Here is a 54192-nt window from a genome sequence, read left to right as displayed (position 1 = left end):
GGCAGCCTTTTTTGTGTTCAGCGCTGCAGGGCAGGGCTTACTTGCGGTCGGACAGCTTGACGATGTCGCGTGCTTCGTAGCCGGTGTACAGCTGGCGCGGACGGCCAATCTTGTACGGGCTGGAGAGCATTTCTTTCCAGTGCGAGATCCAGCCGACGGTGCGTGCCAGGGCGAAGATCACGGTGAACATGCTGGTCGGAATGCCGATCGCCTTGAGGATGATCCCCGAGTAGAAGTCGACGTTCGGGTACAGCGAGCGCTCGATGAAGTAAGGATCGGTCAGGGCGATCTCTTCCAGGCGCATGGCCAGTTCCAGCTGCGGATCGTTGGTGATGCCCAGCTCGCGCAGGACTTCATCGCAGGTCTTTTTCATCACGGTGGCGCGCGGGTCGCGGTTTTTGTAAACGCGGTGACCGAAGCCCATCAGTTTGAACGGATCGTTCTTGTCCTTGGCCTTGGCGATGAACTTGTCGATGTTCGAGACATCGCCAATTTCATCGAGCATGGTCAGTACGGCCTCGTTGGCGCCGCCGTGGGCAGGGCCCCACAGTGCAGCGATACCGGCGGCAATACAGGCGAACGGGTTGGCGCCCGAGGAGCCTGCCAGGCGCACGGTGGAGGTCGAAGCGTTCTGCTCGTGGTCGGCATGGAGGATGAAGATCCGGTCCATTGCCTTGGCCAGTACCGGGCTGATCGGTTTGATCTCGCACGGGGTGTTGAACATCATGTGCAGGAAGTTTTCCGCATACGACAGGTCGTTGCGGGGGTACATCATGGGTTGACCCATGGAGTACTTGTAAACCATCGCCGCCAGGGTCGGCATTTTCGCGACCAGGCGTACCGCGGAGATTTCGCGGTGCTGCGGGTTATTGATGTCCAGCGAGTCATGATAGAACGCCGACAGGGCGCCAACCACGCCGCACATGACCGCCATAGGGTGCGCGTCGCGACGGAAGCCGTTGAAGAACGACTTCAGTTGCTCGTGAACCATGGTGTGGTTTTTCACGGTGCTGACAAACTGAGCCTTCTGCTCGGCGTTCGGCAGTTCGCCGTTCAGCAGCAGGTAGCAGGTTTCCAGGTAGTCGGATTGCTCGGCGAGCTGTTCGATAGGGTAGCCGCGATGCAGCAGGATGCCCTTGTCGCCATCAATATAAGTGATCTTCGACTCGCAGGATGCGGTCGCCATGAAACCGGGGTCGAAAGTGAAGTGACCCGTGGCCCCCAACCCTCTAACGTCGATAACATCGGGACCAACGGTGCCGGTTAAAATGGGCAGCTCGACGGGGGCTGCGCCCTCGATGACCAACTGCGCTTTTTTGTCAGCCATGTGGCCTCCTATTAATGCTTGAAATCATCAGACAGACCCCCCACGCAGGGCCCGCACCACTATAGTGAGATAAATTCGAATGTCAATTTGCCTAAAGCACGGTTGTAAAGGGCTCTGGGCGCTGTTTTTCCTCGAAATTGCTGCCCGTTTACGCCTTTTGTCGGGTAAAGGCAATGAGCTATTTGGGCTAGGCCTTTTCGTTGTCATTAGTAGCCTAACTGTCTATACTCGGCACCCGACCGCCAGGGGCTTTGAAGCCTGTGTTGCTGGGGTCGTCACTCCCTGGGTGGTGGGTACCTGACCAGTACACTTACCAACAACTTTGCCCTGCTTGCTAGGGGCTCTTCAGTGTGAAAAAAGCCGTGAAAAGCCAACGACCTGTAAACCTCGACCTAAGGACCATCAAACTCCCTGTCACTGCTTACACGTCCATTCTTCACCGCATCTCCGGTGTCATCCTTTTCCTGGGCCTGGCCATCATGCTTTATGCATTGGGCAAATCCCTGGGTTCCGAGGAAGGCTTCGGTGAGGTGAAAGCGTGTTTGACCAGCCCGCTGGCCAAGCTTGTGATTTGGGGTCTTCTGTCCGCCTTGCTGTATCACTTGGTTGCCGGTGTGCGCCACTTGATCATGGATATGGGCATCGGTGAAACGCTGGAAGGCGGCAAACTGGGCTCGAAAATTGTCATCGCCGTCTCCGTGGTGGTGATTGTTCTGGCAGGAGTGTGGATATGGTAACCAACGTCACGAACCTCTCGCGTTCGGGCCTCTATGACTGGATGGCGCAGCGCGTTTCTGCGGTCGTTCTCGCGGCTTACTTCATTTTTCTGATTGGCTACCTGGTCGCGCACCCGGGAATGGACTACGCCCAGTGGCACGGTCTGTTCTCCAACAATGCGATGCGTATTTTCAGTCTGCTGGCACTGGTGGCTCTGGGCGCTCACGCCTGGGTCGGCATGTGGACCATCGCGACGGACTACCTGACGCCAATGGCGTTCGGCAAGTCGGCGACTGCAATACGTTTCCTGTTCCAGGCTGTATGCGGTGTTGCGATGTTCGCGTACTTCGTCTGGGGTGTGCAGATTCTCTGGGGTATCTGATTCATGGCTAACATTCCTACGATTTCTTTCGACGCCATCATCATTGGTGGTGGCGGTGCCGGCATGCGCGCTGCGCTGCAGCTGGCTCAAGGTGGTCACAAGACTGCTGTAATCACCAAGGTCTTCCCGACCCGCTCGCACACTGTATCGGCCCAGGGTGGTATCACCTGTGCAATCGCTTCGGCTGACCCGAACGACGATTGGCGCTGGCACATGTACGATACCGTCAAGGGTTCCGACTACATCGGTGACCAGGACGCTATCGAATACATGTGTCAGGAAGGCCCTGCTGCGGTCTTCGAGCTGGATCACATGGGCCTGCCGTTCTCCCGTACTGAAACCGGTCGTATCTACCAGCGTCCGTTCGGTGGTCAGTCCAAGGACTTCGGTAAAGGTGGTCAGGCTGCACGTACCTGTGCTGCTTCCGACCGTACCGGTCACGCACTGCTGCACACCCTGTATCAGGGCAACCTGAAGGCAGGCACCACCTTCCTGAACGAGTGGTATGCCGTTGATCTGGTCAAGAACCAGGACGGCGCGTTCGTCGGTGTGATCGCGATCTGCATCGAAACCGGTGAAACCGTTTACATCCGTTCCAAGGCTACCGTACTGGCCACTGGTGGTGCGGGTCGTATCTACGCATCGACCACCAACGCCCTGATCAACACCGGTGACGGCGTTGGTATGGCGCTGCGTGCCGGTGTGCCGGTGCAAGACATTGAAATGTGGCAGTTCCACCCGACCGGTATTGCCGGCGCTGGTGTACTGGTTACCGAAGGTTGCCGTGGTGAAGGTGGTTACCTCATCAACAAGCACGGCGAGCGTTTCATGGAGCGTTATGCGCCGAACGCCAAAGACCTTGCCGGTCGTGACGTTGTGGCCCGTTCCATGGTTAAAGAGATCATCGCCGGCAACGGCTGTGGCCCGAACGGCGACCACGTGATGCTCAAGCTCGACCACCTGGGTGAGGAAGTGCTGCACAGCCGCCTGCCAGGTATCTGTGAGCTGTCCAAGACCTTCGCCCACGTCGACCCAGTGGTCGCGCCGGTGCCGGTCGTTCCAACCTGCCACTACATGATGGGCGGCGTTGCCACCAACATTCATGGCCAGGCCATCACCATGAACGCTGACGGTGCAGACACCATTATCCCGGGCCTGTTCGCGGTCGGTGAAGTGGCGTGCGTATCGGTTCACGGTGCAAACCGTCTGGGCGGTAACTCGCTGCTCGACCTGGTGGTATTCGGTCGCGCTGCTGGCCTGCACCTGGAAAAAGCCCTGAGCGACGGTATCGAATACCGTGACGCCAGCGATACCGACGTCGACGTCGCGCTGAACCGTCTGCGCAAGCTCAATGAGCGCAACACCGGTGAAGACGTTGCTACCCTGCGTCGCGAGCTGCAAAGCTGCATGCAGAACTATTTCGGTGTATTCCGTACTGGCGAATACATGCAGAAAGGTATCAAGCAGTTGGCCGATCTGCGTGAGCGTATCGCTAACGTCAAGATCAACGACAAGTCCCAGGCCTTCAACACCGCGCGTATCGAAGCGCTGGAGCTGCAGAACCTGCTGGAAGTTGCCGAAGCGACTGCTATCGCTGCTGAAACTCGTAAAGAGTCTCGCGGTGCTCATGCCCGTGAAGACTTCGAAGATCGCGACGACGAAAACTGGCTGTGCCACACCCTGTACTTCCCGGGTGAGAAACGTGTTGCCAAGCGTGCAGTCAACTTCGCGCCGAAAACCGTGCCTGCTTTCGAGCCTAAAGTCCGGACTTACTAAGGGTGGCCGCCATGTTGCAAGTCGAAGTTTATCGTTACAACCCGGATACCGACTCTGCGCCTAAAACTCAGGTGTTCCAGGTCGATACCGGTGGCAAAGATCTGATGGTGCTGGACGTATTGGCACTGATCAAGGAACAGGACGAAGGTTTCTCGTATCGTCGCTCCTGCCGCGAGGGCGTTTGCGGCTCCGACGGCATGAACATCAACGGCAAGAACGGCCTGGCGTGCATTACGCCGCTGTCGTCGGTGGTCAAGGGCAACAAGCTGGTGATTCGCCCGCTGCCTGGCCTGCCAGTCATTCGTGACTTGGTCGTCGATATGAGCATCTTCTACAAGCAGTACGAGAAGGTGAAGCCTTACCTGCAGAACGACACGCCGGCTCCGGCCATCGAGCGTCTGCAGTCGCCAGAAGAGCGTGAGAAGCTGGACGGTCTGTACGAGTGCATCCTGTGCGCTTGCTGCTCGACTTCCTGCCCTTCGTTCTGGTGGAACCCAGACAAGTTCCTCGGTCCAGCTGCACTGCTGCAAGCCTATCGTTTCCTGGCTGACAGCCGTGACACCAAGACCCAAGAGCGTCTGGCGTCCCTGGATGACCCGTTCAGCGTGTTCCGTTGCCGTGGAATCATGAACTGCGTAAACGTTTGCCCGAAAGGTCTGAACCCGACCAAGGCAATCGGTCACGTACGTAACATGCTGCTGCAAAGCGGTACCTGATTTTAAAATGTTGTACCCGTAGTACGCCGAGGTGCGGGCCATTGCCCGCACCAAGGTGAAACCCGAGCGAAGGCCCAAAAAGCCCTAGCTTTTACCTATGAAGATATGAGACCAGCAGGGGCTTCCGGGCTGGTACCCGGAAAATCTGTAGGATCCTCGGTGGCTTGGTTCGGTCGCTGCACTCGGACTTTTCCAGGCTTTCTGTGGCTCTTGCCGATCTGTCCCCTAACCGAGGGTGACCAAGCATGCAAGAAAGCGTGATGCAGCGCATGTGGGATAGCGCCCACCTTTCAGGTGGTAACGCTGCATATGTGGAAGAGCTCTACGAACTCTACCTGCACGACCCTAACGCTGTGCCAGAAGAGTGGCGCACTTACTTTCAGAAGTTGCCCGCCGAAGGCAGCACTGCTACCGATGTATCGCACTCTACAATCCGCGACCATTTCGTTCTGCTGGCAAAGAACCAGCGCCGCGCCCAACCGGTTTCTGCCGGCAGCGTGAGCAGCGAGCACGAGAAGAAGCAGGTTGAAGTACTGCGACTGATCCAAGCCTACCGTATGCGCGGCCACCAAGCTGCCAAGCTCGACCCCCTGGGGTTGTGGCAGCGTCCTGCGCCTGTAGACTTGTCGATCAATCATTACGGCTTGACCAATGCCGATCTTGATACGACTTTCCGTGCCGGCGACCTGTTTATCGGCAAAGAGGAAGCGAGCCTACGCGAAATCTTCGACGCTTTGCAGCAGACATATTGCCGCACCATTGGCGCCGAGTTCACTCACATCGTCGACTCCGAGCAGCGCAGCTGGTTCCAGCAGCGTCTGGAGAGCGTACGTGGTCGCCCAGCTTTTTCTGCAGACGTTCAGAGCCACCTGCTCGAGCGCGTTACTGCAGCTGAAGGTCTGGAAAAATACCTGGGCACCAAGTACCCAGGCACCAAGCGTTTCGGCCTGGAAGGTGGCGAGAGCCTGATTCCGATGCTGGACGAGCTGATCCAGCGCTCCGGTTCCTATGGCACCAAGGAAGTCGTGATCGGCATGGCCCACCGTGGCCGCTTGAACGTTCTGGTCAACACCTTCGGTAAAAACCCGCGCGACCTGTTCGACGAGTTCGAAGGCAAGAAGAAGGTCGAACTGGGTTCCGGTGACGTGAAGTATCACCAGGGCTTCTCCTCCAACGTAATGACCGCCGGCGGTGAAGTTCACCTGGCCATGGCGTTCAACCCATCCCACCTGGAAATCGTCTCGCCAGTAGTGGAAGGTTCGGTACGCGCCCGTCAGGATCGCCGTAACGACAGCGTTGGTGACAAGGTTCTGCCAATTTCCATCCACGGTGACGCGGCATTCGCTGGTCAGGGCGTGGTCATGGAAACCTTCCAGATGTCGCAGACCCGCGGTTTCAAAACCGGCGGTACTGTTCACATCGTGATCAACAACCAGGTTGGTTTCACCATCAGCAACCCGCTGGACTCGCGTTCCACCGAGTACTGCACCGACGTCGCCAAAATGATTCAGGCGCCGATCCTGCACGTTAACGGTGACGATCCGGAAGCGGTCCTGTTCGTGACTCAGCTGGCTGTCGACTACCGTATGCAGTTCAAGCGTGACGTGGTCATCGACCTGGTCTGCTACCGCCGCCGTGGTCACAACGAAGCTGACGAACCAAACGGCACTCAGCCGCTGATGTACCAGCAGATCGCCAAGCAACGCACGACGCGCGAACTGTATGCCGACAGCCTGATTCAGGCCGGTCGTCTGGACGTCGAGCGCGTACAGGCCAAGGTTGACGAGTACCGCAATGCGCTGGATAACGGCCTGCATGTGGTCAAGAGCCTGGTCAAAGAGCCGAACAAGGAACTGTTTGTTGACTGGCGTCCGTACCTGGGCCATGCCTGGACTGCGCGTCACGACACTCGCTTTGACTTGAAGACCCTGCAGGAACTGTCGGCCAAGTTGCTGGACCTGCCGGAAGGCTTCGTGGTTCAGCGTCAGGTTTCGAAGATCTACGAAGACCGTCAGAAGATGCAGGCCGGTGGCTTGCCAATCAACTGGGGCTACGCCGAAACCATGGCCTACGCGACCTTGCTGTTCGAAGGTCACCCGGTGCGTATCACCGGTCAGGACGTTGGTCGCGGCACCTTCTCGCACCGCCATGCGGCGCTGCACAACCAGAAGGACGCCAGCACCTATCTGCCACTGCAGAACCTGTATGCCGGTCAGCCGAAGTTTGACCTGTACGACTCCTTCCTCTCGGAAGAAGCGGTACTGGCCTTCGAATACGGTTACTCGACCACCACGCCTAACGCGCTGGTGATCTGGGAAGCCCAGTTCGGTGACTTCGCCAACGGTGCCCAGGTCGTTGTCGACCAGTTCATCACCAGTGGTGAGCACAAGTGGGGCCGTCTGTGCGGTCTGACCATGCTGCTGCCTCACGGTTATGAAGGGCAGGGGCCTGAGCACTCCTCGGCACGTCTGGAGCGTTACCTGCAACTGTGTGCCGAGCACAACGTTCAGGTTTGCGTACCGACCACCCCGGCTCAGATCTACCACCTGCTGCGTCGCCAGGTCATTCGTCCGCTGCGTAAGCCGCTGATCGTCCTGACGCCGAAGTCGCTGCTGCGCCACAAACTGGCCATCTCGACGCTGGAAGAACTGGCCGAAGGCTCGTTCCAGACTGTAATCCCGGAAATCGATACCCTCGATCCGAAAAAGGTTACCCGCCTGGTTCTGTGCAGCGGCAAGGTCTACTACGATCTGCTGGAAAAACGTCGTGCCGAAGGTCGTGAAGACATCGCCATCGTGCGTATCGAGCAACTGTATCCGTTCCCTGAGGACGATCTGGTCGAAATCCTCGCGCCTTACACCAACCTGAAGGATGTGGTGTGGTGCCAGGAAGAGCCGATGAATCAGGGCGCTTGGTACAGCAGTCAGCACCACATGCGTCGCATCCTGACCCGTCACAACAAGGACCTGGTCCTTGAGTACGCTGGTCGTGACGCGTCGGCAGCACCTGCCTGTGGTTACGCTTCGATGCACGCCGAGCAGCAGGAAAAACTGCTGCAAGATGCTTTCACTGTTTAATGCCACCGCGCACAAGAAACCGAATTTAAGGAACAATTGATAATGGCTATCGAGATCAAAGCCCCTACTTTCCCGGAATCGGTTGCCGATGGCACCGTAGCCACCTGGCACAAGAAACCGGGCGACGCCGTCAAGCGTGACGAGCTGATCGTTGACATCGAGACCGACAAGGTCGTTCTGGAAGTGCTGGCCACTGCCGACGGCGTGCTGGGCGCGATCGTCAAGAACGAAGGCGACACCGTTCTGTCTGACGAAGTACTGGGTTCCATCACTGAAGGTGCTGCTGCCGCTGCTGCTCCGGCTGCTGCTGCCGCGCCTGCCCAGGCCGCTGCTGCTGTTGAAGCCGGTGAAGAAGACCCGATTGCTGCGCCTGCCGCACGCAAGCTGGCCGAAGAAAACGGCATCGACCTGGCCAGCGTTGCTGGTACTGGCAAAGGTGGTCGCGTTACCAAGGAAGACGTTGTTGCTGCCGTTGCTGCCAAGAAAGCCGCTCCGGCCGCTGCTCCAGCTGCCAAGGCTGCTGCCCCAGCCGCTGCCGTACCGGTCATGGCCACTGGTGACCGCACCGAGAAGCGCGTACCGATGACCCGCCTGCGTGCCAAGGTTGCCGAGCGCCTGGTTGAAGCTCAGTCCAACATGGCGATGCTGACCACCTTCAACGAAGTCGACATGACCGAAGTCATGGCACTGCGTTCGAAGTACAAGGACCTGTTCGAGAAGTCCCACAACGGCGTTCGCCTGGGCTTCATGTCGTTCTTCGTCAAGGCTGCTACCGAAGCGCTGAAGCGTTTCCCAGCGGTCAACGCCTCGATCGACGGTAGCGATATCGTTTACCACGGCTACGCCGACATTGGTGTTGCCGTGTCCAGCGACCGTGGTCTGGTGGTACCGGTTCTGCGTAACGCCGAACTGATGAGCCTGGCTGAAATCGAAGGCGGCATCGCCACGTTCGGCAAGAAAGCCCGTGACGGTAAGTTGTCGATCGAAGAAATGACCGGCGGTACCTTCACGATCACCAACGGTGGTACATTCGGTTCGATGATGTCGACCCCGATCGTTAACCCGCCACAGGCGGCGATTCTGGGCATGCACAACATCATTCAGCGCCCAATGGCTATCAACGGTCAGGTCGTGATCCGTCCGATGATGTACCTGGCGCTGTCCTACGATCACCGTTTGATCGACGGTAAAGAAGCCGTGACCTTCCTGGTGACTATCAAGAACCTGCTGGAAGATCCGGCTCGTCTGCTGCTCGATATCTAAAAACAGCTGCACGTTGCAAGGGGCCAGCTTCCTTACGGAAGCGGGCCTTCTTGCAGCCTGAAGCTTGTGGCTTGTAGCTAAAAGGAATCCTTTATGACCCAGAAATTCGACGTAGTAGTTATCGGTGCGGGCCCTGGCGGCTATGTAGCCGCCATCAAGGCCGCACAACTTGGTCTGAAGACTGCCTGTATCGAGAAGTACACCGACGGCGAAGGCAAGCTGGCCCTGGGCGGTACCTGCCTGAACGTTGGCTGCATTCCTTCCAAGGCGCTGCTGGACAGCTCCTGGAAATACCACGAAGCCAAGGACGCCTTCGGCGTTCACGGTATCACCACTGGTGAAGTGAAGATGGACGTTCCTGCGATGGTTGGCCGCAAGGCGAACATCGTCAAGAACCTGACCGGCGGCGTTGCTACCCTGTTCAAGGCCAACGGCGTTACTTCGATCCAGGGCCACGGCAAACTGCTGGCTGGCAAGAAAGTCGAAGTCACCAAGGCTGACGGCACCGTTGAAGTCATCGAAGCCGAGAACGTGATCCTGGCTTCCGGCTCGCGTCCGATCGACATTCCACCGGCTCCGGTTGATCAGAAAGTCATCGTCGACTCCACTGGCGCCCTGGAATTCCAGGCAGTGCCTAAGCGTCTGGGTGTTATCGGTGCTGGTGTTATCGGTCTGGAACTGGGCTCTGTCTGGTCGCGTCTGGGCGCTCAGGTTACCGTTCTGGAAGCGCTGGACACCTTCCTGATGGCTGCCGACACCGCCGTCTCCAAGGAAGCCCTGAAGACCCTGACCAAGCAAGGTCTGGACGTCAAGCTGGGTGCGCGTGTGACTGGCTCCAAGGTCAACGGCGAAGAAGTCGAAGTGACCTACACCGACGCCAACGGCGAACAGAAAATCACCTTCGACAAGCTGATCGTTGCGGTCGGCCGTCGTCCAGTGACCACTGACCTGCTGGCAGCTGACAGCGGCGTGACCATCGACGAGCGTGGTTTCATCTTCGTCGACGACTACTGCGCTACCAGCGTACCGGGCGTCTACGCCATTGGCGACGTGGTTCGCGGCATGATGCTGGCGCACAAGGCGTCGGAAGAGGGCATCATGGTCGTCGAGCGCATCAAGGGTCACAAGGCCCAGATGAACTATGACCTGATCCCTTCGGTTATCTACACCCACCCGGAAATCGCGTGGGTCGGCAAGACCGAACAAGCCTTGAAGGCTGAAGGCGTTGAGGTTAACGTGGGCACCTTCCCGTTCGCGGCCAGTGGTCGTGCGATGGCTGCCAACGATACCGGTGGTTTCGTCAAGGTTATTGCCGACGCCAAGACCGACCGCGTACTGGGTGTACATGTGATTGGCCCAAGCGCCGCCGAACTGGTGCAGCAGGGTGCAATCGCGATGGAATTCGGCACCAGCGCCGAAGACCTGGGCATGATGGTTTTCTCCCATCCGACCCTGTCCGAAGCGCTGCATGAAGCCGCGCTGGCTGTGAATGGCGGTGCCATTCACGTAGCGAACCGTAAAAAGCGTTAAATAATAAGAAACCACGGCGGACGGCCCGTCGTGAGTCTTGCTTGCATGACTCACCGCGGAAAGTTCGCCGGACTCGAGTCTGGTGAGGCAACTTTCCAGGCAAGCAGTCACAGGTGGCGCGGCACCCGAAAGGGCGCAGCGCCGAAGCGCAGTACCTAACGAAGACGGTAAAAAGAATGAATCTTCACGAGTATCAGGGTAAGCAGCTGTTCGCTGAATACGGCCTGCCAGTTTCCAAGGGTTTCGCAGTCGATACCCCTGAAGCTGCAGCAGAAGCTTGCGAAAAGATCGGCGGTACCGAATGGGTTGTAAAAGCCCAGGTTCACGCTGGCGGTCGCGGTAAAGCGGGTGGCGTTAAGCTGGTTCGCAGCAAAGAAGACGCAAAAGCGTTCGCTGCACAATGGTTGGGCAAGCGTCTGGTGACCTACCAGACTGACGCCAACGGTCAACCAGTCACCAAGATCCTGGTCGAATCCTGCACTGACATCGCCAAGGAACTGTACCTGGGCGCTGTAGTCGATCGTTCGAGCCGTCGCATCGTGTTCATGGCGTCCACCGAAGGTGGCGTGGACATCGAGAAAATTGCTCACGATACCCCTGAAAAAATCCTCAAGGCTACTATCGATCCACTGGTTGGCGCTCAGCCATTCCAGGGTCGTGAACTGGCGTTCCAGCTGGGTCTGGAAGGCAAGCAGGTTGCTCAGTTCGCCAAGATTTTCACCGGTCTGGCCAAGCTGTTCAAAGACCATGACCTGGCACTGCTGGAAGTGAACCCGCTGGTGATCAAGGCCGACGGCGATCTGCATTGCCTCGATGCCAAGATCAACATCGACGCCAACGCCATGTACCGTCAGCCTAAGCTGAAGACCTTCCACGACCCGTCGCAAGACGACGCGCGTGAAGCCCATGCTGCCCAGTTCGAACTGAACTACGTGGCACTGGAAGGTAACATCGGCTGCATGGTCAACGGTGCTGGCCTGGCCATGGGTACCATGGACATCGTCAACCTGCACGGCGGCAAGCCAGCCAACTTCCTCGACGTAGGTGGCGGCGCAACCAAAGAGCGCGTAACCGAAGCGTTCAAGATCATCCTGTCCGACAGCAATGTCGCTGCAGTATTGGTCAACATCTTCGGCGGTATCGTTCGTTGCGACATGATTGCCGAAGGCATCATCGGCGCAGTGAAAGAAGTCGGCGTCAAAGTGCCGGTCGTTGTTCGTCTGGAAGGCAACAACGCCGAACTGGGCGCTAAAGTACTGGCAGAAAGCGGTTTGAACATCATCGCGGCAACCAGCCTGACCGACGCTGCTCAACAAGTTGTCAAAGCTGCGGAGGGCAAGTAATGAGCGTCCTGATCAATAAAGATACCAAAGTCATCTGCCAGGGCTTCACTGGCTCGCAGGGTACTTTCCACTCCGAACAAGCCATCGCCTACGGCACCAAGATGGTCGGCGGCGTGACCCCAGGCAAGGGTGGTACTACCCACCTGAACCTGCCGGTGTTCAACACCGTCAAGGAAGCCGTTGCTGCCACTGGCGCCGACGCTTCGGTCATCTACGTTCCAGCGCCTTTCTGCAAGGACTCGATCCTGGAAGCGGCGTTCGGCGGTATCAAGCTGATCGTCTGCATCACCGAAGGCATTCCAACCCTGGACATGCTGGACGCGAAGGTCAAGTGTGACGAGCTGGGTGTTACCCTGATCGGCCCTAACTGCCCAGGCGTTATCACACCGGGCGAGTGCAAGATCGGCATCATGCCAGGTCACATTCACTTGCCAGGCAAAGTCGGTATCGTTTCCCGTTCCGGCACCCTGACCTATGAAGCCGTCAAGCAGACTACTGACGCCGGTTTCGGTCAGTCCACCTGCGTTGGTATCGGTGGTGACCCGATCCCAGGCTCCAACTTCATCGACATCCTGAAACTGTTCCAGGAAGACCCGAAGACCGAAGCGATCGTCATGATCGGTGAGATCGGCGGTTCTGCTGAAGAAGAAGCTGCTGCCTACATCAAGGCTCACGTGACCAAGCCAGTGGTTTCCTACATTGCTGGTGTGACTGCGCCTCCGGGCAAGCGCATGGGCCATGCTGGTGCAATCATCTCCGGCGGTAAAGGCACTGCAGACGAGAAATTCGCTGCCCTGCAAGACGCTGGCGTGAAAACTGTCCGTTCGTTGGCGGACATCGGCAAGGCCCTGGCCGAGCTGACCGGTTGGGCTGTCAAGTAAGCTTCGGCTGACTGACTGCTTCAACCACAAAGGCCACCTTCGGGTGGCCTTTGTGCGTTCTGGGTGATGCGCTAGCGGCGGGGGGTATCAATCCCGGCATTTCCAGACGACCTGCACATTCGCACATCGGACAGGCGCCCCTGCAGCCGTGCGTTTCCGGCGTAAATTCGTTAACCTATGCACTCATTTTGTGCCCGCTCCTCAAAAGGGAACGACACGCTAAACGGGTCTGGCTAATCCGGTCAGACAGCATTTCCCTCACCCAAGGGGAAATCCCTCTCTAAATCCCGATTTCAGTAGTGTGGTATTTCCTTAATGAAAGTGTTGAAAGGCCAGGACATCCTGGCGCTTGGCTTTATGACGTTCGCGTTGTTCGTCGGAGCTGGCAATATTATTTTCCCGCCTATCGTTGGTTTGCAGTCCGGCCCTCATGTCTGGATGGCAGCGCTGGGTTTCCTGGTTACCGCGGTTGGTTTGCCGGTGATCACCGTGGTTGCACTGGCCAAGGTTGGCGGCGGTATGGACGCCCTGAGCAGCCCGATCGGCAAGGTCGCAGGTGGTCTGTTGGCGGCGGTCTGCTACCTGGCTGTTGGCCCGCTGTTCGCGACCCCGCGTACGGCTACCGTATCGTTTGAAGTGGGTATCGCGCCATTGGTGGGTGAAAACCCGGTTGCGCTGTTCCTGTATAGCCTGGTGTATTTCCTGGTCGTGCTGGCCGTGTCGATGTACCCCGGCAAATTGCTGGACACCGTAGGCCGCTTTCTTGCGCCGCTGAAGATTATCGCCCTGGCAGCGCTTGGCATCGCGGCATTCATGCTGCCTGCCGGCACGATTGGCGAGGCTCAACCCGCTTATGTGGCCGCACCGTTTTCCCAGGGCTTCATCAATGGTTACCTGACCATGGATACCCTGGGTGCGTTGGTGTTCGGTATCGTCATCGTCAACGCCATCCGCTCGCGGGGTGTCGAGTCGCCGCAGCTGATTACCCGTTACGCCATTATCGCCGGCCTGATTGCCGGCGTTGGCCTGGCGCTGGTGTATGTCAGCCTGTTCCGTCTTGGCGCAGGCAGCCACGACATCGCCATGGGGGCCACCAACGGCGCCGCCGTACTGCATGCCTATGTGCAGCATACGTTCGGCTCGCTCGGTAGCACGTTCCTGGCCGTGTTGATTGCGCTGGCCTGTCTGGTGACTGCGGTTGGCCTGACGTGCGCATGTGCTGAGTACTTCAGCCAGGTGCTGCCTCTGTCCTATCGTACCCTGGTGGTCATTCTGGCAGTGTTCTCGCTGGTGGTGTCGAACCTGGGGCTGACCAAGTTGATCCTGTTCTCGATTCCGTTGCTGACTGCCATCTACCCGCCGTGCATCGTGCTGGTCGGCCTGAGCTTCTGCAAAGAGCTGTGGCATTCGTCGGCGCGTATTCTGGCACCCGTGATGCTGGTATCGCTGCTGTTTGGCCTGGTCGATGCCATCAAGGGTACGTCGCTGGCAAGCTGGCTGCCAGCGTCTCTGGCGAACCTGCCGCTGAGCGAGCAGGGCCTGGCCTGGTTGGTGCCGAGTGTGGCGACCCTGGTCGTGGCGGTGGTCTGTGACCGCCTGCTCGGCAAGCCGCGCGAAGCCTTGGCTTGAGCCGATAGCGTTCGCCCAAGGTTGACGCCGGCCACAAGCCATCGTGCGTCAGCTTAGGCAGATGCCCAACCCCACATCCGATAGAGATGTGGGGTTTTTCGTTTATGGGGTGTGACGTGTCTTTTTTTGTGATAAAGCGTCGAAAGGCCATCGACGCACTTTACTGTGCGCGAAACCTCTCGATCGGGACCGTCCATGAGCTTCATTCAAAGCAATCTGATTAATCTGCTGGCTGTTTGCTGGTTCGTTGTCTGCTGGGGTGGCTACACCCGTTATGCCACCTGGAAAGGCCGTGACACGGCGTGCCTGGCCAGTGTTCTGCACCTGTACCGTGAAGATTGGATGCGCCGCATGTTGTTGCGCGACAACCGGATTGCCGATGCCAGTGTGATCGGGAACCTGGAGCGTAACGCCTCGTTTTTCGCTTCCAGTACGCTGATTATCCTTGCTGGCATCCTGACGGTGCTCGGTGCATCGGACCGGGCATTGTCATTGCTGGCTGATTTGCCGTTGGTGCAGCAAGCATCTCAGAGCATGTCCGAGATCAAGTTGCTGTGCCTGGCAATGGTCTTTATCTATGCCTTCTTTACCTTCAGTTGGTGCATGCGCCAGTACAACTTTGCGGCCGTATTGGTGGGGTCTGCGCCGATGATTGGCGAGCGGCATGTCAGTGAGCAGGAACGTAAAGCGTTTGCCTCGCGTGCGGCACGGGTTGTTTCCCTGGCGGCCAACCAGTTCAACTTCGGCTTGCGTTCTTACTACTTTGGCCTGGCCTTGCTCAGTTGGTTCATCAATCCCTGGTTATTCATGGCGACGAGTGCAGGTGTTGTATTGGTACTTTACCGTCGGGAATTCCATTCCGATGTGCTCGAAGTTATGGTGTTTACCCCGACAGAAGCACCCATGCCCGAGGCCAATAAGGAACCTCCGGTTTGAACTGCTAGTGTGTCGCGCATTGTTATTGATGTTCAGGTCGACGTTACATGGGGTTAGGCAGGCACAGGTTTTGACAGGCATAAAAAAACCCGACAGTGTCGGGTTTTTTTTGTAAGCCGGCTGCTTAGTTAGCAGGCTTGGCTGGCGTTGCTTCTGGTGCTGGGGCAGCAGGTGCGGCAGGCGCGGCAGGCGCAGCAGCTTCAGCTTGATCTTTGGCAGCTTCGACGGTTTCTTTAGCAGCATCGACAGTTTCTTTAGCCGCTTCGTTCACTTTATCCTGAGCTTCTTCGACTTTCTGTGCAGCTTGCTCAACAGCCTTAGGTGCTTCTGGTGCTTTGGTTTCTGCAGCTTTGTCACAAGCAGCCAGACCCAGGGTAGCGGCCAGCATCAGGGCATAAGCAAAAGGTTTACGCATGGGGTGTTTCTCCTGGTGGAATACAGTTACTTGAACCCTTTGAGTTCAAGGCTGAGGAATAAGTTCCTCATACGATACAGATATATAACTGTTGGATCCATATAGACTTTTTTCTAGGCTTGTGCATCGGCGCAGATAACGACGGGGCTGAAGAAGATGAGTGAGACACCATTAATGGCGCAGGCTCAGCGCTTTCTTTCTGCACTGCGTCATTGTCAGTTACTGGACATGCGTGTCGAGTGTGCTGATGCTGACGGTATGACACTGGTTCTGCCCTACGCACAGAAAATTGTCGGTCATCCACAGACCGGTGCAATTCATGGTGGCGCCCTGACCACCCTGATGGATACCACCTGCGGCATGGCCACACTCTGCGTGTTGCCGGTGTTCGAGGTGTGCCCGACCCTTGATCTGCGTATTGACTACATGCATCCCTCGGAAGCGGGGAAGGACATCTACGGCTATGCACAGTGCTATCGCGTCACCCGGGACGTGATCTTCACCCGAGGCATGGCGTACCAGGACGATCCGCAGCGACCCATTGCGCAAGTGGTGGGTACCTTTATGCGCTTGGGTAAAGGCGTCAAGGGCGGGCAGGGGTTCGCCAGTCAACTCAAGGACGGTGTACTGTGATTCCGCGTGAGGTTCATCAGCAGCTGCGCGCGGCCCATGCCGAGGGCAACTATGCGCAACTTCTGGATCTGATTCCCTATGCCGGGTTGATCGGTATCGAGTGCAGCCGTCAGGGCGAAGACTTGTTGTTTCGTCTGCCTGCCAACCCCGACAACATCGGCAATCCCTTGTTGCCCGCCATTCATGGGGGCGTGATTGCCGGGTTCATGGAGCTTTCTGCCGCCCTCTATCTGCTGATTTTCAGTGAGAGTGCGGCCATACCCAAAATCATCGACTTCTCGGTCGACTACCTCCGGGCCGGGTACTTCCGTGATACCTATGCCCAGTGTCAGCTCTGGCGTCAGGGGCGACGAGTGACCAATGTCGCGATTACCGCCTGGCAGGGCAGTCAGGCCGAACCCATCGCCACTGCTCGCGCGCATTTCAAGATCGAAGAATTATTGCCGCCCTTGAAATAGTGCGCAGTGCCCCCATCTGTTGTTCATCCCGCTGCAACGACCAGGCGATGGTGCCTATCGCACTTGCCTGGTCAGTGGCCACTGTCAATAGATTGGAGTTTTGAAGACCATGAGTGTGGAAACTCAAAAAGAAACCCTGGGCTTCCAGACCGAGGTGAAGCAGCTGTTGCACCTCATGATCCATTCGCTGTATTCGAACAAGGAAATTTTCCTTCGCGAATTGATTTCCAACGCCTCCGATGCAGTGGACAAGCTGCGTTTCGAAGCCCTGTCCAAGCCTGAGCTGCTTGAAGGCGGCGCCGAGCTGAAAATCCGTGTGAGCTTCGACAAGGAAGCAGGCACCGTTACCCTCGAGGACAACGGTATCGGCATGAGCCGCGAGGATGTGATCACGCACCTGGGCACCATTGCCAAGTCTGGCACCGCCGATTTCATGAAAAACCTCACCGGTGACCAGAAGAAAGATTCGCACCTGATCGGTCAGTTCGGTGTGGGCTTCTACTCCGCATTCATCGTCGCTGACAAGGTTGATGTGTTCAGCCGCCGTGCCGGCCTGTCCGCTGCCGAGGGTGTTCACTGGTCCTCCAAAGGTGAAGGCGAATTCGAAGTCGCCACTGTCGAAAAGGCCGAGCGTGGTACCCGTATCGTCCTGCACCTGAAGAAGGACGAGACCGAGTTCGCCGATGGCTGGCGCCTGCGCAACGTCATCAAGAAGTACTCCGACCATATCGCCTTGCCGATCGAGCTGCCCAAGCAGGTCGAGGTTGCCGAAGGTGAGGACAAACCGGCCGAAGCATGGGAAACCGTCAACCGCGCCAGCGCCCTGTGGACCCGTCCGCGTACTGAAATCAAGGACGAGGAGTACCAGGAGTTCTACAAGCACATTGGTCATGACTTTGAAAACCCGCTGGCCTGGAGCCACAACAAGGTCGAGGGCAAGCTTGAGTACAATTCGCTGCTGTACGTACCGGCCCGTGCGCCGTTCGATCTGTACCAGCGTGAAGCACCGCGTGGCCTGAAGCTCTACGTGCAGCGTGTGTTCATCATGGACCAGGCGGAGTCCTTCCTGCCGTTGTACCTGCGCTTCATCAAGGGCGTGGTCGATTCCAATGACCTGTCGCTGAACGTGTCGCGTGAAATCCTGCAGAAGGACCCGATCATCGACTCGATGAAGTCGGCACTGACCAAGCGCGTTCTGGATATGCTGGAGAAGCTGGCGAAGAACGAGCCTGAGCAGTACAAAGGCTTCTGGAAGAATTTCGGCCAGGTCATGAAAGAAGGCCCGGCTGAAGACTTCGCCAACAAGGAAAAAATCGCCGGTCTCCTGCGTTTCGCTTCCACCCAGGACGACAGTGGCGAGCAAAGCGTTTCCCTGGCCGACTACCTGGCACGCGCCAAGGAAGGTCAGGACAAGATTTACTTCCTCACCGGCGAGTCGTACGCGCAGGTCAAGAACAGCCCGCACCTGGAAGTCTTCCGCAAGAAAGGCATCGAAGTGCTGCTGCTGACCGATCGTATTGACGAGTGGCTGATGAGCTACCTCAGTGATTTCGACGGCAAGCAGTTTGTCGATGTTGCGCGCGGTGACCTGGACCTGGGCAAGCTAGACTCCGAAGAGGACAAGAAGGCTCAGGAAGAAATCGCCAAGGAAAAAGAAGGCCTGGTCGAGCGCCTGAAAGGTGCCCTGGGCGACGCCGTAAGCGAAGTACGGGTTTCCCATCGTTTGACCGACTCGCCAGCCATCCTGGCTATCGGTGAGCAAGACCTGGGCCTGCAGATGCGCCAGATCCTCGAGGCCAGTGGTCAGAAGGTTCCAGACTCCAAGCCGATCTTTGAGTTCAACCCTAGCCATCCGCTGATCGAAAAACTGGACAACGAGCAGAGCGAAGACCGTTTCGCCGACTTCTCGCATATCCTCTTCGATCAGGCTGCATTGGCCGCAGGTGATAGCTTGAAGGACCCGGCGGCGTATGTGCGCCGTTTGAACAAGCTGTTGGTTGAGCTGTCGGCTTAATCCGATGTAAGAGAAAACCCGCTTCGGCGGGTTTTTTCATGGGCGCCCTATGCAATTTCGGAGGTCGTGATGAACGCAGTCGTTATCGAGTCGCTGGTGTATCAGCTTGATGGCAAACCCTATGAGAGCCGTTTGCTGTACACGCCGGGCAGTGGCGCACAACCGGGGTTGATAATGGCCCCGAACTGGATGGGTGTCGGGGCTGGCGCTGAAGCTATTGCCCGTGCCGTTGCGGCGCGCGGTTATGTGGTGTTGATTGCTGACCTGTACGGGCAGGCGGTCCGCCCCGGCAATGCCGAGCAGGCCGGTGCGGCGATGATGCCGCTGAAAAATGACCGGCTCGAACTGCGCAAGCGTATGCAGGCGGCGCTGGCGCAGTTGCGTGAACAGACCCGCGCTGCGCTGCTGCCTGGGCAGTTGGCGGCGTTCGGCTTTTGTTTCGGCGGTTGCTGTGCGTTGGAACTGGCTCGTGATGGTGCTCCACTGAAGGCGGCGATTTCCTTCCATGGCACACTGGACACTCCGCGACCGGCTGATGCTGCCAACATCAAGGGCGCAGTGCTGGTTTTGCATGGCGCGGATGATCCGTTGGTGCCCAGGGAGCAGTTGCCGGCATTCGAGGCCGAAATGAATGCGGCAAAGGTTGACTGGCAGTTGCTCAGCTACGGTGGAGCGGTGCACTCGTTCACCGACCCGGCGGCGAATACCCCAGGCATGATGATGTATGACGCCAGGACCGCCACGCGGGCGTTCCAGGCCATGCATAACCTGCTCGATGAGGTGTTCCAGGCGTAAGCCCTGGAGGCGCGCCAGGCAACAGTCTGCGGCTTGGCGCGCGCTTTACGGCAGCGCAATGCGCTCGTGCTCTCCGGGTACGGTCGGCCAGTCGCCGGCCGCCCAGCGTGCCCGGGCCTGCTCGATCAGTGCCGGGTCGCTGGCAACGAAGTTCCAGTTCATCCGTCTTGGCCCATCCAGCGGTGCGCCGCCAATCAGTACCAGATGGCACTCGCCTTCGGCGCACAGCGTCATTTCCTCGCCTTCCGGCAGAACCAGCAGGCTGCAGGGTTCTATCGGTTCGCCGTTCAGGCTCGCTTCGCCTTCAAGCAGGTATACCGCACGTTGCTCATGTTCCGTCGGGAGAGGCAGTGTGGTCGCCGCCTGCATGCGCACATCGGCGTAGAGGGTGGGCGAGAGCACCGGAACCGGAGACTCCAGGCAAAAGCCTTTACCGGCGATCAGGCGGATGCTGACCCCCAGGCTGTCACGCGTTGGCAGGCTGGCGGTGGTGTAGTGGCTGTAATGCGCTGGGCCTTGTTCGGCATGTTTCGGTGAGGCCAGCCAGACTTGCAGGCCGTGCAGGCGTGAGCCGCTGGCGAGCAGGTCCGCAGGCGTACGCTCGATATGGGCTACGGCACTGCCTGCCGTCATCCAGCTGACCTCGCCAGGTTTGACCCGTTGCTCTGAGCCAAGGCTGTCCTTGTGCAGGATCTCGCCTTCAAACAGGTAGGTGAGGGTGGACAGACCGATGTGCGGGTGTTGGCGGATGTTCATGCCGCTGCCAGGGGCGTAGTCGGTCTTGAGCATGTGGTCGAAAAACACGAAAGGCCCGACGCTGCGGCACCTGGCCGATGGCAGTGGGCGCAAGATGGGCTGGCCTTCGACGTCTTCGGCCTTGGGGCGAATGATAAGGGGAGTGCTCACGGTGTACTCCATGGCTGTCGGATAGCCTAGGCAGCATAGCGTGTCTGCAGGCGTGTCCGTTGGCAGCGTTAAAGCGGATGCAACATGGCTATCGGGGTAGCAGAAACAAAAACGCCCCGAACCAGTCGGGGCGTTTTGCGTAAGGTGTTAAGCCTTACTTGCCTTGCCAGCGCTTGAGCACCAGGGTGGCGTTGGTGCCACCAAAGCCGAAGCTGTTGCTCATGACGGTGTCGATCTTGGCGTTTTCGCGGGTTTCGCGCAGGATCGGCATGTCGGCCACTTCTGGGTCCAGCTCCTCGATGTTGGCGGAACCGGCCATGAAATTGCCTTCCATCATCAGCATGCAGTAGATCGCTTCGTGAACGCCTGCGGCGCCCAGGGAGTGACCCGACAGGCTCTTGGTCGAACTGATGGCAGGTGCCTTGTCGCCGAAGACTGCACGAACGCCCTTGATTTCTGCGACGTCGCCGACAGGTGTCGAGGTGCCGTGGGTGTTCAGGTAGTCGATCGGGGTGTCGACAGTGGACAGTGCCTGCTGCATGCAGCGAATGGCGCCTTCACCACTTGGCGCAACCATGTCGTAACCGTCGGAGGTCGCGCCGTAGCCAACGATTTCCGCGTAGATTTTTGCGCCACGGGCCAGAGCGTGTTCCAGCTCTTCGACCACGACCATGCCGCCACCACCGGCGATGACGAAACCGTCACGCTTGGCGTCGTAGGCACGGGAGGCTTTCTCCGGGGTTTCGTTGTACTGGCTGGACAGGGCGCCCATGGCGTCGAACAGGAACGACTGGCTCCAGTGTTCTTCTTCACCACCACCGGCGAAGACGACGTCCTGCTTGCCCATCTGGATCTGCTCCATGGCAGCGCCGATGCAGTGTGCGCTGGTAGCGCAGGCCGACGCGATGGAGTAGTTCAGACCCTTGATCTTGAACGGTGTTGCCAGGCACGCAGAAACGGTGCTGCTCATGGTGCGGGTTACACGGTACGGGCCAACACGCTTGACGCCTTTTTCGCGCAGGATGTCCAGTGCTTCCATCTGGTTCAGGGTCGAGGCGCCGCCGGAGCCTGCGATCAGGCCGGTGCGCGGGTTCGAGACCTGGTCTTCGGACAGGCCGGAGTCCTTGATCGCCTCCTGCATCGCCAGGTAGGCGTAGGCAGCGGCGTGGCCGACGAAGCGGTAAACCTTGCGGTCGATCAGTTCTTCGAGGTTGAGGTCAATGGAGCCGGAAACCTGGCTGCGCAGCCCCATTTCCTTGTATTCCGGGTTGAAACGAATGCCCGGGCGGCTTGCACGCAGGTTGGCGGAGACGGTCTCTTTGTCATTGCCCAGGCACGAAACGATGCCCAGACCAGTGATAACGACGCGGCGCATGCGAATAACCCTTAGAAATTGTCAGTGGAGGTGAATACGCCGACCCGAAGGCCTTCGGCGGTGTAAATCTCGCGGCCATCGACTGCCACCGAACCATCGGCAATGGCCATGTTCAGCTTGCCCTTCAGGACGCGCTTGATATGGATGTTGTAGGTGACTTTCTTGGCGGTCGGCAGTACCTGGCCAAAGAACTTGACCTCACCCGAGCCCAGGGCGCGGCCGCGACCTGGCAGGCCTTGCCAGCCCAGGAAGAAGCCAACCAGTTGCCACATGGCGTCAAGGCCCAGGCAGCCAGGCATCACCGGGTCACCTTCAAAGTGGCAGGCGAAGAACCACAGGTCCGGGGTGATATCCAGCTCGGCGACCAATTCACCTTTGCCGTACTTGCCACCCTCTTCGCTGATATGGGTGATGCGATCCACCATCAGCATGTTCGGGGCGGGCAGTTGCGCGTTACCAGGGCCGAACAGCTCACCGCGACTGCAGCGCAGCAGGTCTTCCCGAGTAAAGGCGTTTTGTTTGGTCATGCGAGCTCCTCAATAATCCGGTGCGGCAGGGGCGAATCTTCCCGGCCGACCCAAGGCTTTTGGGCCTGGGGCGGCAGCCTACACATAGACTATTGCGTTGTAGTGAAAGTCACAGCACAGGGACGAAGATGTACACTTGTGCACTGAAATTTTTTTTCAAGACCTCAATCGGCCTTGGTTCAGTCTCTAAGACTGCCGCAATTTAGCATTTATCGCCAGTCGCCGCTGCGTCAGCGGGTAACCAACGTTGCAGAATTTGCTGTAAATCTGTGCGTTTGAAGGGTTTGGTCAGGTAATCGTTCATTCCGGCGGCCAGGCAACGTTCGCGATCACCCAGCAGCGCATTGGCGGTCAAGGCAATGATCGGCAAGGCTTTGTCCTTTGGTTGCTGGCGAATTCGACGGGTGGCTTCGTAGCCATCGATCACCGGTAGACGGCAATCCATCAGCACGGCGGCAAAGCGCTGACGAGCGATCTGGGTTACGGCCTGAGCACCGTCGACGGCCACGCACACTTCATAGCCCAGGCTGCGCAGCATGGCTTCGATGACCGTCTGGTTGACTGGGTTGTCCTCCACCAGCAGGATTCGCCGGCCCTGGCCGTTGTCCTCATCGACCTGCACGCTGGGTGACAGTGTGGGTTGCGGTTTTACCGCGAGGGTCAAGGGAATCTCAAGGGTGAAGGTTGAGCCCTGGCCTTCGCGGCTTTCGGCGCGCAGGTTGCCGCCCATGCGCTCTGCCAGGGTTCGGGCAATCGACAGCCCCAGGCCCGTACCGCCATAACGCCGGGAAATCGAGCTGTCCGCCTGCTGGAAGGCGACGAACATCATTTCCAGGTGTTGGCTGTCGATGCCGATACCGGTGTCGCGTACTGCGCAACTGAACCAGATCAGTTGGCGGTCGAGCACTTGCCAGCGCGGTTCGATTTGCACCGTGCCACGTTCAGTGAACTTCAAGGCATTGCCAATCAGGTTGACCAGTACCTGGCGGATGCGCGTCGGGTCGCCGACCACCTGCAATTGCTCGATGCCGGGTGGCATGCGCAGTTGCAGCTCCAGGTCGCGCTGCTGGGCCGTGTGCAGGAACGCCTGGGTGCAACTGCCAATCAGTTCGGCCAGGTTGAAGGTAATGTGTTCAAGTTCAAGCGTAGTGCTCTCGATCCGCGAGAAATCAAGAATGTCGTTGATGACCTTGAGCAAATGGCCGGTTGACTCCGTCGCCACGGCCGCATAGTCGGCCTGTTCTTCGCTCAGTGGGGTGGTTTCCAGTAACTGCAGCATGCCCAGCACGCCGTTCATCGGTGTGCGCAGCTCATGGCTCATCATTGCCAGGAAGTCCGATTTGGCCTTGTTCGCCTGTTCGGCTTCTTCGCGGGCCTGAACCAGTTGCGCGATGGCCTGTTGCTGTTCGTGGCTGGCCTTGGCCATGGCGCAGGCCAGATTGTTGATGTGCCGGGAGAGGTTGCCCAGTTCGGTGTCATCCAGCACCGGCAGTGGTGAGGTGAAGTCGCCTTGCTGGATCGCCTTGACGGCCTGGCTCATGTCGCTGATGGGTTTGGCCAGGCTGAGGGCAAGGCGGCGGGCCAGCAGGAAGGTGAAGATCAGGGCGAACAGGGCGAGTATCGCCGCCTTGATCACGATTTCCTGTTGCCGTTGGCTGAAGGCGTTGTTGGACATACCGACGATGACCCGGCCCAGGTAGTCGTCCCCTGGGGCCGAGGCAGGCAGGCTGCTGTTATGCAGGAAGTCGTTGTCCAGGGGGATCTGTTGCAAGCGTATTGGCGCCTGGAACACTTCAACCGGTTGTGTGGGTTTGTCGTTTTCGTCGGGTTGCTCGACATGCACCAGAATATGGTTGGCGCTGTCCTGAACCTCCAGAAAACGCACGTGGGGGATGCTCAAGGTGGCCCGCATCAGGCTTTCGAGCACGTCCTCGTTACCCGCGATCACGCCGTACTCCGATGCGGGAGCCAACTGGTTGGCGATCAACTGGCCGGTGTGGTTGAGTTCCTGGCGCAAGTCCTGGATCCGCACGAAGGTAAAGAAACCGATCAGCAGCAAGGTCAGCAGCAGGGCGGGGCCAAGGCTGATGATCTGCGTGCGGGTATGAATGTCCCGGCTCAGGCGCAGGTTCATGGTGTGGGCTCTCCTTCGGCGACGACCTTGGTTGCCGCAGCCGGTTCAATCGGCTCAATCCCCAGGGCGCGGGCCACTTGAGGGTTGCCGATGACGCCAAAACGCTCAGGGTAGTGGGTGCGCGGCCATTTGGTCGGTGCCTGGTCGAGCAGGCGGTCCAGCACCCGCAGCCAGTCGTGCTTGTTGCTGAAGGTGCTGGCCAGGCCGCCGGCCTTGACGAACCCGGCCGTGGGGCCGATCAGGGGCATCTGTCGGGCGTAGCTGCTGAGCAGGAGGTTCTTGACGGTACGCGGGTTGTACAGGCCTGGATCGTCCATGCCGAGCACGACGTCACTGCCCTGCAGCAGCGCTTGCAAAGGGCGATTGTCGCGAGGATCCGGCCAGGCTTGGGCGTTGATGTGCAGGCCCAACTGCTGTGCGCTCTGGTTCAGCTCATCGAGCAGGAAACGGCTTTGCTCGCTATAGAGCACGCCGACCCGTCGAGCATGTGGCAGCAGATAGCGAATCAGGCGCAGTTGGCGTGCAGGCGACGGGTCGCTCCACAGCAGGCTCAGGTAGTGTGGGGGCACACGCCCAAACCGTTGGTTGGCCTGCACTCGGCTGATGCGCATCACCAGTGCCGGTGGTCCGGTGGTTTCACCGAGGCGCCAGTCGAGGGCGGCGGTGTCGAGCAGAATCAGCCGGGTTGTCGGCTTTATGCGTCCCGGCGCAGGCAACTCGGCCACCGGCAGGAAACGTACCTGGTCAGCACTGCGCCGTTGTTCCAGCGAGTGGACAAAGGCGCGCACGCCCGGGCTTTCTGTCGCGGCCGTCAGCAGGATGTCGTGTGCCGCTGCCGTCAGCGGCCACAGCCAGGCCAGCAGCAGTACGCTCAGAAGCCTGCGCATCAGCGCGCGAGCTCCGCGTCGACAGGGTGATCCCGAGCTGTTACCTGGTTGCCCAGAGGGCGTTTTTCAGGCAGGGGCTGACCGCTCACCGCAAGGGTCAGTAGCATAAGAGAGCCTGAAGGAAGAGGGCCAAGTGACACGGCGCGGCCTTATTACGGATATAAATCGGGCATGTTAACCGAGTAACCGGCATTTTCCAGTTGTCTGAGGGCAATCCCGGCCATGATTCGCGTATCTGGCGCTGGCTCTGGCACTATCGCGCCGTATAATGCGGGCGTCGCCACATTTTTGGCATTAACGGATTGAATATGACTGAACAGCAACCGGTTGCAGTTCTGGGTGGCGGTAGTTTCGGCACCGCGGTGGCGAATCTGCTGGCCGAAAATGGTGTCCGGGTACGCCAGTGGATGCGCGATCCCGAACAGGCCGAGGCCATGCGTTGCAATCGTGAAAATCCGCGTTACCTCAAGGGCATCAAACTCCACCCGGGGGTAGAGCCGGTTACCGACCTGTTGGCGACCCTGCAGGGGAGCGAGCTGATCTTTGTCGCGCTGCCTTCCAGTGCATTGCGCTCAGTACTGGCCCCCCATGCCGGGCTGCTTAGCGGCAAGATGCTGGTCAGTCTGACCAAAGGTATCGAGGCCCAGAGCTTCAAGCTCATGAGCCAGATCCTCGAGGAAATCGCCCCGCAGGCGCGTATTGGCGTGCTGTCCGGGCCGAACCTTGCGCGCGAAGTAGCCGAGCATGCGCTCACTGCGACGGTGGTTGCCAGCGAAGATGAAGCGCTCTGTCGCAGCGTTCAGGCCGTGCTCCATGGTCGAACCTTTCGTGTCTACGCCAGTAGCGACCGCTTCGGTGTCGAGCTGGGCGGGGCCTTGAAGAACGTCTATGCCATTATTGCCGGCATGGCCGTGGCCCTGGGTATGGGCGAGAACACCAAGAGCATGCTGATCACCCGTGCACTTGCGGAAATGACCCGCTTCGCCGTCAGCCAGGGCGCCAACCCGATGACCTTCCTTGGCCTTGCCGGGGTGGGGGATCTGATCGTCACCTGCTCCTCGCCCAAGAGTCGCAACTATCAGGTGGGGTACGCACTGGGCCAGGGCTTGAGCCTGGAGCAGGCAGTCAGTCGACTGGGCGAAGTGGCCGAGGGCGTCAATACCCTCAAGGTGCTCAAGGTCAAGGCCCAGGAGTTGCAGGTCTACATGCCGCTGGTGGCAGGGCTTCATGCGATCCTGTTCGAGGGGCGTACCCTCAATCAGGTCATCGAGTTGTTGATGCGTGGCGAGCCGAAGACTGATGTCGACTTCATTTCCACCAGCGGTTTCAACTGAACGACAGGAGCAGTAGATGAACGAATCCCCGAAACAGGCCCAGTGCGAATCGATCGGTCTGCGTATCCTTTGGATGCTGGTGTTCCTGATTGTGTGGCAACTGGCCGAGCTGCTGCTGGGTGGCCTGATACTGGTGCAGTTGGTCTATCGACTGATCTACGGCGCGCCAAGTGCCAGCCTGATGAATTTTGGCGACAGCCTCAGCCAGTACCTTGCGCAAATCGGTCGTTTCGGCAGCTTCCACAGTGACCAGAAGCCGTGGCCATTTGCTGACTGGCCAAGCCCGCGTGCGCCGGAAGGTGAAGCACCTCACAGCGTACCTGCGGCTGCCCATCCGGTGCGTGATGAGGAGCCGAAGCTATGAAGCTCTGGGTGCTGCGTCATGGTGAGGCCGAGGCGCGGGCCCATAGCGATGCCGAACGCCGCTTGACCGCGCATGGTCGTGAGCAGGTGTTGCGCAGTGCCGCGCAGTTGCTCGGGCAGCCGCTGCAGGCTGTCCTGGCCAGCCCTTATGTGCGCGCGCAGCAGACAGCCCAGCTGGTCTGTGACGCGTTGTCCTTCGACAAGCCCTTTATCACCGTACCGTGGTTGACCCCAGAGAGCGAAGCCGACCAGGTAATCGCCGAGTTGGACAAGCTGGGCCTGGAGCATGTGCTGTTGGTCAGTCATCAGCCCTTGGTTGGCACGCTGGTGGGGATGCTTGAACAGGGTCATCGACGTGATCCGCAGCCGATGAGCACTGCCTCGCTCGCCGAGCTTGAAGGCGACTGGCCGTTGGCTGGGTTGATGACCTTGCGTAGCCTGAGCCATCCTTGAGCGCGGCTCAACCCAGAACAATAAAGGACTCGCCCATGAGCATCTGGTACACCCAGCCTGATATCGACCAGCTTAATCACCAGCAAAAGAACACCATTGGCGAGGTACTGGACATCCGCTTCGAGTCGTTCAGCGACGATTCGCTGACGGCCAGCATGGTGGTCGATCACCGTACCCGCCAACCGTTCGGCTTGCTTCATGGTGGTGCTTCTGTGGTGCTGGCCGAAACCGTCGGCTCCATGGCCAGCTATTTGTGTATCGATCCGCAGAAGTTCTACTGCGTGGGCCTGGAAGTCAACGCCAACCACCTGCGTGGCTTGCGCAATGGTCGGGTTACGGCAACGGCGCGGCCGGTGCATATCGGGCGCAGTACCCACGTCTGGGACATTCGATTGAGTGCCGAAGAGGGCAAGACCAGTTGCATTTCACGGTTGACGATAGCCGTCATCGCGCTGGGTGAGGCTGCCCCCAGCCGTTGAAGGCGCGGGTGATTCAGGCTGTTGCGCCGGTATCACCGTCCTATTGACCTGATTGCCGTCTCTGATGGCTTTTCCGGACATTGCCCCGCGCCGAGTCGGCGCGGACAATGACGCCATTACTCCTCTCGGACAGGCGGCCATGTCGCAGCAGATCTTCTTCGCTCATGCCAATGGTTTCCCCTCGGCCACCTACGGCAAGCTATTCGCTGCGCTGGCGCCGGACTATCAGGTCAGTCACCTGCCACAGCATGCTCACGACCCGCGCTTCCCGGTCAACGATAACTGGCAGAGCCTGGTTGACGAGTTGATCCACCATCTGCAACAACAGCCTGCGCCGGTCTGGGGTGTCGGGCACTCCTTGGGCGGCTTACTTCACCTGCATGCGGCAATGCGCTGCCCACAGTTTTACCGCGGCGTGGTGATGCTGGACTCACCAGTGCTGACGCGCGCCGATGAGTGGCTGATTCGCACGGCCAAACGCTTTGGCTTCATAGATCGCCTTACCCCGGCCGGGCGTACGCTGGGCCGACGTGAGGCGTTTCCGGATCGAGAAACCGCACGGGCCTACTTCACAGGCAAGAGCCTGTTTCGCAACTTCGACCCCGACTGCCTCGACGCCTATGTGCAGCATGGGCTGCAGGAGGCGGACGACGCGTTGCGCCTGCGCTTCGATCCGGCCACTGAAATCAGCATCTACCGTAGCTTGCCCCATATCAGTCCAGGGCAAGTCCGTCAGGTTTCGATCCCGCTGGCAATGGTGCGTGGCAGCCATAGCCGGGTGATCAAGCGCCATCATGCCTATGCAGTTCGTCGCATGCCGCGCGGCGAGTTTCACAGCGTGCCGGGCGGGCACATGTTTCCACTGGAGCGCCCGACCGACACCGCCAGCTTGCTCAAGGGGCTGTTCGACCGCTGGCAGGAGCAAAGCGTATGACCGGCCCAATCGAACAGGTGCGTCTGAATCTGGGGCATGTCGAGTTGGCAGCGCAGTTGTTTGGCCCGGCCGATGGACGCCCGGTGATTGCGTTGCATGGCTGGTTGGATAATGCCAACAGCTTTGTACGGCTGGCACCGAAGCTGGCGGGGCTGCGTATCGTTGCGCTGGACCTGGCCGGGCACGGTTTGTCCGGCCACCGCCCGCCAGGGGCCAGCTATGCCTTGTGGGACTATGCCTTCGACGTGTTGAGGCTCGCCGAACATTTGGGCTGGGAGCGCTTCTCCCTGATGGGGCACTCCTTGGGGGCGATTGTCTCAGTGGTGCTGGCGGGGGCCGTGCCTGAACGTATCGCTCGTCTGGCCCTGATTGATGGCGTTGTCCCGCCGACCGCAGGGGTTGAAGACACTGCCGAGCGCATGGGCATGGCCCTGCAGGCGCAACTGCGCCACGGCAAGAAGCCCAAACCGGTGTATGCGGCACTGGAGCAGGCCGTTGAGGCGCGCATGAAGGGCGTGGTGGCGGTGAGTCGCGAAGCGGCTGGGCTGCTCGCCCAGCGAGGGTTGGAGGCCGTGCCGGGTGGTTTTACCTGGCGCAGCGACAGTCGCCTGACGTTACCTTCAGCGCTACGCTTGAGCGATGAGCAAGCGCAGAGCTTTGTGCGCCGCATCGCTTGCCCTGCACAATTGATCGTGGCCGCCGACGGTATGTTGGTGCGGCACACTGCCTTGCTTGAGCAGCTACCCTTTGAACAGAAACAACTGCCGGGTGGCCACCATCTACACCTGAACGATGAGGCGGGTGCTTCCCTTGTCGCAGACTGTTTCAATCGCTTCTTTGCCATTCCTTGACTTGTAGCAGGCAACTGTCGAGGCTTGGCGGGTTGAACAGGGAGACAACCATGACCACGTGTGACACTGCCTCACCTCGCGGCGCCCTTCAGGGCGTGGCGTGCCGATGAATACGATGACGAGCCTGAAATCTGCTGTTTCCGCTCTGGCCTTGCTCGTTGCCTGGCCGCTGGTTGCCGCTGAGCTGCCGGTGCCAATGGATGCCAAAGCCGTTGATCAACACGCAGCAACGGAACAGGAACGCGTCTACCCGCTGGGCGCCCTGCGCAAGATCAGTGGCCAATTGCGCATGGAGAACAAGATTGAGGGCCGAGGCCAACTCAGCTCGGTGACCTGGCAGTTGCCCGTCGAGCGTACCGCCAGCGAGGCGTTCACTCAAGCGCGAGAAGCCTTGCAGGCAGAGGGCGGCTATGCGCTGTTCTGGTGTGAGGCGCGTGACTGCGGTGAGAGCAACCTGTGGGCCAATGAGGTGTTCGGCAACGCGCGGCTCTATGGCTCCGACGAGCAGCAAGCCTTTGTGCTCCTGCGCCTGGCTGCGCCAGCACAGGATACCTTGATCGCCTTGTACGGCATCACACGTGGAAACAAGCGGGCCTACCTGCATGCCGAGCAGTTTGTTGCCAATGCGCCCCTGGCGGACGTTTTGCCAACCCCGGCAACGGTGCTACGTGAACTGCGCAGTACCGGCAAGCTGGACTATCCCGACCTTGAGGGGGAGCCGCCAGCAGACTGGGTTGTACTGCTTGGGCGAAGTTTCAACCTGGACAGCACCCTGCGTGTCACACTGGCTGGCGCCCAGGCTGAAGCCTGGCGCGAACAGTTGATCAAGACCGGTGTGCGCGCGGCGCGGCTGGAAGTTGGTCAGGGCAGCGCAAGCGGCCTGCACGTTGAATTGATTCGCTGATCAGGGAACATCATGCTGAGTAACGACCGCCTGCTGGTACAGATCCTCCTGCTGGGATTGCTTGGGGCTGGCCTGTGGGTCATGGCGCCATTTTTCTCTGCGTTGCTCTGGGGGGCGATCCTGGCGTATGCCAGCTGGCCGTTGATGCGCCTGTTGACGCGGCTGCTGGGGGACCGAGAGACCCTGGCAGCGGCGTTCCTGACCTCGCTGTGGATTTTACTGGTGGCCTTGCCGCTGGTCTGGCTGGGGTTCAACCTGGTGGACCACGTTCGCGATGCTACGGCGTTCATTCGAGACGTACAGGTCGACGGTCTGCCCGATGCGCCGAGCTGGCTGGGCAGTATTCCACTGATCGGCGGGCGCCTGGTGGGTATCTGGATCGCTGTCGACCAGCAGGGTGTGGCCATGCTGGCCAATCTCAAACCGTACCTCGGCCAGGTCGGGAACTGGCTGCTGGCGCGCAGTGCCCAGATTGGCAGCGGTATGCTCGAAATTGTCCTGAGCCTGGTGTTCGTGTTCTTTTTCTACCGTGACGGGCCGCGTCTTGCGGCGTTTGTCCTGAGCCTGCTGGGCCGCCTGATCGGTGAGCGTGCCGGCCACTACCTCGACCTGATTGCCGGCACCGTGCAGCGTGTGGTCAATGGCGTGATCGGCACGGCGGCGGCCCAAGCGCTGCTGGCATTGATCGGTTTCTTGATTGCAGGCATACCAGGTGCGCTGGTGTTGGGCATCGTTACCTTCATGCTCAGCCTTATCCCCATGGGCCCACCGCTGGCCTGGATACCCGCTACCGCGTGGCTGGTCTGGAAGGGGGAATACGGTATGGCGGTGTTCCTGGGCATGTGGGGCACGTTCATCATCAGTGGCGTCGACAACGTACTCAAACCCTACCTGATCAGCCGTGGCGGTGACCTGCCGCTGGTGATTGTCCTGCTCGGTGTGTTTGGCGGTCTGTTGGCGTTCGGTTTCATCGGCCTATTCATTGGCCCGACCCTGCTTGCGGTGGCCTACAGCCTGCTGCTGGACTGGGTGCACAGCAAGCCGGACCAGCCGCACACCTGACAGGCTGCAGCACCGCCGGTGATCTTTACGCACTCTTTATGCCTTCATCGGGCACTCGCTCTCGTTCCTTTACAGCCTCTCTTTCGACAATGACCGTCAGCGGCACTGTGCTGCGAGACGGAGAGTTGTGATGAGCATTCTGGACGGGGTGTCACTGCTGCTGGCAGTGGCGTTGTGGGTTTATCTGATGGCCGCGCTGTTGCGCGCGGACAGGGGCTAGGAGTGGCCATGCACAGTTACGATTACGCGTTGCTGTTGGCATTTTTCGCCATCGTCTTGTTGCCGGCACCTTGGCTGGGCCGTTTCTATTACAGGGTGATGGAAGGGCAGCGTACCTGGCTGACGCCGATCCTGGGGCCGGTGGAGCGGGGTTGTTATCGCATCGCAGGTGTCGATCCGGGCCGCGAGCAGAGCTGGCAGAAGTACGCGCTGGCCTTGCTGGCGTTCAACCTGGCAGGTTTCCTGATGGTGTTCGGCGTACTGCTGCTGCAAGGTTACCTGCCACTCAACCCGCAGCATTTGCCGGGACAAGAGTGGTCATTGGCGTTCAACACTGCAGTCAGTTTCATGACCAACACCAACTGGCAGTCCTACAGTGGTGAGGCGTCAGTCAGCTATCTGAGCCAAATGCTTGGCATGACCGTGCAGAACTTTGTCAGTGCTGCGACGGGCCTTGCCGTGCTGGTTGCGTTGTGCCGTGGCATTGCCCGGCGCTCGGCGAGTACGGTGGGTAATTTCTGGGTCGACATGACCCGTGCAACCCTCTATGGCTTGCTGCCGCTGTGCCTGGTACTGGCGTTGTTGCTGGTTTGGCAGGGCGTGCCGCAAACCTTCAGCGACTACGTCAAAGCGCTCACCCTGCAAGGCGTCGACCAGCTTATTCCGCTGGGGCCGGCCGCCAGCCAGATCGCAATCAAGCAACTGGGTACCAACGGCGGCGGCTTCTTCGGGGTCAACTCGGCGCACCCATTCGAGAACCCGAGTGCCTGGAGCAACCTCTTCGAGGTGTCTTCAATCATCCTCATCCCGGTGGCCTTGGTGTTCACCTTTGGCCATTACGTCAAAGACCTGCGCCAAAGCCGGGCGATCATCGCCTGCATGCTGGCGCTGTTCCTGATCGGTGGGTCGACTGCGCTGTGGTCCGAGTACCAGGCCAACCCGGCATTGAGCAACCCTCAGATCGAACAGACGGCACCGCTTGAAGGCAAGGAAAGCCGCTTCGGCACCACCGGTAGCGTGCTGTGGACGGTCACCACGACAGCGGCGTCCAATGGCTCAGTGAACAACATGCACGACAGCCTCAACCCGATCAGTGGCATGGTGGCGATGGTCAACATGATGGTGGGCGAGGTGATTTTTGGCGGTGTGGGTGCCGGGCTCTACGGCATGCTGCTGAACGTGTTGATCGCTGTGTTTCTGGCGGGCCTGATGATTGGCCGCACACCGGAGTACCTGGGCAAGAAACTGCAGGCGCGTGAAGTGCAATTGCTGGTAGCAACCTTGCTGGTGATGCCACTCGGGGTACTGGTGCTGGGTGCGCTGGCAACCAGCTTGCCTGGCCCTGCAGGCGCGGTGAGCAACCCGGGTGCTCATGGCTTCAGCCAACTGCTGTATGCCTACACCTCGGCCAGTGCCAACAACGGTTCTGCCTTCGCTGGGCTGGGTGCGAATACCACGTTCCACAACGTGATGCTCGGCCTGGGCATGCTGATTGGCCGCTTTGGCTACATTCTCCCGGTACTGGCCCTGGCCGGCAGCCTGGCGCTCAAGAAAACCGCGCCGGTAGGGCAGAACAGCTTTCCGACCCATGGCCCGCTGTTTGTCACCTTGCTGTTGGTCACCATCCTGTTGATGGGTGGCCTGACCTTCCTGCCGGCCCTGGCCTTGGGCCCGGTCGCTGAACACCTGAGCCTTGGCTTCTAAGGAGCGAATCATGAACATGCCGATTCCTGATGTGAATGCGGTGCCGGCCGAACAGGCTCGGACGACTTTTGCTGCGCTGTGGCGGCCAGCCCTGGTGCAGGCGTTCGTCAAACTTGATCCGCGCCAGTTGAAACGTGCGCCGGTGATGCTGGTGGTCGAGCTGACGGCGGTTTTCACCACCGTGCTCTGCCTGTTGCCCGACAGCGCTGTGCCGACCCATGTGGCGCTGCAAATCGCCCTGTGGCTGTGGTTCACCGTGCTTTTTGCCAACTTTGCCGAAGCGTTGGCCGAGGGGCGTGGCAAAGCGCGCGCCGACAGCCTCAAGGCGGGTAGCCAGGGCCTCAGTTGCCGGCGTCGTAACGCCGCTGGCAGCTATGAAGTGGTACCGGCCACGGCGCTGCGAAAAGGTGATGTGGTCAAGGTGCTGGCCGGTGAGATGATCCCTGGTGACGGCGAGGTGCTTGAAGGTATCGCCGCTGTCAACGAAGCAGCCATTACCGGTGAGTCTGCGCCGGTGATTCGTGAGTCGGGCGGCGATCGTTCGGCAGTTACCGGCAACACCCGGCTGGTCTCCGACTGGTTGTTGATCAAGATCACCAGCAACCCCGGTGAGTCGACTCTGGACCGAATGATTGCCTTGGTCGAAGGTGCCAAACGCCAGAAAACACCCAACGAGATCGCGCTGGACATCCTGCTGATCGGCTTGACCCTGATCTTCCTGGTGGTCGTGGTGACCCTGCAGCCGTTCGCCTATTTTGCCGGCGGTGCGATTCCGTTGGTGTTCCTGGTGGCGCTGCTGGTGACCTTGATTCCGACCACCATTGGCGGCTTGCTCTCTGCCATCGGTATCGCCGGCATGGATCGCCTGGTGCGGCTGAATGTGATTGCCCGCTCCGGGCGTGCAGTGGAGGCCGCCGGTGATGTACATGTGTTGATGCTCGACAAGACCGGCACCATCACCTTCGGCAACCGTCGTTGCAGTGCCCTGCATGCCGCGCCAGGGGTGAGCGCTCGTGAACTGGGCGAAGGTGCCTTGTTCGCTTCGTTGGCCGATGACACCGCTGAAGGCAAATCGATCGTCGAATACCTGCGGCAGTTGCACGACTTCAGCGAGCCGCAAGCCAATGCGATGACGGTGGTGCCGTTCAGTGCCGAGACACGCTTGTCGGGGGTTGATTACCAGCAACGCCGTTACCGCAAGGGTGCAGTGGACTCGGTGCTGGCGTTCGTCGGTATGCAGCGCCTGGAGATGCCTGTTGCGCTGTCCAAGGAAGTCGACAAGATCGCCCAGAGCGGCGGCACGCCGCTGCTGGTTTGCATGGACAAGCGTCTGCTCGGCGTCATCCACCTCAAGGATGTGGTGAAGCCAGGTATTCGTGAGCGTTTCGCCGAGCTGCGCCAGTTGGGTATCCGTACGGTGATGGTCACGGGCGACAACCCCCTGACCGCTGCAGCCATCGCTGCTGAAGCCGGGGTGGATGATGTACTGGCTGAAGCCACACCAGAGAAAAAGCTGGCGCGCATTCGTCAGGAGCAGAATGACGGGCGCCTGGTCGCCATGTGTGGCGACGGTGCCAACGACGCACCGGCACTGGCACAGGCAGATGTTGGCATGGCCATGAATGACGGCACTCAGGCCGCGCGCGAAGCCGCCAACATGGTTGACCTGGACAGTGACCCGACCAAGCTGCTGGATGTGGTGCAGGTGGGCAAGGAACTGCTGGTCACCCGTGGGGCGTTGACCACCTTCTCGATTGCCAACGATGTGGCCAAGTACTTCGCCATTCTTCCGGCCCTGTTTGCTGCCATCTATCCGCAGTTGGGGGTGCTGAACCTGATGCAACTGGCCAGCCCGCAGAGCGCAATCCTGTCGGCGATTGTCTTCAACGCCTTGATCATTGTCGTGCTGATTCCGCTGGCTCTGAGAGGGGTGCGGGTGAAGGCTGCCAGTGCCGCTCACTTGCTGCGGCGCAACTTGCTGATTTATGGGCTGGGCGGGCTGATCGTGCCGTTTGCCGGGATCAAGTTGATCGACCTGCTGCTCAATGCGTTGCAACTGGTCTGAACCGAGGAATTGAACATGACTACGCTAGTACGTCCGGCCTTGAGCCTGATGCTGTTGATGACGCTGATCACCGGCGCGGTTTACCCACTGGTGGTCACCGGTGTCGCCCAGGTGGTTTTCCCCGAGCAGGCTAATGGCAGTTTGCTGCGCGACGATCAGGGGCAGGTGCGCGGTTCGTTGCAGATTGCCCAGGCGTTCCAGGGTGACGCCTGGTTCCAGTCGCGGCCTTCGGCGGCGGATTACGCCACCGTGGCCAGTGGCGCCAGCAACCTGGCGCCGAGCAACCCGGCGCTGGCTACCCGTGTGAGCGAGACGGCTGCACATATCTTCACGGCACAGCAGGGGCCTGTGCCCCTGGCATTGCTGACCACCTCTGGTAGTGGCCTGGACCCGCACCTGCCACCGGCGGCAGTGGCCTATCAAGTGCCTAAGGTGGCGGCGGCGCGGCAGGTTTCGGTGCAGGCCTTGCAAGGCTTGGTCGAGCAGTTCACCCTGCAGCCGCTGGTTGGCCCGCCGGTGGTCAATATCCTGGCCCTCAATATGGCGCTGGACCGACTGGCACCTGCGTCGAAATAAGGACAAGCCGTAACCATGAGTAATTCCGAACGCGCCGATGCGTTGTTGGCCGAACTGCCGCGTGACGGTCGTGGCCGACTGAAGGTATTCCTGGGGGCAGCACCCGGGGTGGGCAAGACCTATGCAATGTTGCAAGCCGCACACGCCCAGCTGCGTCACGGGGTCAAGGTGGTGGCGGCGGTGGTCGAAACCCATGGTCGTGCCGAGACTGAAGCGCTGCTCGGTGGGTTGCCCCAGCAGCCACGTGTGCGCTCGGAATACCGTGGTGTAGTGCTTGAGGAAATGGACCTGGACGGCCTGCTCAAGGCCGCTCCGCAACTGGTGCTGGTGGATGAGCTGGCCCACAGCAATGCGCCGGGCAGTCGTCACGCCAAGCGCTGGCAGGATGTGCAGGAGCTGTTGGCGGCTGGCATCGACGTCTACACCACGGTCAACGTGCAGCATCTGGAAAGCTTGAATGACCACGTGCGCGGCATCACCGGTGTACAGGTGCGCGAGACGCTGCCGGATTGGGTGCTGCAGGAAGCCTTTGAACTGGTACTGATCGACCTGCCGCCGCGTGAGCTGCTGGAGCGCTTGCGCGAGGGCAAGGTGTATGTGCCGGAGCAGGCCCGCGCGGCCATCGATGCCTTCTTCACCCAGACCAACCTTACCGCGCTGCGCGAGCTGGCCATGCAGACGGCTGCCGCTCAGGTCGATGCCGATCTGGCGCACGGTTACCGCAAACTGGGGCAGGATGCACCAGCGTTGCGTGGGCGGTTGTTGGTCGGCGTCGATGGCGATGCGCAGGCTGAGCGGCTGGTGCGTCATGCCAGTCGCGTTGCGCAGCGGCGACACCTGCCCTGGAGCCTGGTGCATGTCGACAATGGCCGCTTGCGCGATGAAACAGCCCGTCAGCGTCTACAGGCTGCTCAGCGGTTGGCCGAGCGCCTGGGGGGCGAAGTGGTGGTGCTGCGCGCCGGCGAGGTGGCCAATGCCTTGATCCAGCATGCGGCCGAGCGTCGGGCCAGCCTGGTGCTGGTCGGGCAGTCGCGTGATCGGCTGCGTCGTCGCCTGTTTGGTGCCGGGGTGGCTGCACGGCTGTTGCGCGAAGCCCATGGCCTGGAAGTCAACGTGCTCAACCGGGATACCCAGCCCGAACCTGTGCGGTTGCCTGTGCAGGGGGAGTGGGTCTGGCGGCATTACCTGTTGGCGCTACTGGCCACGGTGTTGGCGAGCGGCCTGGCCTGGGCGGTCGCCAGTGTATTGGCGTTGCCGAACATCTCGTTGGTGTTTCTTGCCGCCGTGCTGCTGGTGGCAGTACGCAGCAGCCTGGGGCCCGCGCTGGCCTGCGCCGTGCTGTCGTTTCTGAGCTATGACTTCTTGTTCATCCCGCCGACATTCTCCTTCAGCATCCAACGTGAAGAGGATGTGCTGACCTCATTGTTTTTCCTGTTGATGGCGGCCTTGACCGGCAACCTGGCTGCCCGTCAGCGTCGGCAGCTACAGGCGCTGCGTGAGACCCAGGAACAGACCAACCAGTTGCTCGGCCTGTCGCGTAAATTGACGGCAGCGACTGATCGCCAGGCGGTGTTCACTGCTGCCGGTCAGTACCTGGACAGCCCGCACGATTTGCAGGTGTGCCTGCTCGAACGTGATGCCGAAGGCGCCCTGCGGGTGGCCAGCGGAGGCGCATTGCAGTTCAGCGACAATGAACATGCTGCTGCCGATTGGGCCTGGCAGCACGATCAGGCTGCCGGGCTTGGCAGCGACACCTTGCCCAATGGGCGTTGGTGGTGGTGGCCGTTGTCTGCAGAGGAGGGGCCGTTGGCCTTGCTCGGCGTACGTCCGCGTGAGGGGTATACGCTGACGCCGCAGCGACGACGTATGCTCAAGGCCCTGAGCCAGCCACTGGCGCAGGCGCTGGCGCGTGCTCGCCTGGCCGATGAGCTGGAAGCGGCGCGTCTGCACGGTGAGACCGAGCAGCTGCGCAGCGCCTTGCTCGCCTCGGTCTCCCACGACCTGCGAACCCCGCTCACCGCCATGCGAGGCAGCATCGACAGCTTGCTGGCACTGGGCGAGGCCATCCCTCTGGAAGATCGTCGTGAGTTGCTTGAAGGTACTCGCGACGAAGCCGAGCGGCTGGACCGTTACATTCAGAACCTGTTGGACATGACCCGGCTGGGCCACGGCGGGCTGACGCTGGCCCGCGATTGGGTTGCTCCGGCAGACATCGTCGGCAGTGCCTTGAACCGCCTGCGCGTGGTGCTGGCGCCGTTTCAGTTGCGTGCTGAAGTTCCGCTGGACCTGCCCTTGTTGTATGTTCATGCGGCACTGATCGAACAGGCGCTGATCAACGTACTGGAAAACGCTGCGCGCTTTTCACCCCCTCACGGGCGACTCGACCTGTGTGTCACGGTCGAGGAAAAGATGCTGTGTTTTGCTGTCAGCGACCAAGGTCCCGGCATTCCACCGAATGAACGTGAACGGATTTTCGACATGTTCTATACCGCCGCCCGGGGGGATCGTGGCGGGCAGGGCACCGGCCTTGGCCTGGCGATCTGTCAGGGCATGATCGGCGCCCATGGTGGGCATATACGGGTTGCCGAGGGCATTGATGGCCAGGGCACCTGTATCACTCTATGCTTGCCGCTCCCGGCCCAACCTGAACTGGACAGCGACACGCCATGACCCAGACCGCGACCTTGCTGGTCATCGACGACGAACCACAGATTCGTAAATTTCTGCGCATCAGTCTCAGCTCCCAAGGCTACAAGGTAGTGGAGGCTGCGACGGGTAGCGAAGGGCTGAGCCAGGCGGCATTGACCCGCCCGGACCTGGTGGTACTTGACCTCGGGCTCCCGGACATGGATGGGCAGCACGTGCTGCGCGAGTTGCGCGAATGGAGCCAGGTGCCGGTGCTGGTGTTGTCGGTACGGGCCAGCGAAGTGCAGAAGGTCGAGGCGCTGGATGCGGGTGCCAATGACTATGTCACCAAACCCTTTGGTATCCAGGAGTTCCTGGCGCGGGTTCGCGCGCTGCTGCGTCAGGTGCCACGGTCGGTAGCCCAGGAATCGGCGCCTTGTTTCGGGCCGTTGACCGTTGACCTCGCGTTTCGTCGGGTGACCCTCGACGGTGTAGAAGTGGCATTGACGCGTAAGGAGTATGCGCTGTTGGCGCAGTTGGCCAGCCATCCGGGGCGGGTGATTACCCAGCAGCAACTGCTCAAGGACATCTGGGGGCCAACCCACGTCGATGACAGCCACTACCTGCGGATCGTGGTTGCTCATGTACGGCAGAAGCTGGGTGACGACCCCACCTCGCCGCGGTTTATCGTGACAGAACCTGGCGTGGGCTATCGATTGATTGGTCCAGACGGGATATGAGCGCCTGGGTTTTGTAGGTGCCAGCCGCGCTTAGCGCCGTTCCCCTTCATAGTTGTCCAGGGTATCGCTGGCGATCTGCCGTCCCAGCGCAATCAGCTCCGGTGCTTTGTAGAACTCGAAGAAGCGGCAGACCCGTTTTGGAACGTTGATCAGTACATCCGGCGGGTAACCGGCGATTTTGTATTGCGCCAACGACGTCTGCATCACCTCGAAGCTCTGGTTGATCAGGTCCAGCAGCGATGCGGGCCCAACGTTATCGATGATGAAGGAGCCGCTGGCGGATTTCGGTGCGCCATCGATTTCTGGAGCGGCTGCCGGTTGCTGCGCTTCAGGGTCGGCGGCTTCGCTGAGCCAAGGGTTGGGGGCTGGTGTGATCGGGCTGATTTCCTGATCCAGTTGCATCAGGTGCTCGGCCTGTTTACGCCGAAATGGCAGGTGCGAACCCAGCGAACTGATCAGGTGGTCAAAGCGCATTTTGAAGGCAGGGGGGCGCTCAATGATCGGTAACTGGTAGTGTTTCTGGTTGGTTGCATTGAGGTTGACCGCTATGATCAAGTCGCAGTGGCTCGACACCACGGGTATGATCGGCAACGGATTGAGGATGCCGCCGTCGACCAGCATGCGGTTGCCTTGCACGACAGGTGTGAACAAACTGGGAATTGCCGCCGAAGCACGCATCGCCTGGTGCAGGCAGCCTTCCTGAAACCAGATTTCCTGCTGGTTGGTCAGGTCGGCAGCGACGGCGGTGTAGGGGATCCGCAATTCTTCGATGTTGATCTCTCCGACGATCTTGCGGATTTGGCCGAACACCTTTTCGCCCCGAATCGCCCCGAGACGGAAGCTCACATCCACCAGACGCAGCACATCCAGGTAGTCCAGGCTTTCAATCCAGTTACGGTATTCATCGAGCTTGCCCGCTGCATAGATGCCGCCAACCACCGCGCCCATGGAGCAGCCGGCAATGCAGGCGATATCGTAACCGCGACGCTCGATTTCCTCGATGACGCCGATATGTGCATAACCTCGAGCACCACCCGACCCTAACACCAGTGCTACACGTTTACTCATGGTTGCTCCTGGGCGGCATTCGACCGTCAATGGTCTAACAATGCACCTAATCGTAGCTGTGCTTCAATCGATAGATGCGCTGCGATAGGCTGAGCGCGGCACTTTTGTACAGCTGTGCCGTCGAAGTCTCCAACTTGATTTCTTTTTGTTGAGGTATTGCTGATGAAAGCTTGGATTTCCCTGCCGCTGATTGCCCTGGCCCTGAGCGGTTGTGCCGGTAAAACGGCCTATCGCGACAGTTGTGCCACCCAGCTCGACGCAGCCTGGAAAGAGCTCGACCTGGCCAAGGCCGAAGGCTTTGCCGGCACGGTAAGCTACTCTAAGGCTTTGTCACTGTTGACCGGTGCCAAGACCCAGCAACAGTTCGAGGCATTTGACGGCTGCACCAACAAAGCCGAGAAAGCCCGCTTCTATATCCGTGAATCCCGTGCTGGACGTTGACCCCTCAGGAGTTGGACATGGCGGCAATGCTTGATCATGTAATCGTCCAGATGCTGAGCCTGCAGGTTCGCTTGATGGCCTGTCAGGCGCGCCTTGAGGCCAATACCGACAGCGAGGCGTTGCATGATTTGCGCATCAGTGTGCGGCGTCTGCGTAGCCTGCTAAGACCCCTGCGGGGCTTGCCCGGGGTTGATCAGCTGGAGCATGCCGCTGGCAAACTGGGCGAGCTGACAACCCCGTTGCGCGACCGCGAGGTACTGGCCGCTCAACTGCTGGAGCGTGGTCAGTATGCTGCTGCCCAGCGGCGCCTGGAGAAAGAGGGCGAGGTGTTCGCACAGGTAGCTGTCAGTGCTGAGTTGCAGCGTGTGCAGGCGATCATTGATGCGTTTCCCATGTTTTTACGTGCCGCGCAGCGTCAGAAGCTGATTCGTCGTTTGAGCCAGCGCATCGACAAGCGCTTGGGCGGGCAATGGAAAGACTTGCACAAGGCGCTCAGCGATCCTGCCCATGACCGTCATCGCCTGCGTTTGTTGATCAAGCGGGTGCGCTATGGTGCCGAGGCCTATCCGCAGTTGGAGTGCCTGAGTGATCGACTTCAGCGGCAACTCAAGGGTGTACAGGGCGATCTGGGCGACTGGCACGACCTGGTACAGTGGTTGTCGCAGGCCGAACAGCAAGGCGACCTGGCGCCCTGCGTCACGCACTGGCAGAACCAGTTACGTGACGCAGAGATCCGCGCCGACCAGAGCCTGGCGAAACTGCTGGCGGACATTGACCGTCGCTAAGCCGATCAATTGCCATGGCCTGAGTCGTTTTGCCTGGCGTCAGTGGCGGTGCCCTGGCGTTGCAAGGTAAGCGCGGCGAGGAGGGCGATCACTCCCACGGCCAGTACGCCCAGGTCCACATTGAACAGGCCGGCCAGCACCATCAGCGTGCCAAGGATGAACAGCGGTACGGCAATCAGGTGGAGCGCCAGTTTGGTTGGATGGTTGTGGTAGTGTCGCCATTGCCAGGCGTGCATGTTGGGCAGGTGTTTGCTCATCGCAAGGCTCCTCAGGCAGTTACGTCATACCTGAAGAATAGTTTGGCCCCCGAAGGGGGGGCCAATGCGACCTCTCTATTGAGGTTATAGCTTGAGCTGGCCGATGGCTTTGCTCAATTCGCCGGCCAGGGTCGCCAGTTCGCTACTGGTGGTGGCCGAATCGACGGTCTGCTGCACGGTTTCTTCGGTCACGTCGCGAATACTGACCACCGCGCGGTTCATTTCTTCGGCCACCTGGCTTTGCTGTTCAGCCGCGACAGCAATCTGGGTGTTGCTTTCACGCATCTGTGCCACGGCACTGGTGATCTCGGCCAGGGCTTCACCGGCTTCCTGCGCTTGCTTGACGCAATCGTCGGCCTTGTACGAGCTTTCCTGCATGAAATCCACGGCATCGCGGGTGCCGGCCTGCAAGGCGGCGACCATGGTGGTGATCTCGTCGGTAGAGGTTTGTACGCGCTTGGCCAGATTGCGCACTTCGTCGGCGACCACCGCGAAGCCACGGCCCAGGTCGCCAGCACGTGCGGCCTCAATGGCCGCGTTGAGGGCCAGCAGGTTGGTTTGTTCGGCGATGCTGTGGATCACGCTTACCACACCGTTGATCTTCTGGCTGTCTTCGGCAAGCTGGTGGATCATCTCAGCGGTCTGCTGCACGCCACTGGACAGACCGGCGATCGAGGTTTGTACCCGGCTGACCACTTCCTGGCCGCTGCCTGCGAGGGTGTCGGCAGTCTGTGACAGGTCGCGTGTGGCGCCGGCATGCTGAGCGATGTGGTACACGGTGGCGGACATCTCGTTGATCGCTGTCGCGGCCTGGTCGGTCTCACTTTGCTGGCCGAGCATGCCGTGGCGTACCTCGCTCATGCTCGTGGCCAGGCGTGCGGCGCCGGAGTCAAGCTGCGCTGCCGTGCGGGCGACGGTGTTGACGACACGGTGGTAGGTGGTCTGCATGGCGTTGAATGCCGAAGCCATTTGCCCGACTTCATCGCCGCAGGCCAGAGGTACCCGGGCCGAAAGATCACCGGTTTTCTCCACGTGGAGCATCACGTCCTTGAGTGTGTTGAGCTGGCTTAGCAGGAACCGGATCAGCAGTTGCGAGGCGCAGAGCATGGCCAGCATCAGGATCAGTACGCACACGGCATAGTTGGCGAAGCGGTCGCTGAACACTTGAATCAGGCTCGGGGCCTGGGCCAGCACGGCGACCTGTTGACCGTCGCGGCTGATGACCTGGGCGCCAATCAGTGGGTTGTCACCCAGCACTGGGAAACGGTTCAGCTCGACCCAGCCTTGTGCAGCGCTCAGGGCGGGCAGGGCTTCACCATTGAAACTCGGGGTTTGCCCGGCACTGATGCTCAGATAACGATGGTCCTGGGGCAAAGGCTGACCGGCAGGCCAGGTGGCCAGCAGGCGAGCCTCCACCTGAGCCTTGTTCTGGGCTTCCTCGGCCCTGGCTTGTTGCTCCAGATGCACGGCATACAGCACCAGAAACAATGTTGTGACGAAGGCGACAGCGTTGACGGCCCAGAATTTGTACTTCAGGGAGATATTGCTAAGCCAGGCACCCATGGTAGGTCTTCTCTGATTGAGCGGAAATATTTTTGGCAAGGTGCCATCATTTTGCCTTCGCTTTTACGGGTAAGTCTTGATATGCGTCAAGCAATCACTGGCAGGTTGAAGAAGGCCCGGGCGCAGTCGGTGGTATGGGCGGCCAACTGCTCCGGGGTTTCGCCGCGATGACGCGCCACTTCATTGAGCACTTCGGGCAGAAAGGCCGGCTCGTTGCGGCCGCTTTTCGGCTTGGGCCGCAGGCTGCGCGGTAGCAGGTACGGGGCATCGCTTTCCAGCATCAGTCGCCCACGGGGAATGCTGCTCACCAGCGAATGGAGGTGGGTGCCTCTGCGCTCGTCACAGATCCAGCCGGTGATCCCGATATGCAGGTCCAGGTCAAGGTAGCCGAACAGCGCGGTGCGCTCACCGGTGAAGCAATGCACCACGGCGGCAGGCAGGCGATCGCGGAAATCCTTGAGGATCTGCAGCAGACGCTCGCTGGCATCGCGTTCGTGCAGGAACACGGGCATCTGCAGCTCAACTGCCAGGCTCAGGTGTTCCTCCAGGACTTTTTCCTGTTGTGGGCGCGGAGAGAAGTCGCGGTTGAAGTCCAGCCCGCATTCACCCACGGCACGTACCCGTGGTTGCTCCAACAGTGCGCGCAGTTGCCGTGCACTGTCTGTTGTCCAACTGCTGGCGTCGTGGGGGTGGATACCGGCGGTACTGAACAAGCGCAGGCCCGGTTCATCAAGTTGCTGGCACAGCTCCAGTGCCTGTTCGCTACCCGCCAGGCTGGTACCTGTCACCAGCATCTGACATACACCGGCGGCTTGGGCACGCTCAAGCAATGCCGCCTGCTGGCCGGCAAAGCTCGGGTTGGTCAGATTGACGCCAATGTCGATGAGTTGCATGGTCCTACCTCGGGGTATTGGCTTTGTATGCCTGAAAAATGCTGAAAAATAACAACAAATCAAAGATTTTCAACAATGCCTGATCGTGTTCTGCGCGGATCCCTGTTGGCTTGCCAACGATGCAGCTGTCTTGAACGCCTTGGCACCCCGCCAATGCCACAGCAGGCATGCCTGCTTCATAGGTTTTTTGTTTCTGAGTGTGTTGACAGCCCGCCCGCCGCTTCTCTAGGATGCTGACTTGCGCCGATTTAAACAGCTACTTGCGGGGCGCAGGACACTCCCTGATGGGTGACCGAATACCGCTAAAACGCTGGTTCGGTGACGCCTCCCACCGCAGCCCAGCGGGATCTGCGAGGCGGAGAAATACTCCATGAGTTGCCCACGTACCAGTGTTTGCCTAAGCCCTCTTCCTGCCAGCCAAGCGGCGCGTACGCCACGTATTCTGCTGGGTGGCCAGCATCAACCGACACTCCTGCGTTACCTCGATGGCTGGCCACGCCGCAAAGGCCGCGCTACGGCCTTCCTGATCCAGTTTGCCGCCAACAACGTTGCGCTGAGCGGCTTTGCTAATGACCGTTTCGATTTGGCAGTGGTGCAGTCGCCCTCGGCTGAAGAGGCCGCAGAGGTCATCGGCCATTTGACCCGTATCGCTCGCCAAGGCCTGATTACCCGCGCCTGACCCGCCTTTGTCCGCGCCGTGACCTCAAGGTGCGGCGCTGGTGTTCAGGGGTAGTCGATTTCGACGATGTAAACGAGTTGCTCACCGGTGGGTGTCTGCACCCGTACTTCGGCGTCCAGCGCCTTGCCGATCAGGGCTCGGGCCAGCGGTGAGTCGATGCTGATCAGGCCCAGTTTCAGGTCCAGTTCGTCCGGGCCGACGATACGGTATCGTGACTGCTCCCCGTCCTCGTTCTCGATGGTGACCCAGGCGCCGAAATACACTTTGTTCGGGTCGCTGGGGCGCTCACTGACAACCTTCAGGTTCTCCAACCGTTTGCTCAGGAAGCGGACACGGCTGTCAATTTCGCGCAGCATTTTCTTGCCGTAGGTGTACTCCGCGTTTTCCGAACGGTCGCCTTGCGCTGCCGCCTCGCTCACGGACTGGGTGACCTGGGGGCGGCGCACGTGCCACAGTTCATGTAGCTCAGCGCGCATGCGTGCTTCGCCTTCAGGCGTGATCAGAGCGGTGCCGGCAGTGCGCGGTGGGCGATAACGACTCATGGGGCAGGGTGTCTCTTGGTGATTGCCTGGTATAGGTAGCGGTCTGTAGATATGAGCATCGCGAGTCTATCAGCCCTCGCGCAGCACGGTCAGTGGGCTGGCATTCAGCGCACGGCGCGTGCCGTATACCCCGGCGCTACCAATCAGCAAAGCGCCCAGTACCGGTAGTACCAGCAGCCAGGGATGCGGGCTCCATTTCAAGTCAAAGGCATAGTGGTACAGCAGCAGGCTGATCAGTTCAGTGCCGAGTGCGGCAAGCAGGCCGCTGGCAGCACCGAGCAAGCCGAACTCGATACGTCGGGTCTTGGTCAGCAAGCGGCGACCGGCCCCCAGTGCCCGCAGCAGTGCACCTTGGTGAATGCGTTCGTCGAGTGTCGCCTGCAGGCCGGCGAACAGCACTGCCAACCCCGCAGCCAGAACAAACAACAGCACGTACTCCACCGCCAGGGTCACCTGGCCAAGGATGCTGCGCAGTTGATTGAGCAAGGCGTCGACCTGAAGGATGGTCACCGCCGGAAAGGCGCGGGACAGGGCCACGAGTTGCGCGTCATTGCCAGGCGCCAGGTAGAAGCTGGTCAGGTAGGTGGTCGGCAGGTTTTGCAGGGTGCCGGGCTGGAAGATCATGTAGAAGTTGGGCTGGAAGCTGTCCCAGTTGACGGTGCGCAGGCTGCTGACCAGCGCCTCGCGTTCCATGCCGCCAATGCTGAACGTCAGGTGGTCACCGAGCTTGAGCTTAAGGCTGGTGGCCAGATCGGCTTCAACTGAGACACCGGGCAGGGCGTCTGCCGGGGGCGTGGCCTGCCACCACTGACCGGAAACGAGGGCGTTGCCCTGTGGCAGATCGGCTGCCCAGGTCAGGCTCAGGTCACGCTGGATGGCGCGATCGCCGGTAGAGTCCTTGCTGACGATTTGCTGCACCGCTTGGCCGTTGATGTGTGTCAGGCGGCCGGGAATCACCGGGTACAGCGGTGCTGCTTGGGCGGAGAACTCGCTCAGGCGGTGGGCGAAGTCAGCTTTGTCATCCGGCAGGATGTTCAAGGCAAAGTAGTTCGGCGCGTCTTTGGGCAACTGGTTTTGCCAGGTGTCGAGCAGTTCGCCGCGCAGCAGGGCGATCAGCGCCATGGCCAGGAGGATCAGGCCGAAGGCCAGTGACTGGCCCGCCGCGCCCAGCGGATGGCGCAGCAGTTGACCGAGGCCCAGGCGCCAGGCCAGCGGTGCGTTGGCCAGCAGGCGACGCAGGCTGCGCAAGCCAAGCAGCAACAGGCCGCCGAGCAGCAGGGCAGCGATCAGGCCGCCGCCCAGCAGGGCAAAGGTCAGCAACAGGTCCAGGCTCAGCCGCCACATGATCAGGCCCAGGGCGAACAGCGCTGCGCCATACACCAGCCAACTGCTTGGTGGGACGGGCAGCAGGTCGCGGCGCAACACGCGCAACGGCGGAACCCGGCCCAGGGCGGCAAGGGGAGGCAAGGCGAAGCCCGCCAGCGCCACCAGGCCGGTGGCAATGCCGGCCAGTGCCGGGGCAATGCCGCCTGGTGGAATCTCGTTGGGCAGCAAGCCTTTGAGCAGCTGGAACAGGCCAAACTGGGCGAGCCAGCCCAGCAATGCGCCGCTGAGGGCCGCAGCGCCGCCAAGTATTGCCAGTTGCAGGCAGAACAATGAGAGTGCCTGGCGCCGCGAAAGGCCCAGGCAGCGCAGCAGGGCGCTGGCATCGAAGCGCCGGCTGGCGAAACGGCTGGCCGACAGGGCCACGGCCACGCCTGCCAGGAGCACGGCCACCAGGCTGGCCATGTTCAGGTAGCGTTCGGCCTTGCCCAGCGCACCGCCGATCTGGCGGTTGCCGTCACGTGAGTTCAGCAGTTGCTGGTGGGCGGCCAGCGCCGGTTTGATAGCCTGCTGATAAGCGCTCAGCGCGGCCGGTACGCCGCGCCACAGGTCGCGGTAGGTGACCCGGCTGCCGGGCTGAACCACGCCGGTAGCGTCAAGGTCGGCCAGGTTGATCAGTACCCTGGGGGTCAGGCTGTAGAAGTTGCCGGCGCGGTCCGGTTCGTAGGTCAGCACCCGGCTCATGCGCAGGCTCTTCATGCCGACGTCAATGCTGTCGCCGATTTTCAGGTTCAGCGCTGCCAGCAGGCGTGACTCAACCCAGGCCTCCCCCGGTGCCGGACCTGTGCCGGGTGTTTCTGCGGCATAGGGCTCTGCCGCGCTGCGCAGTTCGCCGCGTAGCGGGTAGTTGTTGTCCACGGCCTTGACGCTGGAGAGCTGGATACCGCTGTCGGCAGCGATAACACTGGAAAACTCAACGACACGGGCATGTTCGAGACCTTGGTCGACACCGGCGTTGATTTGCGCTGTACTCGCCGGTGCGCTGCCTTGCAGCACCAGGTCGGCCCCCAGGAACTCGGTGGCGCGTAGCAACATGGCACCGTTCAGGCGTGCGCCGAAGTAGCCGATGGCGGTGCTGGCGGTCACCGCAATGACCAGGGCAAAGAACAGCACGCGCAGCTCGCCTGCACGGGCATCACGCAGTAACTGACGAAACGCCAGGCTCAGCAGACGGAAAAACGACAGATGTGCCATCAGGGCTCCAGGGGGGTAACCAGGTGACCGGCATCCAGGTGGATCAGGCGACGGCAGCGTTTGGCCAGGCGTTCGTCGTGGGTGACCAGTACCAGCGTAGTGCCACGTTCCTTGTTCAGTTCAAACAACAGGTCGCTGATACGCTCGCCTGTGTGGCTATCGAGGTTGCCTGTCGGTTCATCGGCAAACAGCACGGCAGGGTCTGCGGCAAAGGCGCGGGCGATGGCCACTCGCTGCTGCTCACCCCCGGAAAGCTGGCGTGGCGAATGGCTCAGGCGCTGGCCCAGGCCAACCCGCTCCAGCAGGCTGCGAGCGTGTTCGCGGGCATCGCGCCGGCCGTCGAGCTCCAGTGGCAGCATGACGTTCTCCAGTGCACTCAGGCTGTCCAGCAACTGGAACGACTGGAAAACAAAACCGACATGTTCGGCGCGCACCCGGGCGCGCCGGTCTTCGTCCAGACTGCCAAGATCATGCCCGGCCAGAGTGACAGAGCCGGCGCTGGGCAGGTCCAGGCCGGCAAGCAGGCCGAGCAGGGTCGACTTGCCTGAACCCGAGGCGCCAACGATGGCCAGGCTGTCGCCCTGTTTCAGGTCCAGCGACAGTTCATGCAGGATGGTCAGATCGCCTTCCGCGCTGGGAACCACTTTGCTAAGGTTCTGCGCAATGAGAATGCTGGTGCCCATGGAGAATCCGATGCGAGTGTGGATATTGAGTGCCGGTCTGGCCTTGCTGTGCATGACACAGCTTGCCACGGCGGGTACCGTGTTGATCGTCGGGGATAGTATCAGCGCGGGTTTCGGCCTGGATACCCGTCAAGGGTGGGTGTCGTTGCTGCAGGCGCGCCTGAAAACCGAGGGATTCGACAGCCAGGTGGTTAACGCGTCAATCAGTGGCGATACCAGTGCAGGGGGCCAGGCGCGCCTGCCAGCGCTGCTTGCAGAGCACAAGCCCGCGCTGGTGGTGCTTGAGTTGGGTGGCAACGATGGCCTGCGCGGGCAGTTGCCGGCGCAATTGCAACAAAACCTTGCTGCGATGATCGACAGCTCCCGCGCTGCGGGCGCCAAGGTGGTTCTGCTGGGCATGCGCTTGCCACCCAATTATGGCGTTCGCTACACCGAAGCGTTTGCCAGGGTTTATGACAATCTGGCCAAGGATAAACAGGTCCCTCTGGTGCCGTTTTTTCTCGAGGGTGTGGGCGGCGTGCCCGAGCTGATGCAGGCCGATGGGCTGCATCCGGCACAGGGAGCACAGCAGCGGCTGCTGGATAATGCCTGGCCGGTGATAAAACCGCTGCTTTGACGCTTTTCTAGTGATCGGCTTTCGGCTAATGTTGCGCCCCCGATTTGGAGCCCTCAATGCCGCGTCCCGCCTGGTCCCTGTATGCCTATCAATTGATCGAGCCCGACGAACAGCTTGATCTGTTCGCCTGCCAGGAGATCCGCGTTCATCTGGTGGCCCGTCAACTTGAGCTGGGGTGTTCGGCAGACCGTACCTTGTGCGGTACGTTGTTGCCTGCTCAGCCGCGGTGGTCCGGGGTAGAGCGTTCGATCTACCGTGACCGGCGTCTGTGTCCGCTATGTCGGGCGATTCTCGATGCCCAGCGGCGTGGCACACGGCCGGTGTGGCCGCAACTCTGACAGCATTTGCCTGTCATATGCGCACGTAACCGTTCACCCCGATGTCTCCCGGTCAGGCGGGGGCGGGTGTACAATCGCTGTCTTGCCCCTATTGAATTAGCGAAGGATTTTCCGGATGTTGTCGCGCTTTCCCGCCGTCACCCGTTGCCTGTCTATTGCCGCCGTGCTGGCGACAGGTTCCGCCACTGCCCTGGAGCTGCCTCTGCCGCCGCCCGGGGAAGACGTCGTTGGCCAGGTCCAGGTTATCAAGGCCAAGTACGAAGACACCTTCGCCGACATCGGCACTGCCAATGACCTGGGTTACCTGGAGATGGTTGCTGCCAACCCCGGTGTCGACCCATGGCTGCCGGGTGTGGGTACCGAGATTGTTCTGCCAACCCGTTACGTCCTGCCGCCAGGTCCGCGGGAGGGTATCGTGATCAACCTGGCTGAGTACCGTATGTACTACTTCCCGAAAGGGCAGAATGTGGTGCATACCTTCCCGCTGGGTATTGGTCGCGAAGGTTGGGGTTCGCCAATTGCACAGACCAAGATCACTGCCAAGACGCCAAACCCGACCTGGACGCCACCGGCTTCGATTCGGGCCGAGCACGCGGCCGATGGTGATCCTCTACCGGGCATTGTACCGGCCGGGCCGGACAACCCACTGGGGCCGTTCAAGTTCACCTTGGGCGTACCGGGTTACCTGATTCACGGTTCCAACAAGAAGTTCGGTATTGGCATGCGTACCAGTCACGGGTGTTTCCGCATGTTCAACAACAACGTTCTGGCCCTGTCGAAGATGGTGCCGGTTGGCACCCCGGTGCGCATCATCAATGAGCCTTACAAGTTCGGCATCAGTGCGGGCAAGGTTTATCTTGAGGCGCATACGCCGCTGGATGACAAGGGCAATCCCTCGGTGGTCGACAAGCACACTGCGGTTATCAATGCCTTGCTCAAGCGTCAGGATCTGGCCAATAACCTGCGCATGAACTGGGACATGGTGCGCGATGTTGTTGCTGCTGAAGACGGCATGCCAGTGGAGATCGCTGTGCCGGGCGCAGCCACCGCGCCGATGGTTTCCAGCGTGCCGCTCGAGATCCAGTAATACGCCAGGGTGCTGCAAGGGCCTGCCATTGTGCAGGCCTTTTTTTGCGCGTGTATCTCACTGACTCATCAATAGCCTGGAGGAGTCGCCCCGCCGTTTCTATCGTTCACAGCCGATTTTGCATCCTGGCGCTGCCACTGATGGGGCGTCTGCTACCCAAGGCGTTGGTGGAGCAGGTCCTGAGCAGGCGGTATGGCCTGAACGTAAAGCTGTAAAACGGCTCTGTGGGCGCGTGCATCCAGCATGTAAAGACGCTCGCTGCTCTTGCGAATCGTCTTAGATGCAGCGAGCCTGAACCCTCCAAAAACCAGATCGAAAAGTAACCCTGTAATCAGCCAACCTCTTACAGACAGCTCCTGCATTCCACACCACCATTCCTTGCGCTTCAAAGGATGAAGCGACAGCACCTGGTGCTGCTAACCGTCAAGGAATGACCTATGGATGATTTGCCACTGTACGAACAAAACCTGATCAGCTACGACCCGGAAAATGGCCTGCCGATACCGCGTTGGCTTGATCCTTCTGTGAGCAGCGAAGATCTGGCGGCCCGCGAACTGGCTGAGCTGCTCGGGTTTTGCATGAAGCCGGAACTGCTGGATCCCGCCAACTACATCAATACTGAAATAGAACGAATGATCGAGGCCTCGAGCGCATCGCAGGCGACCAAAGAAAGGCTGAGCAGCCTCAGCCCCATCAAGGTGACTTTCCGTGAACGCGCGCCTTCAGGAGGCGGCTTGGTCGGCACCATCGGCCCCTCTCCCTTACACACCCAGACCTTCGACTTGAACCAAGTCGTCGCAGGCCAGCATTACGTCACCCTCAAAGACAAGGTGATGATCAAAGTCATCTGGCCGAAAGACTTTCCATCGGATCTGATCTCCGCTCTGGAGTCTGCAGACCTGCAGTCCGATTACAAGAACCGGGTGATTGAGCATTACACTCACCCGGACATGGAGTACACCTACAAGATGCTCAGCGAGCAGGTGCTGAAACGTCACCTTCAGCATCATGCGGGCCTCCCCACGACGTCAGTCAGCAGCCAAAACCTGATCAAGGCGTATCAAGACAGTCAGATCCAGCCAAAACGTGTTTACTTTCGTGACAAGTACGTCGTCACTCAAGCCGTCTGCCTCGAAGCTCGCGGATCCATGACCGGCGTTGAGCCCGATGCGGCCCTTCTGGTTTTTCTCGGCGAGCCGGATGATCAGGCGGTCTTCGAGCTTCCCGGCGATGGGCTGAAGAGAAGGGAAGTCATTGAAGCATCAGAGCTAATGGAAAAATACGTGCTCAAACGCCTTTCGATCTACGACGGTCTCAGGTTCGATAAGTTTGACTTGAAGTATCAGGGCATCGAGAAGCGCAGCAATGATTACCTGCGGGACGCATCCCTGACGTTTCATGACAGCGACGACATTATTTCGCATCTGTACGTCACCAATCTGGAGAGACTGGTCTCCGACATCGATACGCTGGTCTTCACATACACCGAGCGTCTGGTCGATCAAGGGCTTGAGCTCTTCGGCGCAGTATTGAACATCTTATCCGGGGGCGCGGCCGCGCCGACAATTGGAGCAGGGCTGGCTGGCCGAATGCTGTTGGCTTCCTTGCTAGGATTGTGTTCAGCGGGTATCGAGGCGACCAGAGGTATGTTGGCAGATCGTCCGGAGGACGCTGACAAGCACTACAAAGCGGCGATGATCGCGGCGATCTTGGAAATCGTGACCGTCATGATCCCCAAGACAGCCTCGATAGGGCTTACCAACACCAGCAAGAATGCGATATCCGGGAACGTCCTCAAACGCATGAGGTTCGAAGGCGTGACGCCACCTCTTTATCACGACATCCGGCTCATCAACCGGAACGTAATTCCCTCGGAGTTAGGCGCCATGCACCTGAAGCGGCGCCTGCTCGAACGTCTGAGCCAAGGCCCAACTGCGGCCCAGGACATGATTTATGAATACGCACGGTGCATGAAAAAGACAGTGGAGAATCACAAACTCATCATTTACCGGGGTCAGGTATTTCGTGGCGATATGCGCACCCCCGAGGTCATTTTCAGAGACGGCTTCCAGCTTCGCACGCCAGTCTCGGAGATCAAGAAAGACATTCATCAAATCACGGGCGTTCGGGGAGGCTTCGGCGGAGGCCGCAATGCACTGGATCCTGACGGGAAAGGCATCTCTACTTCGGTGTTCTATTACAAGGAACACACGGGGGCTTTTGTCTACGGCGGGAAACGCGGGGGCTATACGTACGTCGTCGACACCATCGACATGGATGGCTACCACCTCTACGCCAATCACCACATGGCCAAATACCCTAACTCACGGCAGATCAACTTGAGCCCAACGGAAATCAACTTCGGAGACAACATTGCCGGTGACATGATTTTGGGCGCCTACGACCAATCAGGCCGATTTATCCCCAACGACTTCGGCCTGGAGATGTTCGCACGACGCAGAGCCAGCGAAATAGAAAAGCAGCTGATGGAGGCCGCCACCCGAGCAGTGGGTAAAGCTCAATCACATGTTGCCGCCCAAGTCCTGAAAGATGACTCGAAGTCTGATGCGAGAAACCGGGATTGAGAGCTGTCAACGTCGTTCGCATGACGCGGCATCTGGCAGAGGCGGTCA

The 54192-nt window shown here is 60.0% G+C and carries 49 protein-coding genes and 1 pseudogene; 36 read left to right on the top strand and 14 right to left on the bottom strand.

Annotated features, from left to right (window positions below):
* Positions 1 to 37 precede the first annotated feature (37 nt).
* Positions 38 to 1327, bottom strand: coding sequence for a citrate synthase (gene gltA / locus EKA13_RS11165; RefSeq protein WP_065759455.1), 1290 nt, complete (start codon positions 1325 to 1327; stop codon positions 38 to 40).
* A 350-nt stretch (positions 1328 to 1677) separates the two neighbouring features.
* On the opposite strand from gltA, the gene sdhC reads away from it, so the two are divergent.
* The 11 genes from sdhC to EKA13_RS11110 all read left to right on the top strand — a co-directional run bounded on the left by sdhC (position 1678) and on the right by EKA13_RS11110 (position 15577).
* Positions 1678 to 2064, top strand: a complete 387-nt coding sequence (gene sdhC, locus EKA13_RS11160; protein ID WP_176717419.1) for a succinate dehydrogenase, cytochrome b556 subunit — start codon at positions 1678 to 1680, stop codon at positions 2062 to 2064.
* Entirely contained in the window at positions 2058 to 2426 is a 369-nt protein-coding gene (gene sdhD, locus EKA13_RS11155) for a succinate dehydrogenase, hydrophobic membrane anchor protein (RefSeq protein WP_065759454.1), read from the top strand. Before sdhC ends, sdhD begins: the two co-directional genes overlap by 7 nt.
* Before the next feature lie 3 nt (positions 2427 to 2429).
* Positions 2430 to 4202, top strand: coding sequence for a succinate dehydrogenase flavoprotein subunit (gene sdhA, locus EKA13_RS11150; RefSeq protein WP_065759453.1), 1773 nt, complete (start codon positions 2430 to 2432; stop codon positions 4200 to 4202).
* Positions 4203 to 4213: 11 nt separating this feature from the next.
* Entirely contained in the window at positions 4214 to 4918 is a 705-nt protein-coding gene (locus EKA13_RS11145; protein ID WP_065759452.1) for a succinate dehydrogenase iron-sulfur subunit, read from the top strand.
* A 245-nt stretch (positions 4919 to 5163) separates the two neighbouring features.
* Positions 5164 to 7995: a 2-oxoglutarate dehydrogenase E1 component gene (locus EKA13_RS11140; RefSeq protein ID WP_065759451.1), complete on the top strand. Its 2832-nt coding sequence runs from the start codon at positions 5164 to 5166 to the stop codon at positions 7993 to 7995.
* 42 nt (positions 7996 to 8037) lie between these two features.
* Positions 8038 to 9258: a 2-oxoglutarate dehydrogenase complex dihydrolipoyllysine-residue succinyltransferase gene (gene odhB, locus EKA13_RS11135; RefSeq protein ID WP_065759450.1), complete on the top strand. Its 1221-nt coding sequence runs from the start codon at positions 8038 to 8040 to the stop codon at positions 9256 to 9258.
* Positions 9259 to 9351: 93 nt separating this feature from the next.
* Positions 9352 to 10788: a dihydrolipoyl dehydrogenase gene (gene lpdA / locus EKA13_RS11130; RefSeq protein ID WP_065759449.1), complete on the top strand. Its 1437-nt coding sequence runs from the start codon at positions 9352 to 9354 to the stop codon at positions 10786 to 10788.
* Between the two features lie 176 nt (positions 10789 to 10964).
* Positions 10965 to 12131, top strand: a complete 1167-nt coding sequence (sucC, locus tag EKA13_RS11125; RefSeq protein WP_065759448.1) for an ADP-forming succinate--CoA ligase subunit beta — start codon at positions 10965 to 10967, stop codon at positions 12129 to 12131.
* Positions 12131 to 13012, top strand: a complete 882-nt coding sequence (gene sucD / locus EKA13_RS11120; RefSeq protein ID WP_065759447.1) for a succinate--CoA ligase subunit alpha — start codon at positions 12131 to 12133, stop codon at positions 13010 to 13012. The genes sucC and sucD overlap by 1 nt, the downstream gene beginning before the upstream one ends.
* A 315-nt stretch (positions 13013 to 13327) precedes the next feature.
* On the top strand, positions 13328 to 14641 hold the full coding sequence (brnQ, locus tag EKA13_RS11115; protein WP_065759446.1) for a branched-chain amino acid transport system II carrier protein: 1314 nt from the start codon (positions 13328 to 13330) through the stop codon (positions 14639 to 14641).
* A 195-nt stretch (positions 14642 to 14836) separates the two neighbouring features.
* Positions 14837 to 15577: a DUF599 domain-containing protein gene (locus EKA13_RS11110; RefSeq protein WP_065759445.1), complete on the top strand. Its 741-nt coding sequence runs from the start codon at positions 14837 to 14839 to the stop codon at positions 15575 to 15577.
* A gap of 124 nt (positions 15578 to 15701) precedes the next feature.
* Here EKA13_RS11110 and EKA13_RS11105 read toward each other — a convergent pair whose 3' ends face one another.
* A complete protein-coding gene (locus EKA13_RS11105; RefSeq protein WP_065759444.1) occupies positions 15702 to 15992 on the bottom strand; it encodes a hypothetical protein in 291 nt (96 codons plus the stop codon).
* A 156-nt stretch (positions 15993 to 16148) separates the two neighbouring features.
* On the opposite strand from EKA13_RS11105, the gene EKA13_RS11100 reads away from it, so the two are divergent.
* The 4 genes from EKA13_RS11100 (at position 16149) to EKA13_RS11085 (ending at position 19892) form a co-directional block, all read left to right on the top strand.
* Entirely contained in the window at positions 16149 to 16625 is a 477-nt protein-coding gene (locus tag EKA13_RS11100; RefSeq protein WP_065759443.1) for a PaaI family thioesterase, read from the top strand.
* Positions 16622 to 17083 carry a PaaI family thioesterase gene (locus tag EKA13_RS11095; RefSeq protein WP_065759442.1) on the top strand — a complete coding sequence of 154 codons (462 nt, stop codon included), beginning with the start codon at positions 16622 to 16624 and terminating at the stop codon, positions 17081 to 17083. The genes EKA13_RS11100 and EKA13_RS11095 overlap by 4 nt, the downstream gene beginning before the upstream one ends.
* A 109-nt stretch (positions 17084 to 17192) precedes the next feature.
* Positions 17193 to 19097 carry a molecular chaperone HtpG gene (htpG, locus tag EKA13_RS11090; RefSeq protein ID WP_065759441.1) on the top strand — a complete coding sequence of 635 codons (1905 nt, stop codon included), beginning with the start codon at positions 17193 to 17195 and terminating at the stop codon, positions 19095 to 19097.
* A 69-nt stretch (positions 19098 to 19166) separates the two neighbouring features.
* Positions 19167 to 19892 (top strand): dienelactone hydrolase family protein, encoded by a 726-nt coding sequence (locus tag EKA13_RS11085; protein ID WP_065759440.1) that lies wholly within the window; start codon positions 19167 to 19169, stop codon positions 19890 to 19892.
* 45 nt (positions 19893 to 19937) lie between these two features.
* On the opposite strand, the gene EKA13_RS11080 is transcribed toward EKA13_RS11085, so the two are convergent.
* The 5 genes from EKA13_RS11080 to EKA13_RS11060 all read right to left on the bottom strand — a co-directional run bounded on the left by EKA13_RS11080 (position 19938) and on the right by EKA13_RS11060 (position 25721).
* The gene (locus EKA13_RS11080) at positions 19938 to 20798 is read right to left on the bottom strand and encodes a pirin family protein (protein WP_065759439.1); all 861 of its coding nucleotides are present in this window, start codon (positions 20796 to 20798) and stop codon (positions 19938 to 19940) included.
* A 154-nt stretch (positions 20799 to 20952) separates the two neighbouring features.
* Positions 20953 to 22173 carry a beta-ketoacyl-ACP synthase I gene (fabB, locus tag EKA13_RS11075; RefSeq protein ID WP_065759438.1) on the bottom strand — a complete coding sequence of 407 codons (1221 nt, stop codon included), beginning with the start codon at positions 22171 to 22173 and terminating at the stop codon, positions 20953 to 20955.
* A gap of 11 nt (positions 22174 to 22184) precedes the next feature.
* On the bottom strand, positions 22185 to 22700 hold the full coding sequence (gene fabA, locus EKA13_RS11070; RefSeq protein ID WP_065759437.1) for a 3-hydroxyacyl-[acyl-carrier-protein] dehydratase FabA: 516 nt from the start codon (positions 22698 to 22700) through the stop codon (positions 22185 to 22187).
* A 202-nt stretch (positions 22701 to 22902) separates the two neighbouring features.
* Complete coding sequence (locus EKA13_RS11065; RefSeq protein WP_065759436.1) at positions 22903 to 24834, bottom strand: response regulator; 1932 nt, start codon at positions 24832 to 24834, stop codon at positions 22903 to 22905.
* On the bottom strand, positions 24831 to 25721 hold the full coding sequence (locus tag EKA13_RS11060) for an ABC transporter substrate-binding protein (RefSeq protein WP_065759435.1): 891 nt from the start codon (positions 25719 to 25721) through the stop codon (positions 24831 to 24833). Before EKA13_RS11060 ends, EKA13_RS11065 begins: the two co-directional genes overlap by 4 nt.
* 308 nt (positions 25722 to 26029) lie before the next feature.
* Between EKA13_RS11060 and EKA13_RS11055 the strand changes: the two genes are divergently transcribed.
* From EKA13_RS11055 to EKA13_RS10990, 14 genes are all read left to right on the top strand, one after another.
* Positions 26030 to 27055, top strand: a complete 1026-nt coding sequence (locus EKA13_RS11055) for an NAD(P)H-dependent glycerol-3-phosphate dehydrogenase (protein WP_065759434.1) — start codon at positions 26030 to 26032, stop codon at positions 27053 to 27055.
* A 16-nt stretch (positions 27056 to 27071) separates the two neighbouring features.
* Positions 27072 to 27419 carry a DUF4389 domain-containing protein gene (locus EKA13_RS11050; protein WP_065759433.1) on the top strand — a complete coding sequence of 116 codons (348 nt, stop codon included), beginning with the start codon at positions 27072 to 27074 and terminating at the stop codon, positions 27417 to 27419.
* Entirely contained in the window at positions 27416 to 27871 is a 456-nt protein-coding gene (gene sixA, locus EKA13_RS11045; RefSeq protein WP_065759432.1) for a phosphohistidine phosphatase SixA, read from the top strand. Before EKA13_RS11050 ends, sixA begins: the two co-directional genes overlap by 4 nt.
* A 35-nt stretch (positions 27872 to 27906) precedes the next feature.
* Complete coding sequence (locus tag EKA13_RS11040; protein WP_065759431.1) at positions 27907 to 28350, top strand: hotdog fold thioesterase; 444 nt, start codon at positions 27907 to 27909, stop codon at positions 28348 to 28350.
* Positions 28351 to 28489: 139 nt separating this feature from the next.
* Complete coding sequence (locus EKA13_RS11035) at positions 28490 to 29284, top strand: alpha/beta fold hydrolase (RefSeq protein WP_065759430.1); 795 nt, start codon at positions 28490 to 28492, stop codon at positions 29282 to 29284.
* Complete coding sequence (locus EKA13_RS11030) at positions 29281 to 30135, top strand: alpha/beta hydrolase (protein ID WP_065759429.1); 855 nt, start codon at positions 29281 to 29283, stop codon at positions 30133 to 30135. Before EKA13_RS11035 ends, EKA13_RS11030 begins: the two co-directional genes overlap by 4 nt.
* 115 nt (positions 30136 to 30250) lie before the next feature.
* Positions 30251 to 31039 (top strand): DUF4892 domain-containing protein, encoded by a 789-nt coding sequence (locus tag EKA13_RS11025; RefSeq protein WP_100250135.1) that lies wholly within the window; start codon positions 30251 to 30253, stop codon positions 31037 to 31039.
* 12 nt (positions 31040 to 31051) lie between these two features.
* Positions 31052 to 32101 (top strand): AI-2E family transporter, encoded by a 1050-nt coding sequence (locus EKA13_RS11020; RefSeq protein WP_065759427.1) that lies wholly within the window; start codon positions 31052 to 31054, stop codon positions 32099 to 32101.
* A 130-nt stretch (positions 32102 to 32231) separates the two neighbouring features.
* Complete coding sequence (kdpF, locus tag EKA13_RS11015; protein WP_065759426.1) at positions 32232 to 32321, top strand: K(+)-transporting ATPase subunit F; 90 nt, start codon at positions 32232 to 32234, stop codon at positions 32319 to 32321.
* Between the two features lie 8 nt (positions 32322 to 32329).
* The gene (gene kdpA / locus EKA13_RS11010) at positions 32330 to 34024 is read left to right on the top strand and encodes a potassium-transporting ATPase subunit KdpA (RefSeq protein WP_065759425.1); all 1695 of its coding nucleotides are present in this window, start codon (positions 32330 to 32332) and stop codon (positions 34022 to 34024) included.
* Positions 34025 to 34034: 10 nt separating this feature from the next.
* A complete protein-coding gene (gene kdpB, locus EKA13_RS11005; RefSeq protein WP_065759424.1) occupies positions 34035 to 36089 on the top strand; it encodes a potassium-transporting ATPase subunit KdpB in 2055 nt (684 codons plus the stop codon).
* Positions 36090 to 36104: 15 nt separating this feature from the next.
* Positions 36105 to 36665 (top strand): potassium-transporting ATPase subunit KdpC, encoded by a 561-nt coding sequence (gene kdpC, locus EKA13_RS11000; RefSeq protein WP_065759423.1) that lies wholly within the window; start codon positions 36105 to 36107, stop codon positions 36663 to 36665.
* Between the two features lie 15 nt (positions 36666 to 36680).
* Positions 36681 to 39335, top strand: coding sequence for a sensor histidine kinase (locus EKA13_RS10995; protein ID WP_065759422.1), 2655 nt, complete (start codon positions 36681 to 36683; stop codon positions 39333 to 39335).
* The gene (locus EKA13_RS10990) at positions 39332 to 40030 is read left to right on the top strand and encodes a response regulator (RefSeq protein ID WP_065759421.1); all 699 of its coding nucleotides are present in this window, start codon (positions 39332 to 39334) and stop codon (positions 40028 to 40030) included. Before EKA13_RS10995 ends, EKA13_RS10990 begins: the two co-directional genes overlap by 4 nt.
* 30 nt (positions 40031 to 40060) lie before the next feature.
* On the opposite strand, the gene EKA13_RS10985 is transcribed toward EKA13_RS10990, so the two are convergent.
* On the bottom strand, positions 40061 to 41098 hold the full coding sequence (locus EKA13_RS10985) for a patatin-like phospholipase family protein (protein ID WP_065759420.1): 1038 nt from the start codon (positions 41096 to 41098) through the stop codon (positions 40061 to 40063).
* Between the two features lie 162 nt (positions 41099 to 41260).
* Here EKA13_RS10985 and EKA13_RS10980 point away from each other — a divergent pair, with 162 nt between their 5' ends.
* Positions 41261 to 41539 (top strand): hypothetical protein, encoded by a 279-nt coding sequence (locus tag EKA13_RS10980; protein ID WP_065759419.1) that lies wholly within the window; start codon positions 41261 to 41263, stop codon positions 41537 to 41539.
* Between the two features lie 17 nt (positions 41540 to 41556).
* Positions 41557 to 42324, top strand: coding sequence for a CHAD domain-containing protein (locus EKA13_RS10975; RefSeq protein ID WP_065759418.1), 768 nt, complete (start codon positions 41557 to 41559; stop codon positions 42322 to 42324).
* A 29-nt stretch (positions 42325 to 42353) separates the two neighbouring features.
* Here EKA13_RS10975 and EKA13_RS10970 read toward each other — a convergent pair.
* From EKA13_RS10970 to EKA13_RS10960, 3 genes and pseudogenes are all read right to left on the bottom strand, one after another.
* A pseudogene (locus EKA13_RS10970) lies at positions 42354 to 42581 on the bottom strand (terminase); the annotation flags it as partial.
* 84 nt (positions 42582 to 42665) lie between these two features.
* Entirely contained in the window at positions 42666 to 44144 is a 1479-nt protein-coding gene (locus tag EKA13_RS10965) for a methyl-accepting chemotaxis protein (protein ID WP_065759416.1), read from the bottom strand.
* A gap of 86 nt (positions 44145 to 44230) precedes the next feature.
* The gene (locus EKA13_RS10960) at positions 44231 to 45037 is read right to left on the bottom strand and encodes a TatD family hydrolase (RefSeq protein ID WP_065759415.1); all 807 of its coding nucleotides are present in this window, start codon (positions 45035 to 45037) and stop codon (positions 44231 to 44233) included.
* A 370-nt stretch (positions 45038 to 45407) separates the two neighbouring features.
* Between EKA13_RS10960 and EKA13_RS10955 the strand changes: the two genes are divergently transcribed.
* A complete protein-coding gene (locus EKA13_RS10955; RefSeq protein WP_065759414.1) occupies positions 45408 to 45716 on the top strand; it encodes a hypothetical protein in 309 nt (102 codons plus the stop codon).
* A gap of 44 nt (positions 45717 to 45760) precedes the next feature.
* Here the strand turns inward: EKA13_RS10955 and greB are convergent, their stop codons facing one another.
* The 3 genes from greB to EKA13_RS10940 all read right to left on the bottom strand — a co-directional run bounded on the left by greB (position 45761) and on the right by EKA13_RS10940 (position 49518).
* The gene (gene greB / locus EKA13_RS10950; protein ID WP_065759413.1) at positions 45761 to 46258 is read right to left on the bottom strand and encodes a transcription elongation factor GreB; all 498 of its coding nucleotides are present in this window, start codon (positions 46256 to 46258) and stop codon (positions 45761 to 45763) included.
* Between the two features lie 69 nt (positions 46259 to 46327).
* Positions 46328 to 48835, bottom strand: a complete 2508-nt coding sequence (locus EKA13_RS10945; RefSeq protein WP_065759412.1) for an ABC transporter permease — start codon at positions 48833 to 48835, stop codon at positions 46328 to 46330.
* Entirely contained in the window at positions 48835 to 49518 is a 684-nt protein-coding gene (locus tag EKA13_RS10940) for an ABC transporter ATP-binding protein (protein WP_065759411.1), read from the bottom strand. Before EKA13_RS10940 ends, EKA13_RS10945 begins: the two co-directional genes overlap by 1 nt.
* Before the next feature lie 10 nt (positions 49519 to 49528).
* Between EKA13_RS10940 and EKA13_RS10935 the strand changes: the two genes are divergently transcribed.
* The 4 genes from EKA13_RS10935 (at position 49529) to EKA13_RS10920 (ending at position 54144) form a co-directional block, all read left to right on the top strand.
* Positions 49529 to 50134 (top strand): arylesterase, encoded by a 606-nt coding sequence (locus tag EKA13_RS10935; protein WP_065759410.1) that lies wholly within the window; start codon positions 49529 to 49531, stop codon positions 50132 to 50134.
* A gap of 56 nt (positions 50135 to 50190) precedes the next feature.
* Complete coding sequence (locus EKA13_RS10930; protein ID WP_065759409.1) at positions 50191 to 50472, top strand: hypothetical protein; 282 nt, start codon at positions 50191 to 50193, stop codon at positions 50470 to 50472.
* Between the two features lie 115 nt (positions 50473 to 50587).
* Complete coding sequence (locus EKA13_RS10925) at positions 50588 to 51559, top strand: L,D-transpeptidase family protein (protein ID WP_065759408.1); 972 nt, start codon at positions 50588 to 50590, stop codon at positions 51557 to 51559.
* Between the two features lie 437 nt (positions 51560 to 51996).
* A complete protein-coding gene (locus EKA13_RS10920; protein ID WP_065759406.1) occupies positions 51997 to 54144 on the top strand; it encodes a hypothetical protein in 2148 nt (715 codons plus the stop codon).
* The last annotated feature ends 48 nt before the right edge of the window (positions 54145 to 54192 follow it).

It is taken from the genome of Pseudomonas defluvii, assembly GCF_001695625.1.
In the GTDB taxonomy this organism is placed as follows: Bacteria; Pseudomonadota; Gammaproteobacteria; order Pseudomonadales; family Pseudomonadaceae; genus Aquipseudomonas; species Aquipseudomonas defluvii.
Note: the sequence above shows the minus strand (reverse complement) of the source record. Positions and strands in the feature narration are given on the sequence as shown.

Excerpts from the sequence above, each read along its gene's own strand:
- gltA (WP_065759455.1), bottom strand. The coding sequence starts at position 1,327 with ATGGCTGACAAAAAAGCGCAGTTGGTCATCGAGGGCGCAGCCCCCGTC.
- sdhD (WP_065759454.1), top strand. The coding sequence starts at position 2,058 with ATGGTAACCAACGTCACGAACCTCTCGCGTTCGGGCCTCTATGACTGG.
- sdhA (WP_065759453.1), top strand. The coding sequence starts at position 2,430 with ATGGCTAACATTCCTACGATTTCTTTCGACGCCATCATCATTGGTGGT.
- EKA13_RS11145 (WP_065759452.1), top strand. The coding sequence starts at position 4,214 with ATGTTGCAAGTCGAAGTTTATCGTTACAACCCGGATACCGACTCTGCG.
- EKA13_RS11140 (WP_065759451.1), top strand. The coding sequence starts at position 5,164 with ATGCAAGAAAGCGTGATGCAGCGCATGTGGGATAGCGCCCACCTTTCA.
- odhB (WP_065759450.1), top strand. The coding sequence starts at position 8,038 with ATGGCTATCGAGATCAAAGCCCCTACTTTCCCGGAATCGGTTGCCGAT.
- lpdA (WP_065759449.1), top strand. The coding sequence starts at position 9,352 with ATGACCCAGAAATTCGACGTAGTAGTTATCGGTGCGGGCCCTGGCGGC.
- sucC (WP_065759448.1), top strand. The coding sequence starts at position 10,965 with ATGAATCTTCACGAGTATCAGGGTAAGCAGCTGTTCGCTGAATACGGC.
- sucD (WP_065759447.1), top strand. The coding sequence starts at position 12,131 with ATGAGCGTCCTGATCAATAAAGATACCAAAGTCATCTGCCAGGGCTTC.
- brnQ (WP_065759446.1), top strand. The coding sequence starts at position 13,328 with ATGAAAGTGTTGAAAGGCCAGGACATCCTGGCGCTTGGCTTTATGACG.
- EKA13_RS11110 (WP_065759445.1), top strand. The coding sequence starts at position 14,837 with ATGAGCTTCATTCAAAGCAATCTGATTAATCTGCTGGCTGTTTGCTGG.
- EKA13_RS11105 (WP_065759444.1), bottom strand. The coding sequence starts at position 15,992 with ATGCGTAAACCTTTTGCTTATGCCCTGATGCTGGCCGCTACCCTGGGT.
- EKA13_RS11100 (WP_065759443.1), top strand. The coding sequence starts at position 16,149 with ATGAGTGAGACACCATTAATGGCGCAGGCTCAGCGCTTTCTTTCTGCA.
- htpG (WP_065759441.1), top strand. The coding sequence starts at position 17,193 with ATGAGTGTGGAAACTCAAAAAGAAACCCTGGGCTTCCAGACCGAGGTG.
- EKA13_RS11085 (WP_065759440.1), top strand. The coding sequence starts at position 19,167 with ATGAACGCAGTCGTTATCGAGTCGCTGGTGTATCAGCTTGATGGCAAA.
- fabB (WP_065759438.1), bottom strand. The coding sequence starts at position 22,173 with ATGCGCCGCGTCGTTATCACTGGTCTGGGCATCGTTTCGTGCCTGGGC.
- fabA (WP_065759437.1), bottom strand. The coding sequence starts at position 22,700 with ATGACCAAACAAAACGCCTTTACTCGGGAAGACCTGCTGCGCTGCAGT.
- EKA13_RS11065 (WP_065759436.1), bottom strand. The coding sequence starts at position 24,834 with ATGAACCTGCGCCTGAGCCGGGACATTCATACCCGCACGCAGATCATC.
- EKA13_RS11060 (WP_065759435.1), bottom strand. The coding sequence starts at position 25,721 with ATGCGCAGGCTTCTGAGCGTACTGCTGCTGGCCTGGCTGTGGCCGCTG.
- EKA13_RS11055 (WP_065759434.1), top strand. The coding sequence starts at position 26,030 with ATGACTGAACAGCAACCGGTTGCAGTTCTGGGTGGCGGTAGTTTCGGC.
- EKA13_RS11050 (WP_065759433.1), top strand. The coding sequence starts at position 27,072 with ATGAACGAATCCCCGAAACAGGCCCAGTGCGAATCGATCGGTCTGCGT.
- sixA (WP_065759432.1), top strand. The coding sequence starts at position 27,416 with ATGAAGCTCTGGGTGCTGCGTCATGGTGAGGCCGAGGCGCGGGCCCAT.
- EKA13_RS11040 (WP_065759431.1), top strand. The coding sequence starts at position 27,907 with ATGAGCATCTGGTACACCCAGCCTGATATCGACCAGCTTAATCACCAG.
- EKA13_RS11035 (WP_065759430.1), top strand. The coding sequence starts at position 28,490 with ATGTCGCAGCAGATCTTCTTCGCTCATGCCAATGGTTTCCCCTCGGCC.
- EKA13_RS11030 (WP_065759429.1), top strand. The coding sequence starts at position 29,281 with ATGACCGGCCCAATCGAACAGGTGCGTCTGAATCTGGGGCATGTCGAG.
- EKA13_RS11025 (WP_100250135.1), top strand. The coding sequence starts at position 30,251 with ATGACGAGCCTGAAATCTGCTGTTTCCGCTCTGGCCTTGCTCGTTGCC.
- EKA13_RS11020 (WP_065759427.1), top strand. The coding sequence starts at position 31,052 with ATGCTGAGTAACGACCGCCTGCTGGTACAGATCCTCCTGCTGGGATTG.
- kdpF (WP_065759426.1), top strand. The coding sequence starts at position 32,232 with ATGAGCATTCTGGACGGGGTGTCACTGCTGCTGGCAGTGGCGTTGTGG.
- kdpA (WP_065759425.1), top strand. The coding sequence starts at position 32,330 with ATGCACAGTTACGATTACGCGTTGCTGTTGGCATTTTTCGCCATCGTC.
- kdpB (WP_065759424.1), top strand. The coding sequence starts at position 34,035 with ATGAACATGCCGATTCCTGATGTGAATGCGGTGCCGGCCGAACAGGCT.
- kdpC (WP_065759423.1), top strand. The coding sequence starts at position 36,105 with ATGACTACGCTAGTACGTCCGGCCTTGAGCCTGATGCTGTTGATGACG.
- EKA13_RS10995 (WP_065759422.1), top strand. The coding sequence starts at position 36,681 with ATGAGTAATTCCGAACGCGCCGATGCGTTGTTGGCCGAACTGCCGCGT.
- EKA13_RS10990 (WP_065759421.1), top strand. The coding sequence starts at position 39,332 with ATGACCCAGACCGCGACCTTGCTGGTCATCGACGACGAACCACAGATT.
- EKA13_RS10985 (WP_065759420.1), bottom strand. The coding sequence starts at position 41,098 with ATGAGTAAACGTGTAGCACTGGTGTTAGGGTCGGGTGGTGCTCGAGGT.
- EKA13_RS10980 (WP_065759419.1), top strand. The coding sequence starts at position 41,261 with ATGAAAGCTTGGATTTCCCTGCCGCTGATTGCCCTGGCCCTGAGCGGT.
- EKA13_RS10975 (WP_065759418.1), top strand. The coding sequence starts at position 41,557 with ATGGCGGCAATGCTTGATCATGTAATCGTCCAGATGCTGAGCCTGCAG.
- EKA13_RS10965 (WP_065759416.1), bottom strand. The coding sequence starts at position 44,144 with ATGGGTGCCTGGCTTAGCAATATCTCCCTGAAGTACAAATTCTGGGCC.
- EKA13_RS10960 (WP_065759415.1), bottom strand. The coding sequence starts at position 45,037 with ATGCAACTCATCGACATTGGCGTCAATCTGACCAACCCGAGCTTTGCC.
- EKA13_RS10955 (WP_065759414.1), top strand. The coding sequence starts at position 45,408 with ATGAGTTGCCCACGTACCAGTGTTTGCCTAAGCCCTCTTCCTGCCAGC.
- greB (WP_065759413.1), bottom strand. The coding sequence starts at position 46,258 with ATGAGTCGTTATCGCCCACCGCGCACTGCCGGCACCGCTCTGATCACG.
- EKA13_RS10945 (WP_065759412.1), bottom strand. The coding sequence starts at position 48,835 with ATGGCACATCTGTCGTTTTTCCGTCTGCTGAGCCTGGCGTTTCGTCAG.
- EKA13_RS10940 (WP_065759411.1), bottom strand. The coding sequence starts at position 49,518 with ATGGGCACCAGCATTCTCATTGCGCAGAACCTTAGCAAAGTGGTTCCC.
- EKA13_RS10935 (WP_065759410.1), top strand. The coding sequence starts at position 49,529 with ATGCGAGTGTGGATATTGAGTGCCGGTCTGGCCTTGCTGTGCATGACA.
- EKA13_RS10930 (WP_065759409.1), top strand. The coding sequence starts at position 50,191 with ATGCCGCGTCCCGCCTGGTCCCTGTATGCCTATCAATTGATCGAGCCC.
- EKA13_RS10925 (WP_065759408.1), top strand. The coding sequence starts at position 50,588 with ATGTTGTCGCGCTTTCCCGCCGTCACCCGTTGCCTGTCTATTGCCGCC.
- EKA13_RS10920 (WP_065759406.1), top strand. The coding sequence starts at position 51,997 with ATGGATGATTTGCCACTGTACGAACAAAACCTGATCAGCTACGACCCG.